61 protein-coding genes and 1 tRNA gene (2 of these 62 only partly in view) are annotated in these 54,113 nt (G+C 64.5%); 22 read left to right on the top strand and 40 right to left on the bottom strand.

Annotated features, from left to right (window positions below; all coding sequences use genetic code 11):
* Positions 1-373: the 5' portion of a winged helix-turn-helix transcriptional regulator gene (locus tag SMA01S_RS09140; RefSeq protein WP_066820714.1), read on the bottom strand. The gene continues 26 nt to the left of window position 1, outside the view; 373 of the gene's 399 nt are visible here — the first part of the coding sequence; the start codon lies at positions 371-373; its stop codon lies off the left edge, out of view.
* Between the two features lie 104 nt (positions 374-477).
* Between SMA01S_RS09140 and SMA01S_RS09145 the strand changes: the two genes are divergently transcribed.
* Together SMA01S_RS09145 and SMA01S_RS09150 are read left to right on the top strand one after the other, a co-directional pair.
* Positions 478-1,248: an SDR family oxidoreductase gene (locus tag SMA01S_RS09145; protein WP_066820570.1), complete on the top strand. Its 771-nt coding sequence runs from the start codon at positions 478-480 to the stop codon at positions 1,246-1,248.
* A gap of 23 nt (positions 1,249-1,271) precedes the next feature.
* Entirely contained in the window at positions 1,272-1,445 is a 174-nt protein-coding gene (locus tag SMA01S_RS09150) for a tautomerase family protein (protein WP_066820572.1), read from the top strand.
* Between the two features lie 196 nt (positions 1,446-1,641).
* Here the strand turns inward: SMA01S_RS09150 and SMA01S_RS09155 are convergent, their stop codons facing one another.
* A complete protein-coding gene (locus SMA01S_RS09155) occupies positions 1,642-2,724 on the bottom strand; it encodes a 1,9-bis(guanidino)-5-aza-nonane synthase (protein ID WP_066820574.1) in 1,083 nt (360 codons plus the stop codon).
* A gap of 185 nt (positions 2,725-2,909) precedes the next feature.
* The gene (locus SMA01S_RS09160) at positions 2,910-4,127 is read right to left on the bottom strand and encodes a type III PLP-dependent enzyme domain-containing protein (protein WP_084250208.1); all 1,218 of its coding nucleotides are present in this window, start codon (positions 4,125-4,127) and stop codon (positions 2,910-2,912) included.
* Positions 4,128-4,277: 150 nt separating this feature from the next.
* On the opposite strand from SMA01S_RS09160, the gene SMA01S_RS09165 reads away from it, so the two are divergent.
* Entirely contained in the window at positions 4,278-5,288 is a 1,011-nt protein-coding gene (locus SMA01S_RS09165; protein WP_066820577.1) for a threonine ammonia-lyase, read from the top strand.
* Positions 5,289-5,293: 5 nt separating this feature from the next.
* Positions 5,294-5,452 carry a hypothetical protein gene (locus tag SMA01S_RS24810; protein WP_218016861.1) on the top strand — a complete coding sequence of 53 codons (159 nt, stop codon included), beginning with the start codon at positions 5,294-5,296 and terminating at the stop codon, positions 5,450-5,452.
* A 61-nt stretch (positions 5,453-5,513) separates the two neighbouring features.
* Here the strand turns inward: SMA01S_RS24810 and SMA01S_RS09170 are convergent, their stop codons facing one another.
* Both SMA01S_RS09170 and SMA01S_RS09175 read right to left on the bottom strand, forming a co-directional pair.
* A complete protein-coding gene (locus SMA01S_RS09170) occupies positions 5,514-7,799 on the bottom strand; it encodes a patatin-like protein (RefSeq protein ID WP_066820716.1) in 2,286 nt (761 codons plus the stop codon).
* On the bottom strand, positions 7,796-8,491 hold the full coding sequence (locus tag SMA01S_RS09175) for an endonuclease/exonuclease/phosphatase family protein (protein WP_066820578.1): 696 nt from the start codon (positions 8,489-8,491) through the stop codon (positions 7,796-7,798). Before SMA01S_RS09175 ends, SMA01S_RS09170 begins: the two co-directional genes overlap by 4 nt.
* 83 nt (positions 8,492-8,574) lie before the next feature.
* On the opposite strand from SMA01S_RS09175, the gene SMA01S_RS09180 reads away from it, so the two are divergent.
* Both SMA01S_RS09180 and SMA01S_RS09185 read left to right on the top strand, forming a co-directional pair.
* A complete protein-coding gene (locus SMA01S_RS09180; RefSeq protein WP_066820580.1) occupies positions 8,575-8,952 on the top strand; it encodes a ribose-phosphate pyrophosphokinase in 378 nt (125 codons plus the stop codon).
* 65 nt (positions 8,953-9,017) lie between these two features.
* Positions 9,018-9,275: a hypothetical protein gene (locus SMA01S_RS09185; protein WP_066820582.1), complete on the top strand. Its 258-nt coding sequence runs from the start codon at positions 9,018-9,020 to the stop codon at positions 9,273-9,275.
* A gap of 15 nt (positions 9,276-9,290) precedes the next feature.
* Here SMA01S_RS09185 and dgcA read toward each other — a convergent pair whose 3' ends face one another.
* From dgcA to SMA01S_RS09205, 4 genes are all read right to left on the bottom strand, one after another.
* Entirely contained in the window at positions 9,291-10,283 is a 993-nt protein-coding gene (dgcA, locus tag SMA01S_RS09190; protein WP_066820584.1) for an N-acetyl-D-Glu racemase DgcA, read from the bottom strand.
* An 8-nt stretch (positions 10,284-10,291) separates the two neighbouring features.
* Positions 10,292-11,323 (bottom strand): N-acetyltransferase DgcN, encoded by a 1,032-nt coding sequence (dgcN, locus tag SMA01S_RS09195; protein WP_066820586.1) that lies wholly within the window; start codon positions 11,321-11,323, stop codon positions 10,292-10,294.
* Positions 11,324-11,417: 94 nt separating this feature from the next.
* Positions 11,418-12,302 carry a LysR family transcriptional regulator gene (locus SMA01S_RS09200; RefSeq protein WP_066820590.1) on the bottom strand — a complete coding sequence of 295 codons (885 nt, stop codon included), beginning with the start codon at positions 12,300-12,302 and terminating at the stop codon, positions 11,418-11,420.
* A 225-nt stretch (positions 12,303-12,527) separates the two neighbouring features.
* Complete coding sequence (locus tag SMA01S_RS09205) at positions 12,528-15,524, bottom strand: TonB-dependent receptor plug domain-containing protein (protein ID WP_066820591.1); 2,997 nt, start codon at positions 15,522-15,524, stop codon at positions 12,528-12,530.
* Between the two features lie 479 nt (positions 15,525-16,003).
* On the opposite strand from SMA01S_RS09205, the gene SMA01S_RS09210 reads away from it, so the two are divergent.
* Positions 16,004-18,397, top strand: coding sequence for a penicillin acylase family protein (locus SMA01S_RS09210; RefSeq protein WP_066820597.1), 2,394 nt, complete (start codon positions 16,004-16,006; stop codon positions 18,395-18,397).
* 176 nt (positions 18,398-18,573) lie between these two features.
* Here the strand turns inward: SMA01S_RS09210 and SMA01S_RS09215 are convergent, their stop codons facing one another.
* The 3 genes from SMA01S_RS09215 to pdxR all read right to left on the bottom strand — a co-directional run bounded on the left by SMA01S_RS09215 (position 18,574) and on the right by pdxR (position 23,264).
* On the bottom strand, positions 18,574-20,637 hold the full coding sequence (locus SMA01S_RS09215) for a S9 family peptidase (protein ID WP_084250209.1): 2,064 nt from the start codon (positions 20,635-20,637) through the stop codon (positions 18,574-18,576).
* 176 nt (positions 20,638-20,813) lie between these two features.
* Positions 20,814-21,599, bottom strand: coding sequence for a DUF3108 domain-containing protein (locus tag SMA01S_RS09220; protein WP_157093878.1), 786 nt, complete (start codon positions 21,597-21,599; stop codon positions 20,814-20,816).
* Between the two features lie 165 nt (positions 21,600-21,764).
* Positions 21,765-23,264, bottom strand: coding sequence for a MocR-like pyridoxine biosynthesis transcription factor PdxR (pdxR, locus tag SMA01S_RS09225; protein WP_066820601.1), 1,500 nt, complete (start codon positions 23,262-23,264; stop codon positions 21,765-21,767).
* 124 nt (positions 23,265-23,388) lie between these two features.
* Between pdxR and SMA01S_RS09230 the strand changes: the two genes are divergently transcribed.
* Complete coding sequence (locus SMA01S_RS09230; RefSeq protein ID WP_218016862.1) at positions 23,389-24,177, top strand: class I SAM-dependent methyltransferase; 789 nt, start codon at positions 23,389-23,391, stop codon at positions 24,175-24,177.
* 119 nt (positions 24,178-24,296) lie between these two features.
* Positions 24,297-24,890, top strand: a complete 594-nt coding sequence (locus SMA01S_RS09235; RefSeq protein WP_084250210.1) for a hypothetical protein — start codon at positions 24,297-24,299, stop codon at positions 24,888-24,890.
* A gap of 55 nt (positions 24,891-24,945) precedes the next feature.
* On the opposite strand, the gene SMA01S_RS09240 is transcribed toward SMA01S_RS09235, so the two are convergent.
* The 6 genes from SMA01S_RS09240 to SMA01S_RS09265 all read right to left on the bottom strand — a co-directional run bounded on the left by SMA01S_RS09240 (position 24,946) and on the right by SMA01S_RS09265 (position 28,668).
* On the bottom strand, positions 24,946-25,527 hold the full coding sequence (locus SMA01S_RS09240) for a hypothetical protein (RefSeq protein WP_066820603.1): 582 nt from the start codon (positions 25,525-25,527) through the stop codon (positions 24,946-24,948).
* Positions 25,528-25,674: 147 nt separating this feature from the next.
* Positions 25,675-25,750: transfer RNA gene (locus SMA01S_RS09245), tRNA-Thr, on the bottom strand.
* Positions 25,751-25,793: 43 nt separating this feature from the next.
* The gene (locus tag SMA01S_RS09250) at positions 25,794-26,666 is read right to left on the bottom strand and encodes a hypothetical protein (protein WP_066820731.1); all 873 of its coding nucleotides are present in this window, start codon (positions 26,664-26,666) and stop codon (positions 25,794-25,796) included.
* Entirely contained in the window at positions 26,656-27,000 is a 345-nt protein-coding gene (locus tag SMA01S_RS09255; protein ID WP_066820604.1) for a hypothetical protein, read from the bottom strand. Before SMA01S_RS09255 ends, SMA01S_RS09250 begins: the two co-directional genes overlap by 11 nt.
* Complete coding sequence (locus SMA01S_RS09260) at positions 27,000-27,353, bottom strand: MmcQ/YjbR family DNA-binding protein (RefSeq protein ID WP_066820605.1); 354 nt, start codon at positions 27,351-27,353, stop codon at positions 27,000-27,002. The genes SMA01S_RS09255 and SMA01S_RS09260 overlap by 1 nt, the downstream gene beginning before the upstream one ends.
* Positions 27,334-28,668 carry a replication-associated recombination protein A gene (locus tag SMA01S_RS09265; RefSeq protein ID WP_066820607.1) on the bottom strand — a complete coding sequence of 445 codons (1,335 nt, stop codon included), beginning with the start codon at positions 28,666-28,668 and terminating at the stop codon, positions 27,334-27,336. Before SMA01S_RS09265 ends, SMA01S_RS09260 begins: the two co-directional genes overlap by 20 nt.
* 161 nt (positions 28,669-28,829) lie before the next feature.
* Here SMA01S_RS09265 and SMA01S_RS09270 point away from each other — a divergent pair, with 161 nt between their 5' ends.
* Positions 28,830-29,423 (top strand): PadR family transcriptional regulator, encoded by a 594-nt coding sequence (locus tag SMA01S_RS09270; RefSeq protein ID WP_066820609.1) that lies wholly within the window; start codon positions 28,830-28,832, stop codon positions 29,421-29,423.
* Between the two features lie 85 nt (positions 29,424-29,508).
* A complete protein-coding gene (locus SMA01S_RS09275; RefSeq protein ID WP_066820611.1) occupies positions 29,509-29,829 on the top strand; it encodes a DUF2218 domain-containing protein in 321 nt (106 codons plus the stop codon).
* A gap of 164 nt (positions 29,830-29,993) precedes the next feature.
* Here SMA01S_RS09275 and SMA01S_RS24815 read toward each other — a convergent pair whose 3' ends face one another.
* From SMA01S_RS24815 to SMA01S_RS24520, 12 genes are all read right to left on the bottom strand, one after another.
* Positions 29,994-30,167, bottom strand: coding sequence for a hypothetical protein (locus SMA01S_RS24815; RefSeq protein ID WP_169804221.1), 174 nt, complete (start codon positions 30,165-30,167; stop codon positions 29,994-29,996).
* A 69-nt stretch (positions 30,168-30,236) separates the two neighbouring features.
* The gene (locus tag SMA01S_RS09280) at positions 30,237-30,647 is read right to left on the bottom strand and encodes a SufE family protein (RefSeq protein WP_066820614.1); all 411 of its coding nucleotides are present in this window, start codon (positions 30,645-30,647) and stop codon (positions 30,237-30,239) included.
* A 418-nt stretch (positions 30,648-31,065) separates the two neighbouring features.
* Positions 31,066-31,314 (bottom strand): hypothetical protein, encoded by a 249-nt coding sequence (locus tag SMA01S_RS09285; protein ID WP_066820735.1) that lies wholly within the window; start codon positions 31,312-31,314, stop codon positions 31,066-31,068.
* A gap of 35 nt (positions 31,315-31,349) precedes the next feature.
* Positions 31,350-31,640, bottom strand: a complete 291-nt coding sequence (locus SMA01S_RS09290) for a hypothetical protein (RefSeq protein ID WP_066820616.1) — start codon at positions 31,638-31,640, stop codon at positions 31,350-31,352.
* 27 nt (positions 31,641-31,667) lie between these two features.
* Positions 31,668-31,796 (bottom strand): hypothetical protein, encoded by a 129-nt coding sequence (locus SMA01S_RS25270; protein ID WP_281179176.1) that lies wholly within the window; start codon positions 31,794-31,796, stop codon positions 31,668-31,670.
* A gap of 21 nt (positions 31,797-31,817) precedes the next feature.
* Entirely contained in the window at positions 31,818-32,093 is a 276-nt protein-coding gene (locus SMA01S_RS09295; RefSeq protein WP_174543105.1) for a hypothetical protein, read from the bottom strand.
* A 12-nt stretch (positions 32,094-32,105) separates the two neighbouring features.
* Positions 32,106-32,405, bottom strand: coding sequence for a hypothetical protein (locus SMA01S_RS09300; protein ID WP_066820618.1), 300 nt, complete (start codon positions 32,403-32,405; stop codon positions 32,106-32,108).
* Between the two features lie 11 nt (positions 32,406-32,416).
* Entirely contained in the window at positions 32,417-32,734 is a 318-nt protein-coding gene (locus SMA01S_RS09305) for a hypothetical protein (protein WP_439646753.1), read from the bottom strand.
* A gap of 28 nt (positions 32,735-32,762) precedes the next feature.
* Positions 32,763-33,140 (bottom strand): envelope stress response membrane protein PspC, encoded by a 378-nt coding sequence (pspC, locus tag SMA01S_RS09310; protein WP_066820622.1) that lies wholly within the window; start codon positions 33,138-33,140, stop codon positions 32,763-32,765.
* A 1-nt stretch (position 33,141) separates the two neighbouring features.
* Positions 33,142-33,411, bottom strand: a complete 270-nt coding sequence (gene pspB, locus SMA01S_RS09315) for an envelope stress response membrane protein PspB (protein ID WP_066820624.1) — start codon at positions 33,409-33,411, stop codon at positions 33,142-33,144.
* Positions 33,412-33,422: 11 nt separating this feature from the next.
* Positions 33,423-34,088, bottom strand: coding sequence for a phage shock protein PspA (gene pspA / locus SMA01S_RS09320; protein ID WP_066820626.1), 666 nt, complete (start codon positions 34,086-34,088; stop codon positions 33,423-33,425).
* Between the two features lie 93 nt (positions 34,089-34,181).
* Positions 34,182-34,331: a hypothetical protein gene (locus SMA01S_RS24520; protein WP_157093879.1), complete on the bottom strand. Its 150-nt coding sequence runs from the start codon at positions 34,329-34,331 to the stop codon at positions 34,182-34,184.
* A 169-nt stretch (positions 34,332-34,500) separates the two neighbouring features.
* On the opposite strand from SMA01S_RS24520, the gene pspF reads away from it, so the two are divergent.
* Positions 34,501-35,508 (top strand): phage shock protein operon transcriptional activator, encoded by a 1,008-nt coding sequence (gene pspF, locus SMA01S_RS09325; RefSeq protein WP_066820627.1) that lies wholly within the window; start codon positions 34,501-34,503, stop codon positions 35,506-35,508.
* A 118-nt stretch (positions 35,509-35,626) separates the two neighbouring features.
* Positions 35,627-36,238: a superoxide dismutase gene (locus tag SMA01S_RS09330; protein ID WP_066820628.1), complete on the top strand. Its 612-nt coding sequence runs from the start codon at positions 35,627-35,629 to the stop codon at positions 36,236-36,238.
* A 64-nt stretch (positions 36,239-36,302) separates the two neighbouring features.
* Here SMA01S_RS09330 and SMA01S_RS09335 read toward each other — a convergent pair whose 3' ends face one another.
* The 6 genes from SMA01S_RS09335 to mtaB form a co-directional block, all read right to left on the bottom strand.
* Entirely contained in the window at positions 36,303-36,986 is a 684-nt protein-coding gene (locus tag SMA01S_RS09335; RefSeq protein ID WP_066820631.1) for a hypothetical protein, read from the bottom strand.
* 120 nt (positions 36,987-37,106) lie between these two features.
* The gene (locus SMA01S_RS09340; RefSeq protein ID WP_066820633.1) at positions 37,107-38,045 is read right to left on the bottom strand and encodes a cation diffusion facilitator family transporter; all 939 of its coding nucleotides are present in this window, start codon (positions 38,043-38,045) and stop codon (positions 37,107-37,109) included.
* Positions 38,046-38,098: 53 nt separating this feature from the next.
* Entirely contained in the window at positions 38,099-38,383 is a 285-nt protein-coding gene (locus tag SMA01S_RS09345; protein ID WP_066820637.1) for a hypothetical protein, read from the bottom strand.
* A 154-nt stretch (positions 38,384-38,537) separates the two neighbouring features.
* Positions 38,538-39,224 (bottom strand): inner membrane-spanning protein YciB, encoded by a 687-nt coding sequence (locus SMA01S_RS09350; protein WP_066820639.1) that lies wholly within the window; start codon positions 39,222-39,224, stop codon positions 38,538-38,540.
* Positions 39,221-40,156: a signal recognition particle-docking protein FtsY gene (gene ftsY, locus SMA01S_RS09355; protein WP_066820642.1), complete on the bottom strand. Its 936-nt coding sequence runs from the start codon at positions 40,154-40,156 to the stop codon at positions 39,221-39,223. The genes SMA01S_RS09350 and ftsY overlap by 4 nt, the downstream gene beginning before the upstream one ends.
* A complete protein-coding gene (gene mtaB / locus SMA01S_RS09360) occupies positions 40,153-41,421 on the bottom strand; it encodes a tRNA (N(6)-L-threonylcarbamoyladenosine(37)-C(2))-methylthiotransferase MtaB (protein ID WP_084250211.1) in 1,269 nt (422 codons plus the stop codon). The genes ftsY and mtaB overlap by 4 nt, the downstream gene beginning before the upstream one ends.
* Here mtaB and SMA01S_RS09365 point away from each other — a divergent pair.
* The gene (locus SMA01S_RS09365; protein WP_066820644.1) at positions 41,420-41,998 is read left to right on the top strand and encodes a DUF924 family protein; all 579 of its coding nucleotides are present in this window, start codon (positions 41,420-41,422) and stop codon (positions 41,996-41,998) included. The two genes, mtaB and SMA01S_RS09365, sit on opposite strands and share 2 nt — an antisense overlap.
* Here SMA01S_RS09365 and SMA01S_RS09370 read toward each other — a convergent pair.
* Complete coding sequence (locus SMA01S_RS09370; protein ID WP_066820648.1) at positions 41,973-43,583, bottom strand: putative bifunctional diguanylate cyclase/phosphodiesterase; 1,611 nt, start codon at positions 43,581-43,583, stop codon at positions 41,973-41,975. The two genes, SMA01S_RS09365 and SMA01S_RS09370, sit on opposite strands and share 26 nt — an antisense overlap.
* Before the next feature lie 246 nt (positions 43,584-43,829).
* Between SMA01S_RS09370 and ffh the strand changes: the two genes are divergently transcribed.
* The 3 genes from ffh (at position 43,830) to rimM (ending at position 46,684) form a co-directional block, all read left to right on the top strand.
* Positions 43,830-45,335: a signal recognition particle protein gene (gene ffh, locus SMA01S_RS09375; RefSeq protein ID WP_066820649.1), complete on the top strand. Its 1,506-nt coding sequence runs from the start codon at positions 43,830-43,832 to the stop codon at positions 45,333-45,335.
* 33 nt (positions 45,336-45,368) lie between these two features.
* Positions 45,369-46,004: a 30S ribosomal protein S16 gene (gene rpsP, locus SMA01S_RS09380; protein ID WP_066820651.1), complete on the top strand. Its 636-nt coding sequence runs from the start codon at positions 45,369-45,371 to the stop codon at positions 46,002-46,004.
* Between the two features lie 140 nt (positions 46,005-46,144).
* Positions 46,145-46,684 (top strand): ribosome maturation factor RimM, encoded by a 540-nt coding sequence (gene rimM, locus SMA01S_RS09385; RefSeq protein ID WP_066820738.1) that lies wholly within the window; start codon positions 46,145-46,147, stop codon positions 46,682-46,684.
* Positions 46,685-46,704: 20 nt separating this feature from the next.
* On the opposite strand, the gene SMA01S_RS09390 is transcribed toward rimM, so the two are convergent.
* Positions 46,705-48,000, bottom strand: coding sequence for an Hsp70 family protein (locus tag SMA01S_RS09390; RefSeq protein ID WP_066820653.1), 1,296 nt, complete (start codon positions 47,998-48,000; stop codon positions 46,705-46,707).
* Positions 48,001-48,194: 194 nt separating this feature from the next.
* On the opposite strand from SMA01S_RS09390, the gene SMA01S_RS09395 reads away from it, so the two are divergent.
* The 4 genes from SMA01S_RS09395 to SMA01S_RS09410 all read left to right on the top strand — a co-directional run bounded on the left by SMA01S_RS09395 (position 48,195) and on the right by SMA01S_RS09410 (position 51,772).
* Positions 48,195-48,923, top strand: a complete 729-nt coding sequence (locus tag SMA01S_RS09395; RefSeq protein ID WP_066820654.1) for a metallophosphoesterase family protein — start codon at positions 48,195-48,197, stop codon at positions 48,921-48,923.
* Positions 48,920-49,651, top strand: coding sequence for a tRNA (guanosine(37)-N1)-methyltransferase TrmD (trmD, locus tag SMA01S_RS09400; protein ID WP_066820655.1), 732 nt, complete (start codon positions 48,920-48,922; stop codon positions 49,649-49,651). Before SMA01S_RS09395 ends, trmD begins: the two co-directional genes overlap by 4 nt.
* 1 nt (position 49,652) lies before the next feature.
* Positions 49,653-50,033 carry a 50S ribosomal protein L19 gene (gene rplS / locus SMA01S_RS09405; RefSeq protein ID WP_066806226.1) on the top strand — a complete coding sequence of 127 codons (381 nt, stop codon included), beginning with the start codon at positions 49,653-49,655 and terminating at the stop codon, positions 50,031-50,033.
* Positions 50,034-50,224: 191 nt separating this feature from the next.
* Positions 50,225-51,772, top strand: coding sequence for an N-acyl-D-amino-acid deacylase family protein (locus SMA01S_RS09410; protein WP_066820656.1), 1,548 nt, complete (start codon positions 50,225-50,227; stop codon positions 51,770-51,772).
* Between the two features lie 30 nt (positions 51,773-51,802).
* Here SMA01S_RS09410 and SMA01S_RS09415 read toward each other — a convergent pair whose 3' ends face one another.
* Positions 51,803-53,005 carry a serine hydrolase domain-containing protein gene (locus SMA01S_RS09415; protein ID WP_066820659.1) on the bottom strand — a complete coding sequence of 401 codons (1,203 nt, stop codon included), beginning with the start codon at positions 53,003-53,005 and terminating at the stop codon, positions 51,803-51,805.
* Positions 53,006-53,146: 141 nt separating this feature from the next.
* Here SMA01S_RS09415 and SMA01S_RS09420 point away from each other — a divergent pair, with 141 nt between their 5' ends.
* Positions 53,147-53,695 carry a DNA-3-methyladenine glycosylase I gene (locus SMA01S_RS09420; protein WP_066820660.1) on the top strand — a complete coding sequence of 183 codons (549 nt, stop codon included), beginning with the start codon at positions 53,147-53,149 and terminating at the stop codon, positions 53,693-53,695.
* A 60-nt stretch (positions 53,696-53,755) separates the two neighbouring features.
* On the opposite strand, the gene SMA01S_RS09425 is transcribed toward SMA01S_RS09420, so the two are convergent.
* Positions 53,756-54,113: the 3' portion of a VOC family protein gene (locus tag SMA01S_RS09425; RefSeq protein ID WP_066820661.1), read on the bottom strand. 23 nt of this gene lie beyond the right edge of the window; only the last 358 of its 381 coding nucleotides appear in the window; its start codon lies off the right edge, out of view; its stop codon occupies positions 53,756-53,758.

Raw genomic sequence — 54,113 nt, forward strand, 5'->3', positions numbered from 1 at the left:
CGGCGCGCGCTGCGTCGATCCGCTCGAGATTGTCCTTCGCCCAGATCCACACGCTGCAAAACGCCTCTCCGAGCGAGAAGCCGAGATCGGTCAGGCGATACTCGACCCGCGGCGGGATCACCGGGTGCACGGTGCGCACGACCAATCCGTCGCGTTCCATCTGACGCAGAGTCTGGGTCAGCATCTTCTGGCTGATCCCGGGTACTTCACGACCGACCTGGGTGAAGCGCAACTCGCCCTGTTCGGCGAGGACATCGAGGATCAGCATCGTCCATTTGTCCGCCACCCGACCGATCACTTCGGTCACCAATGCTTCTACACGCGGATCGATGTCGGTCGGCCAAGGCAGATGAGGCGGGGCGGGAGCGTTCATCGCGTCACTCTCTTTTGGGTAAGTATAAATCTTTTTGGTGCCTTCTTTCATGTGGAGAGTATAGGCGTACATCGCTGCCATCAACCCCAGGCAGGAGCGATCCGATGAAAAGCAGCAACAACACCATCCTCATCACCGGCGGCGGGTCGGGCATCGGCGAAGCGCTGGCGCACCGGTTCCATGACGCGGGCAACGTCGTGATCATCGCCGGCCGGCGACAGGACGCGCTCGACGCGGCGGCGGCGGGGCGGCCCAATATCCATACGATGACGCTCGACGTCGAAAGCGCCGCAGGCGTGGCCGACTTCGCTTCACGCGTGCTCGCGAGCTTCCCGGCGCTCAACGTGCTGATCAACAATGCCGGGATCATGCGGTTCGAGGCGCTCGATCAAGGCCGCGATCTGGCTGATGCCGAGGCGACGATCACCACCAACCTGCTCGGCCCGATCCGGCTGACCAATGCGCTGATCGATCATTTGCTCGCGCAGCCCGATGCGACGATCGTCAACGTTACCTCGGGACTGGCGTTCGTGCCGTTGGTTGCCACACCGACCTACAACGCGACCAAGGCGGCGATCCATTCCTACACCATCGCGATGCGTGCCGCGCTGGCCGGCAAGGTCGAAGTGATCGAACTGGCGCCGCCCGCGGTGCAGACCGGTCTCACGCCGGGACAGGAAACGCTTGCGGGCTATCAGCCGCTCGACGAGTTTGCCGATGAAGTAATGGCGCTGTTCGGCCAACAGCCGACGCCGCCAGAGATCCTCGTCCAGCGCGTGGGCTTCCTGCGCAATGCCGAGCGGGAGGGGCGTTTCGATGCGACGCTCGCCCAGCTCAACGATTTCGTCAACCAGGCGCGCGAAGCGCAGAACTGAGACCTCGAAGAAGGGCAGACGACATGCCGTTCGCCAATTTCAAGCTGCCCGAGGCCGCGCTGTCGACCGCGCAAAAGGCCGATCTCGCCCACCGCACGACCGACATGCTGGTCGAGTTCTTCGGTGAGGGGGCTAGGGCGCATACGATGGTGTTGATCGAGGAAGTCCGCGACGGAGGTTATACCCGCGCCGACTAAGTGTTCGTGGTGCCGGAAGCGTATCGGGCGCGAGATTAACCAAAACTCCCTCTCCCCCTGTGGGAGAGGGAGGGAGCCGACATAGTCGGCGGAAGGGTGAGGGAGACTCTCGGAGGCACTTTCCCCCTCATCCTTCCCACTCGCTACGCGAGCGGGCCCCTTCCTTCTCCCACAAGGGGAGAAGGAGTTGGGAGCCTCAGGCCGCGAACAGCTTCGCCCAGCGGCGCTCCGGCCGGTCCTTCCACAGGCCGCGATGATAGGCATCGCTCGCTAGCAGCGGCATCACCGAGCCGGCTTCGGCGAACACCATCTGCTCGATGCCGGTGTTGACCTTGCCCCAGCTCGCCGCTTCCTGCAGCGTCGAGGACGAGCAGGCGCCGTCGCGGACGTCGGCGACGGTGATCTGCACGGCATATTTGTGCACTTCGACATCCTCGTGACCGAGGATTTCGGCGCACACCACGGTGTCCTGGACGAAGTTCTTCGGCACGCCGCCGCCGATCATCAGCAGGCCGGTGGTGCCCGCCTGGATCTTGATCTCGGTCAGCTCGCGGAAATCGGCGATCGCGTCGAGCACCATATACGGCAGGCCTGCCTTGGCGCGGTCGACCTGATGCTTGACCAGCCCGAAGCCGGCCGAGGAGTCGACGAACGCCGGGCAGAAGATCGGCACGTCATGCTCGTAAGCGAGCTTGACCAGGCTGTTGTCCTTCTTGCCGTGCTCGGCGAGATATTTGCCCATCTCGCGGATGAAGGCGCGGCTCGAATAGGGCTTTGCCTCCAGGCTGTCCGCGATCTTCAGGATCGTATGGTCGCAATCCTGGAGCTGCTCCTCGTCGATATAGGTGTCGTAGATGCGGTCGATATAGAGCGAGCGCAGCGTATCATCATCCGGGATTTCAAGCGCTTGATAGTGCTTGTGGCCAAGGCCTTCGAAGAAATCCATGTCGACGATCGAGGCGCCGGTCGCGACGACGACGTCGACCATCTTGTTGCGGATCAGTTCGGCATAGAGGTCCATGCAGCCGCCGGCTGAAGTCGATCCGGCGATGACCAGGACGACGGTGCAGTCCTTGTCGGCCAGCATCTGGTTGTAGATCTTGGTCGCGCGGCCGAGGTCGCGGCTGGTGAAGCTCATGTCACTCATCGCGTCGACGATCGGACGCGCGTCGAACGAGGTGATGTCGATATGCTTGACCGTCTTCGACAGCAATTCCGCCTTGCGGGTGTCGTTGATCGGCGCATTGGCGGCCGCGGTCTTGGTCAGGGTGTCGGTCATGGGTCTGTTCCCGTTTTCTCATGCCGCCGTCGTTATGGGGACGCGGAAACCCGTAAAATTCCCCTCCCGCCTGCGGGAGGGGTTAGGGGAGGGCGTGTCTGAGGGACGGCGCTCTCGAATAACGAGCCCTCCCCCGACCCCTCCCGCAAGCGGAAGGGGAGAGGAAGGCCGTTAGCTTTGAGCCGTTACAGCTTTACGACGTTCGACGCGACCTCGCGGTCCTCGCTCATGTAGAGCGAGGCCATCGGCTCGTCGTCGACGATCACCGTCTCGTCCGATCCGAAGCCGTTGAACGCGGTGCGCATCGCAGAGCCGTACGCGCCGAGCATCCCGATTTCGAGATAGTCGCCCGCGCGCACGTCCGCCGGCAGCATGAACGGCCCGCGCATATGGTCGAGATCGTCGCAGGTCGGGCCGTAGAAGCTGTACGCCATGTCCTTGGCGTGGCTGTCGGGCTCGCGCAGCAGCGTGACGGGGAACCGCCAGGCGATATGCGCGGCGTCGAACAACGCGCCATAGGCACCGTCGTTGATGTACAATTCGTCGCCCCGGCGCTTTTCGACGCGCACGATGATCGAGCTATACTCGGCGCACAGCGCGCGACCCGGCTCCGCCCAGAGTTCCGCCGAATAGGAAATCGGCAGGCTCTCGAACGCGCGATGGATCGTCTCGAAATAATGTTCGAGCGGCGGGGGCTCCATGCCGGGATAGGTCGACGGAAAGCCGCCACCGACATCGACGACGTCGACCGTGACGCCGGCCTCGACGATCGCTTGGCGCACGCGCTCCATTGCTTCGGCATAGGCCGCGGGAGTCATCGCCTGGCTGCCGACATGGAAGCAGATGCCCAAAGCGTCGGCGATCTGCCGCGCCTGGAACAGCAATTCCTTCGATTCGCCCGGCGCCACGCCGAACTTCGACGCGAGGCTGAGCTTCGAATGCTCGGACGAGACGCGCAGGCGCACGCACAGCGTCAGGTCGCTCGCGCCGTGAGTGGCGCGGACGATCTTGTCCAGTTCCTCGATCGAATCGAGGCTGAACGTCTTCACGCCATGGTTGAAATACGCCTCATGGATCGCTTCCTCGGCCTTGACCGGGTGCATGAAGCACAAGGTCGCGTCGGGCAGCGTGCGCCGCACCAGCCGCACCTCGGCGATCGAGGCGACGTCGTAATGCGTGATCCCGTTGTCCCAGAGGATCTGGATCAATTCGGGCGATGGATTCGCCTTGACGGCATACATCGAGCGGCCCGGAAACTTCTCAACGAAGAATCGGGCGGCGCGGGCAGCCGCATGCGGACGAATGAGCGTGACCGGAGCAACCGGCCGCTGATCAAGAGCAATCCCGCGGGCGGAATTACCAGGGGCTTTCGCTAGCCCCAGCGCGCTATGATGCTTGTGCAACTCAAGGGACCTCCAAGTGGCTTGCGCCGTACGGTGAAATGCTGCCTTGCGGTTGGAAGTCCCATGGGGCAGCGGGAAGCGGGCAGATAAGGTCCAAAGATTACCAAGTAAAGACTTTTTGGAACCGATTTTGACGAGCGGAGATGAAAAGTGACGATCGTAAGACAGCCGACGCGGGCAGGGGTTCGGGACGCAGCAGCGAAGATCGCCGCGATCCTGGCGCCGACGCCACTTTTCACGCATGAAATCAATGGCGTGACGATCGCCTTCAAAGCGGAGTCGCTGCAGCCGATCGGTGCGTTCAAGCTGCGCGGGGCGTGGCACCGCCTCACCGCGTTGGATGATCATCAGCGGGCGAAAGGCGTGGTGGCTTTCTCATCGGGCAATCACGCCCAGGGAGTCGCCTGGGCGGCGAAGCGATTGGGCATCCCCGCCACGATCGTAATGCCGTCGGACGCGCCCAAGGCGAAGCGCGACGGTACGCTGGCGCTAGGGGCGGAAATCGTTCCCTATGATCGCATGAGCGAGGATCGCGTGCGGATCGCCGCGGAACTGGCCGAAGCGCGCGGCGCGGTGCTGGTGCCGAGCTTCGACGATCCCTGGATCATCGAGGGCCAGGGTAGCGCGGGGATCGAGGCGCGACGGCAGATGGAGGCGATCGGGCTGGGCGAACCCAGCCATGTCGTGATTCCCTGCGGCGGCGGCGGGCTCGCCGCGGGAATCGCGCTTGGCCTGACTGAAGCCAGGATTACCGTGGTCGAACCCGAAGGCTGGGACGATATGCGCCGCAGCCTCGAGGCGAGCTGGATCGAACCGGTCGGCCCCAATCCGCCGCCGACCGCGTGCGACGCCCTACAAACGCCGGTCGTCTCGCCGCTGACCTTCGAAGTACTGGCACGGCGCGACGCCAAGGGCGTGGCCGTCAGTGAGGCGGAGGTTCGCGCGGCGCAGCGCTGGGCAGCGAGCAAGCTGCATCTCGTGGTCGAGCCGGGTGGAGCGGTCGGATTGGCGGCGCTGCTCGCCGGCAAGGTGGCCGCCGAGCCTGGCATGCTGGTCATCCTGTCGGGCGGCAATGTCGACATCGACGCCTATGCCAAGGCACTGGCCCCCGAACCCGCCGAGGCACCGGCTTTCCCGGCGCTGAGCGAAAGCGAATCGTGAGCGGCATGCAGGACATGGCCTATGCCGTCGCGATGATCGCGGCGGCGATCCTGGTCTATTTCGGCGTGCGATTGAGCCTCCGGCCCGACACGCGGACCAAGGGCATGCTAATGGTGGTAATGGCGGTGGTGCTGGTGGGGAACGTGCTGGTCTGGACGCTGTAGATCCAGTCCGGAAGAGACAGGCAGCGCTCGATTCCCCCACAAGCGAATTCGCGAGGGAATCTCAGCCCACTTCCCGCCTGAGCGCGTCGATCATGCCCGGAACCGCGGTCAGGCGCGCTTCCTCTTCGTCCAGGATCGCGTGGAACGCATTGCGCTTGATCGCGGCGACGCGCCCCGGTTTCATCCGTACGCGCGGCGGCAGCGCGGACACGATGATGTCGATCATCCGTTCGGCACCGTGCAGCCGGCCCCACAGATAGTCGTTTTCCCGATAGGCGCGGCTGAAGAACGCGCCGAAGCTGTTGAACTGGATGCCTTTCAGCGTTGCCTCGGCGCCGCCGGTGCGGATCGCCGCGGCGTCCTCCGGTGCGATGCGGTCGACCTTGATCGGATCGAATTCGTCGAGCCCTTCGCCCTGGAGCAGCGGCAAGGTCGCAACGTCGAAAAAGGGGAAGCCGAGATAGCTGAGCAGCAACGGCCGCTTCACGTCCTTGGCCATGCCGGCAAAGGCGTCGGCGAGCTTGGCGTCGGTGTCGTCATCAAGTTCTTTGAGGTTGAGCGATGCCGCCAGCTTTTCGAGCAATGGCGCGGCGTCGTTGTGCAGGCTGCGCACGTCGCGGCGCAAGGCGAGGTGCGTGTCCGTCCGCTTGGCCTCGAGATAAGCGGCGAGCGCGTCGTAGATCGCGTCGCGTGCGGCGGTCAGTTGCTCCTCCGATAGATCGTCTTCCAGTTCGGCGAGCCGGCGCGCGACCAGCCGCAGCCGGCGGATGCGGAAGCCGAGGTCGAACGAGCGCAGGAACAGGATCGCCGATTCGCTGGCTTTGCCGGCAAAAGTCAGCCCGCCATCCCTGGCCTGCACTGCCGCTTCGACCGTCTGGCGGATGCGGATCAGGCGGTCGGCCCCGGTCTCGCCACCCACGGCGTGGAGCAGGTTGCTGATCAGGTCGATGACGCCCGCGACCTTGAGATGGCCGTAAGCAGCATAAGCATAACCCGATTTCGCGGCGGCGGCATTCTGCGCCTTGATGCGCCAGTTCTTGAGCCGCGTCGCCGTCGGCGAGTCCATGAACAGCGTATAGTCGAACAGGCTTTCGATCTGCGACTCGACCTCGGGCCGGATCGACCGCGTGATCGCGCGCATATTCTCGATCCGCTGGCTGCGTTCCTGGATTTCCTCGAGATTGTCGCGGATCGGCTGTTGCCGGGGAATTTCGGAGATCGCGCCGATAATCGTCTGGAAAAAGCCCGGTGAGGGCGCGGCGGTCGTACCGAAATGGAAACCGGCGCCAGGCGAGGGGTCGATATAGATGAACCGCCGATCGATCTCGCGCCGCGCCGGGCGTTCGCGCAGCGCGTCGATCGCCGGGCGGAACGGCGCGTTGACCAATACCGACCCATCGATCAGCACCGCACTGTCGATCGCGTTGACGGCATATTGCCGTGGCAGCGCGCGTTCCAGGAACGTCTCGCGCGTCGGCCATGTCATTTCCCGGTCGACCAACACCTTGTCGAGCTCGGCGACGGTGAAGGGTGGGAAGGCGCCGGGGAAGCTCGACGTGGCGCGGGCGGCAAAGACGAGTTCGGCGGGATCGGCGAACCCGCCCGTGCCGTGATCGGTGAACGGTATGACCAGGCGGTGTTCGGTTTCCAGCACTTCGGGCGGCGAATTGAGTTCGAGTCGTTCGGGATGGCCGCGGAAATCGGTGACGGTGACGAACAGGTCGAGCGGTTGCCCGGCCGGCAGCAATCGACCGTCGCCGCCGCCTTCGGCCATCGCCGCCAGTGCGTCGAGCACCAGATTGGTGAAGCGCTCGCCGCCGAACGGCGGTTCGAACCAGCGCGAGCGGACGAAATGGGATAACTTGCGCTCGACTTCGGCGCGGGCTTCGGAATCGACCAGCTCGTCGACCCGCGCCGCACCGCGCCGCTGCGCCATCCAGGCGATCGGCAGCGCCCAGACCTTGGCGAACCGATGCGACGGCGCCGCCTTGGGATCAAGCAAGGCCTCGATATCGGCGACGTCGAGCCACAATTGGGTCAAGGGCTCCAGGCTTTGCCCGGTCGCCAAGGCCTGGGCCAGGAACACGCCGTTGATCCCGCCGGCGCTCGCGCCCGCGATGATGTCGGGAAGCACGCGGAGCCGCATGCCGGCTTCGTTTTCGATCTCGCTCAACAATGCGCAATAGATGGGCTCGGTCGATTTGACGTGCGGCGCCCGGCCCGAATGATAGGCGCGGCTGGCCCGCGCCAGGCGCCAGATCTCCTTGGTGATGCCGTGCATATAGACCGCCAGGCTGATCCCGCCGTAGCAGACCAGCGCCATGCGCAGTTCCTTTTCGCGCGTCATGCCGGCTCCACCTTCGCCCAGATCGGCAGATGGTCGGATGCCCATCGCGATGCGTGGCTGACATGCACCCCGCAATCGACGATCGCCAGATCGGGCGATGCCATGATGCGATCAAGCCGTCCGACCGGCCGCCGCGCGTGGAAGCTGGGCCCGGTTGCGGCGAAGTGGAAGCGCGTGCCGAAATCCTTGAGGCAGCCCGATGCGCGAGTCCATTCGTTGAGGTCGCCCATCATCACCGTCGGCAATTGATGCGTGCTGGCGTCGAGATGCGCCAGGATCGCGTCGGCCTGGCGCCGCCGCATCAGCCCCGACAGATCGAGGTGCATGCCGACCACGCGGATCGCCTGGCCACCGATGCGCAGATCGGCCATCACCGCGCCGCGCGGCTCCAGCGTGGGCAGATGGATCGCCTCGCAATCGATCACCTGGACATCGCGGCGGACCAACAGGACATTGCCGTGCCACCCGCTCGACAAGGGGCGCGATCCGAACGGCAACGCCTTCCATGCGCCATGGTCGGACAAATGATCGGAATTCAGGATCGCCGCGCGCCGGCCGAACCGGCGGTCCGCCTCTTGCAGCGCGATCACGTCGGCATCGATTTCGTGCAGCACCGCCAGAATCCGCTCCGGGCTGCGGATGCGATCGGTGCCGACCCCTTTGCGGATATTGTAGCTCGCGACCTTGATCATTGGAGTTTGTGTGAACGCCTCCGATTAGTGCGAGTTGCAGAGGACTAGCCCAATTGACCGGTGCATGTCATCCCGCAGGCGTCATGATCGACCAGAACTCCGCCAATTCGATCGCCGATGTCGCCCGCGTCCGGGCGTTGCTGATCCAGGCGGCCAAAGCGGGCGAGGCGATCAGCTATTCGCACCTGCTCGCGCAATTGGGGCACCGCTTCACCCGGCCCAAGATGCGCGCGGTGTGCAAGACGCTCGACGTGATCGACGAAGCCGCGATCGCCGCGGGTGAGCCGGAACTCGCGGTTTTGGTCGTGCGCGAGTCGGACGGTCTGCCCGGGCAAGGCTGGTGGGGTGGGGCGCGGGCGTTCGTGCTGGGGTATGACGGGCCGTGGACGGGGCCTCAGGCGACGAAGTTGGTCAGGGAGCAGCAGCAGATCGCGTTCGATTATTGGCGAGGTCGGGACTGATTTAGCGATGCGGACGAGCCGATGGCGGCGACTTGGAAATTTCTATTTGATGAGAGCAATTTCGAATGAGCAATCAAAACGATAAAGACTTCTCCGTGTTGGTGATCGCTTCCGCCATTAGGGCGATCCGCGAGTTACAGAGTATCATCGATATCGCTGGCACCAACGATGAGACGAAGGAAAAGCATAAGAATACGACCGGAGCGGCTGCGGCAATTATCTTCGACATAATGGACACGCTGGTCGTGCCAACCGAAGCGGCTTATCCGGAGCTAAAAGAGGAGATGCATCGAAGAATTTCGCTCTTCGGAAGGTGTTTCTAGACCTCGGTTCAGGCTTTAGTTTCCGCCCCAGAACCCCCGTTGTGGCGCACTCAGGACGCCACCCACGCAACCGAAGCCGCCTTCGCGATCCTGCGCCAGCCACAGCGGGCCGTCGAGATCGGCGAATACGCTATCCACCGCGATCATCATTGCCGGCGCGATCGATAGCGAGGAGCAGATCATGCAGCCGGTCATCACGTCCAGTCCGAGCCGGCGCGCTTCTTGGGCCAGCTCGAGCGCCCCGGTCAGGCCGCCGGCCTTGTCGAGCTTGATGTTCACCACGCCATAGCCATCCGGCAACGCCGCGAGGTCGGCCGCGGCGTGGACCGATTCATCGGCGGCGATGGGGATAGCGGAGACGAGCCCCGTCAGCGCGGCATCGTCCGCCGCCGGCAGCGGCTGTTCGAGCAGGTCGACTTTCAGCTCGAGAAGCAGTTCCTGGAGCGACCGCACCTCGTCGATCGTCCAACTCTCATTGGGATCGACGATCAAGCGGGGCAGGGGGGCGGTGTCGCGGACCGCGCGCAATTGCGCGGCGGGGTCGCTGCGGTCGACCTTGACCTTGATCAGCGGCACGTCGGCGAGCGCGGCCGCCGCGACGCGCATCCGGTCGGGCGTGTCGAGACCCACGGTCATCGCCGTCGCGATCGGGCCAATCGGCTGTTTCAGGCCGATCATCGTCGCTACGTCGCTGTTCGCCAGGCGCGCTTCGAGGTCCCACAACGCGCAATCGACCGCGTTGCGCGCGGCGCCCGCAGGCATCAGCCGCAGCAGTTCGTCACGTCCGACACCGCTTTCGAGCGCGTCTCGTACCGCGTCGATCGCGGCGATCGTGCTGTCGACCGTTTCGCCATAGCGCGGATAGGGAACGCATTCGCCGCGCCCGGCCACGCCGTCCTGCTCGATCCGCACGGTCACCACCTCGGCGGCGGTCTTGGTCCCGCGCGAGATACGAAACGGGGTGCAGAGCGGGAAGATCTCGGGCTGGATCGATATCGTGCGGCGCATGGCGGCGATCAGGCGACTTGCCGGGTGCCGGCGCGGGCTGGCGCACCGAGCAATGTGTCGAGGATGGCATCGACGCCGAACCGGAACGGATCGGAACAGGGCAGGCTCATCTCGTCCGAGGTCCGGGCGCAGAGCGCGCGCGCCTCATCCTCGGGCATGGCGGAGGTGTTGAGCGCGATGCCCACCGCCCGCACCTTTGGGCTGGTCAGCCGGGCGACCTGCAGATTGGCGTCCAGACACTCGGCGAGGCCGGGCAAGCCGAAATGCGGCAGCCCGCGCATATGCTCGCGCACCGGGTCGTGGCACATCACGATCGCCTCGGGTTGCGCGCCATGCAGCAGACCGGTGGAAACCCCCGCGAAGGACGGGTGGAACAAGGATCCTTGGCCTTCGATCAGATCCCAGCCGTCGTCGCTCCGCGCGGGCGAAAGCTGCTCGATCGCGCCCGAGATGAAATCGGCGATCACCGCGTCGAGCGGCACGCCGCTTCCCGCCACCAGGATGCCGGTCTGGCCGGTGGCGCGGAAATCGGCCTTGATGCCGCGCTCGACCAGGGCGCGCGTCAGGCACAAAGTGGTGTACATCTTGCCAACCGAGCAATCGGTGCCGACGGTCAACAAACGATTGCCCGCGCGCCGCTTGCCGTTGCCGACCGGGATGCCGGGTTGCGGGTCGCGCACGTCGTGGAGCGCGCGCCCGAGCAGCCTCGCCGCCTCGACCAGCCGCGGCTCATCCTTCAGGCGCTGATGGAGACCCGATGCGATGTCGAGCCCCGCTTCCATCGCGGCGATCGCATCGGCGACCATGTCCTCGCCCAGCGTGCCGCCGGCATTGGCGACGCCCAGGATCAGCGTCCTGGCGCCGGCCGCCACCGCGGTTGTGAAATCCATCCGGGGCAAGTCGAGCGTGAGCTTGCAATCGTCGTGGCGGAATTCGCCGACGCACACTTCCGGCCGGAACACGGCCAGTCCGCGCGACGTCTTGATGCCGGCATGGTCGTTCGAGTGACCCAGATACAGAAGGTAAGGCGTGGCGATCATGTCGGTTCGGCTGCAAATTTTCAGGGAGGACAAGCTGTATCGCCGCGCCAGGACGAGCCCCAATATTTAACGCCACGACCCCTATAGCGTAGGGCTATAGCTTATCGATCACGTCCGCCAGAAGGTCGAGGAATTCGGAGGCGGTGTGGGTCGGCGGGCGGTCCTGCATATAGACGGCGTTGATATCGAAGGTGATCGCCGGCTGGAGCGGGCGTGACGCGAGTCCCGTTGCAACCGATGCCTGGGCAGTGAAATTATCGACGATCGCCATGCCGACGCCGGCGCGGACCAACGCGGCGGCGACATAGTAAGTGCGCGCCGACACGACTTCGTCGAGCACGACGCCCAATTGATTGAGTTCGCTTGACAACATGCGCCCGATCGGCCCCGACTGCACCGGGCTGATGAACTTTTGCTCGCGCAGATCGGTCAGATGAATACGCGACGGCGCGTCGGGGAAATCCTGTTCGCGATAAAGCACGACCAGTTCGCCCTCGCCGATCACCTGGTGCCCGACCGGGGCGGCTGGCGGGACTTCGTAGCTGATCGCGATATCGGTCTCGCGCTCGTACAATTTGCGCACCATTTCGTCGTGATGCAGCGTCTGCAGGTCGAACAAGATGTCCTCATGCCCGCGCAGGAATTCGGCAACCGCGTCGGGGATGGCGCCCAATCCGAGTGAGGGAAGCGCCGAGATGCGCAACAGGCTGCCCCGACCAAGCCGCATATTGTGGCACGCCTGGCGCAGCGACCGCACGCGGTCCTGGATCTCCGACACTTCGCCGAACAGCGCACGCGCATCCTGTGTCGGAATCAGCCGCCCTCGGGCGCGCTCGAACAGCGGCAAGCCGATCGAATCCTCAGCGTGGCGGAGCACCTTGGTGACCGAGGGCTGAGAGACGTTGAGCGAGCGCGCCGCAGCGCTGACGGTGCCGTGCAGATAAACAGCGTGAAAGACTTCGAGCTGGCGCAGATTCATGTCTTGGCCCTCTTGATACCCGCGCCCAAACGCCCGGTCATCGAGCGCCGGTCAGAGGTCATCGCATCGTCGGTCGCGGACGCTAAAGACCTGGGAAGGGCGCGGTTTTCCCTGCCTATTCCCTAAAGCTATGGATTGCAAAACTCGCGCGGAGCAGCACCCCGAAAAGAGGAGGGGCGCCGCGCGGCTTTCGGCCATGCGGCGCCCCAGGGGAGGGACTCTTGATCAGCGCAGCTTGATGCGAACGCCGACGCGGAAGGTACGTCCGAGCATGTCGGAATAGGTGGTGTTGGCGGCCAGGCCGGTTTCGGGAACCAGTAGCGGCCAGCGGTTGAAGAGGTTGGTCACGTTGACGAAGAACTCGGCGTCGGACGTGTTGTTGATCTTCACCCGCTGCGTCAGATTGAGATCGACGTAGAACAGCCCCGACACATGGTTGTTGTCGTAAGTCGGGAAATTCGTGGTCGAGACCGGGCAGCTGGTCGAGCATTCGATGCCGTTGGAGGCGTATTTGCCCGAACTCACGCCACGCGCCACTGCAGTGATCGACGTGGTCGGGAAGTCGAGCGTGCCGCTGAAGTGGAAGATCCAGCTCGGCGTGCTGCCCTGGCCGCCGTTCACGCCCGCGGTGTTGACCGCCACCGATCCCTGAACGCCCGCGTAGAGCAAATTGTCGAGATAGTTGGTCGCAGTCCCCCGCAGGGTAAAGCTGGTCGCGCTGCCGAGGGGCACGCGATACGCCGCTTCGAAGTCGATGCCTCGCACGAGCTGCCGCGAGAAATTGAACGGCTGGGTACGGAACAACAATTTCGACGGATTGGTCGGATCGACCGTATAGCCCGCACAGAAGTCCTGGTTGCCCAGCGAGCACAGGTTGATGATGTCCTGCGCGCCGAACGATCCGATCGCATCTTTGATCTCGATCCGGAAATAGTCGATCGATGCGTTGAAGCCGGGCAGGAACCTCGGCGTGATCACCGCGCCGATGTTCCAGGAGTCCGACTTTTCGGGTTTCAGATTGGGATTGCCGATCACCGTTGCCGAATAGGCATAGGTTGCCGGTCCCTTCGACGGATCATTCGCATCGTAGAAGGGGTTGCGAACGGAATCGCTGTTGGAACCGCCGGATTGATAGAGGTCGCTGAGGTTGGGCGCCCGAATGTCACGCGAACGGGTGATGCGGAAACGAATGTCCCTGATCGGCTGCCAGGTCGCCCCCGCCTTCCACGTCGTGACATAGCCCGCGGTCGAGTAATCCGTCGCGCGCACCGCGCCGTTGAACTCGAGACCCAGGCCGAGCGGCACGACGGTTTCGAGATAGGCTTCCTTCACGTTGTAGCGGCCATTAGTCGGCAGATAGTTGCCAACCGACCAGCGGTTCGTGGTGGAGATTGCCACCCCGTTCGCGTCGCGGTTGATGATCGGTTGATACTGATCTGGGACGGACCCCTTGATACTCTCTTCCCGCCATTCGGCGCCGACCGACACGCTGACGTCACCCGCCCAAGTGGCGAACGGGGTCACCGCCAGGTTGAGTCCAGCGACCTTCTGCTCGGCGATTTCGTTACGCTCCGGATTGCCCAGGACGTACGAGAAAGCAGCCGGGTTAGCGACGCCGATGCCAAGCCGGTTGAGTGGGATGCAGCCATTGGTCGGATTGGTCAGCGACGACCGGCACACGATCGTGCCCGCTGCCACGCCGAGGGCGTTGCCGGCCGGTGCGAACACCGCGTCGGTCGCGTTCAGCATGTTCTGCGTGTTCATGATGTTGGTCAGCTGCTCGCGCATATCGGTGCGGCCATATTGGGCGTAGATGTCCCAATGAGCGTCTTTGCCGAACGCCTGGAACTTGCCGTCGGCACCGATGACGTAGCGCTGGACCTTCCGCTCGTTGTTGACGCCGCGATAGGGCAAGTCGGCAGCGGTCGTAGCGACCGTCACGCCGGTGATGCCGGCAAGCTGCGCCGCACCGAGTTCCTGGATCAGATAGGCGTTATCCGGCTTGTAGGCGATGCCCGTGGACAGGTTCGGGCCGGCGTTGAACACCGACTTGCCGCGATTGTACGATCCCTCGAAATAGATTTCGGCATTGTCGGTGATATCGTAGCTCAACCGGCCGAAGACGCCGTACCGGTTCTCTTCGGGCATCAGGCCGATGCGGCGACCCGAATCGTTCACCTGCCAGTCGCCGCCCTGGGTGAGGGAGGGACCGGACGCCCCGGTTATCGCCGGATACGTCAGCGCGCCGAACTGATAGTGATTCACCGAGCCGCCCTGGCCGAAATAGATGCCCCGCAGGCTGTTGGCGGTAGTCCCGGTCGACCCGGTGATGAGACCGCCCGGCGTCGAGTTGGCAGCGCCGACCTGGCGAAGCGTTGTCAGATATTGCGGTGCGGTGGTGCTGTTGGTCGACCAGGCGGGGTTTGTGATGCGCACATAGCCGGTGGCATTCCAGGCGCGATCGACACTGAAGATGCCGTCCTGGTGGGCGAGTTCGCCGTTTACCACGACATGCCCGCGGCCGCCCGCGAACGACGTCCCGGCGGTGATGGTGAACCGGTAATTGCTGCCATCGCCATAGGTCGTGACGCCGCTGTCGGCCGAGACCTTCAGGCCTTCATACTTCTTGTCGAGGATGAAGTTGACCACACCGGCGACCGCGTCCGAACCGTATGCCGCCGAGGCGCCGCCGGTAACGATCTCGACGCTCTTCACCAGGCCTTGCGGGATCGTGTTGATGTCTACGATGTCGTTGACCGTCGAGCCGACCGAGCGGCGGCCGTCGATCAATACTAGGGTCCGTGTGCCGGTCGACTGGTTGTCGAGGTTGCGCAGATTGAGCGCGTTGATACCGGCTTGGCCACTCGACAGGTTGAGGCGCGAGTTGGCAGGCCTGGTCGAGCCGGCGAGCGCGGGAAGGCTGTTGACGAAATCGGCCAGGTTGTTGGTCGGCGACTGCGTTTCGATCTCTTTCTGCGACAGCACCGTCAGCGGCTGCGGCGACTGAAATCCGCTGCGCACAATGCGCGAGCCGGTGACGACGATGTCCGAATCGTCGATCGGCGCCGCGGCCGGTGCATTTTGCGGTGTTGCCTGGGCGTCCTGCGCCGGGGCTGCCTGCGCAAAGGCCGGCGCACTGTGGACGACGGCCAATGCCGTCATGGCCAGACCCGCCGCGTAACGGCGGTCGATCCGCGGATGAATACGCCCGAAAATAGACATTCAAACAACCCCTTTGGCTTGCGATCAGGCCGGTATGGAGGAACTCCTCCGACGTGCGTGGCGCGTCGAGACCCGATTTCGTAGCTTGGACCATGTGGCTGTCGACCAGCCCATGTGTCCCACCTGCATTTGTCGGCGGGACGTACCGGAGAGCCGATCGGCTTGCTCCTGCCATCCCTGCCTTTTTGGAAGGGCGACTGCCCGCTGTGTTGCGGAAACATGTCACTTCCGAGACGGGAGGTTACAGGGCGCCTAAAGGGGGTCAATAGAAGCGGGGTTACTATGATTTTGCTTGGGTATAGCCCGAGGGAATAGGTTGGTCTGGGTCGGCCGGCAGGACATAGAGTCGCAATTGGGTGGAGGGCGATAACTCGTGGCTATAGGCGATGCCCGGCTTGCTATGCAGCCTTGCCCAACCCGCTGCGATAGGGTCTCGATTCATGGTGATGACGATTGGGTGATGACGATTGGGCCCCTTGATGATTCAGCGTCGCGCGTTCCTGTTGAGCTCGGTAGCGATGCTCGCTCTGCCGGGCGCGAGCACGGCACGCGAGGTGAGTAGGTCCGGGCGCGGGCGCGACCGCACCCTTCGCCTGGCCGGTGCGCGCGCGCCGATCGAGATACTCGAGGACGCGATGGGCGTCCCGCACATCCGCGCAAAATCCAAGCACGATGCGTTTTTCGGCCAGGGTTACGTCGTCGCGCGCGACCGGATGTTCCAGATCGACTGGGACTATCGTCGCGAACTGGGGCGCATGGCGGAAGTGTTCGGCGCGCGGTTCGTGCCTGCCGATCGCGCGGCGCGGCTGTTCCTCTATCGCGGCGATTTGGACGCCGAACTCAAGTCGCTGCCCCCCGAAGTGCTCGACTGCGCGCGCGGCTATGTCGCGGGGATCAACGCGCGGGTCGCCGAGCTCGAAGCCGATCCCGGCCAGCTGCCGCCCGAATACGGGATATTGGGCATCACGCCCCTGCGCTGGGACGTGCGCGATCTCGTGCGTATGCGCGGCGGCGGGATAGGCGACGCCGATGACGAGGTGCGCCACGCCCAGCTTCAGGCGCGCGGCTTGCTCGAATACGACCGGTTCATGGATCCGCTCCGGCCGGCTTGGCAATTCACGGTGCCGGAAGGGCTCGATTGCGCGGCGGTCAGCGAGGCCGATCTCGGCATCCTGCTCGAAGGGTCGGGACCATTGCCATTCGGCCAGAAGATCGCGGCCTATGATCGCGATCTCGATCGTATCGACCGCATCGCGCAAGGCAGCAATGCCTGGACCGTCGCCGGCAGCCGCACCGCGAGCGGCCGCCCGATCCTGGCCAACGATCCGCATCTCGGGATCGGCGGTCTCAGTCCGCGGCACATCTCACACCTGACCGCGCCTGGCCTCGACGTGATCGGCGGTGGCGATCCTGGTTTGCCGGGCATCATGCAGGGTCATACCGACCGCTTCGCCTTCGGCCGGACCAACTTCCATATCGACCAGACGGACCTGTTCATCCTCAAGACGCGCGAGGACGATCCCGAGCAATATTGGCACAAGGGCGAGTGGAAGCGCTTCGAGACGGTCGAGGAGGAGATCGCGGTCAAGGACGCACCGGCCGAGCGCGTGACGTTGCGCTATTCGCAGGGCCGGCCGGTCATTTCGCAGGATCCGGCGCGCCACCGCGCGGTCGTCCAGGCCAGCGTCGCGCTGTTGCCCGGCGCGAACATGCGGTTCGCGATCATCGCGATCAACCTGGCGCACGACTGGGCGTCGCTGCGTCAGGCGCTCAAGATCCACGTCTCGCCGACCAACCATCATTACGCCGACGTGCATGGCAACACCGGGTGGCATGCCAGCGGGTTCACGCCCAAGCGGCCCAAGCATGACGGCCTGTTCCCAGCACCGGGCGACGGCAGCTACGACTGGACGGGTATCCTCGCGGTCGAGGAAATGCCCAACATCTACAATCCCAAAGCGGGCTGGTTCGCTTCGGCCAACCAGATGAATTTGCCGTCCGATTATCCGTATCGCGAGCGCAAGATCAGCTTCAGCTGGAGCGATTCCTACCGCTACGATCGCATCGCCGAAGTGCTGAGCAGCCAGTCCAAGCACCGCGTCGAGGATAGCGTCGCGCTCCAGCACGACGTGCAATCGCTGCCGGCGCGGGCGTTGGTGAAGCTGCTGCCCGCGACCCTGTCACCGGACGCGGCGCCGGCCGCGGCGTTGTTACGGCAATGGAATTGCGGGATCGCGGCGGATAGCGCGGCGGCATTGCTGTACGAACAGGTCATGCCCGAACTGTCCGCGGCGTTCCGCGACCTGGTCATTCCGAAGGCCGCGCGCGACCTCCTCAAGACGATGAACCTGTCGGAGATGCTGCGGCTGCTCGCCAAGCCCGACCATTATCTCGGCGACGACCCCGTCGCAGCACGCGACGCGCTGCTCGACAAGGCGCTGGCGGCGGGATGGGCCAAAGCGGTCGAGCTCGCCGGCCCCGATCCTGCGCAATGGCGCTGGGGCGACCTGCATCGGGTATCGATCGCGCACCCGCTATCCGCGTCGCCCGCGATCGCGGCCGCCTTCCCCAAGATCGACGGCGGAAGGTCGGGAGGCGACAGTTATACGGTCATGGCTCGGGGCGTGAACCTGGGACGAAAGACCTTCAATGTGATGCACGGTGCGAGCTATCTGCTCGTCGCCGACGTCGGCGCCTGGGACAACAGCCGCGTGCTGCTGCTGCCGGGCCAATCCGGCGACCCGCGTTCACCGCATTACCGCGACTGGTACCAGGACTGGTTGGCGGGCAACGCGCAACACTTGTGGTTCAGCAAGGCGGCGGTCGATACGCATGCCGTGACACGGACGACGATCTCGCCGGCAAAGGGGTGACGCGCTAAAATCCTCCCCGGAACGGGGAGGGGGACCGCTCGCGCAGCGAGTGGTGGAGGGGGCCCTCCATTCGGCGGACTCCTCCCCTATTGCTCGTTGGTCGTGGGCCCCCTCCACCAAGCCGCTTCGCGCCTTGGTCCCCCTCCCCGTGCCGGGGAGGAATTAAGCCAATCGATCTACTTCCCCGCCTTCAGCGTCCGCGCGAAAAAAGCCTCCGTCGCGAGATAGCTGGCCAGCCAGTCGCCATAGCGGAAGAATTCGTGCCGCTCGTTGGGCAGGCTCAATTCCTCGAACGGGACGCCGCGCGCGGTCAGTTCGCGCGCCAGCAGCAGCGACTGGTCATGGTCGACATTCTTGTCGTCGTCGCCATGAACGATGAGCACCGGCGATTTCCAACGGTCGATCGATCCCATCGGCGAGGACTGCCATTGCAATTCGCGCGCCTTGACCTCGGCATCGGGCGACAGCGATGCATCGCCAGGCCGAACCAAAGTGTGAACCCCGTGAAAATCGGCGCCTGCCGCGAACAGGTCGCTATCACGCGCCAGCGCGAGCGCGGTGAGATAGCCGCCCCAGCTTCCGCCCCATATGCCGATCCTTTTGGCGTCGACGTCCGGCTGCTTCGCCAGCCACTGGCCGCCGGCGAGCACGTCGCGATACTCCGATGCGCCGCCACGGCCAGTTTCAGGCGCTTCGCGAAATGCGCGGCCATAATTGGTGCCGCCGCGATAATTGACCGACAGCACCGTATATCCGAGCGCCGCGAACTGCTGATTACGGACATAGGCGTTCGAATAATAATGCATCGGGTTGAACGCCGGCAGCATCTGGCGGCGCGGTCCGCCATGGACGAAGATCAGGGCAGGGTGGGGACCTGGGCCCTTGCCGCGAAACAATTGGCCATGGACCTGCATGCCGTCCGTGGCGGTGAAGACGATCGTCTCGGGCTTGGAATAGGAGGGCGCGATCGCCACCGCCCCCAGCGGCTTCATGCCGTCGACCAGCACCATGTGCGCCGGACGTTGGGCATCGGTCGCGGTCGCCGCCAGCCGATCACCGCCGAACACCGGTCGAAAGACGAAGGCGTCATCCTGGGTTAGCTGCGCCGGCTTGCCGCCCTCAATCGCGGTGCGCCAGAGCTGGCGCGTATCGAGATTGCCGGCGTTGGCGGCATAGACGATCCCCTTGCCATCCGGCGTCGGGGTGAAAGTCTCGACCTCGTTGGCGTCCGGCGTCAGGTCGCGCGGTGTGCCGCCGGTCGCGGCCGGCATCGCATAGATGTGCATCCAGCCGGTGCGCTCCCACGGGAACAGCAGATGACCGGATGCGGTCCAGAACAGATTGCGGCCGCGCGTTCCCGCGAACTGCCCACCTTCGCCGCCGGGCGCCGACCAGATCGTGCGGACGGCGCCGCTTGCCAGGTCGGCTATGCGCACGGACCAAAAGGAGGCGCTGCTGTCCGGCAGGTCCGCGGGGGGACCGCGAAACTGCAAGAACGCGACTTGCCGGGCATCGGGAGAGAAGGTCGGATCGCTCGATTGGCCCAGGGTCGGCCCGATATAGCGGAGCGAGCGCTGCTCGACATCGAGCAGGCTGACAAAGCTATGGCCCTTGCGCTGTTCGGTGAACAGCAATTGCCTGCCGTCCGGCGACCATTGCAAATCCTCCACCGAGCCGGCGACGGTGGCGAGCCGACGTGCCGCGGCGGCGTCGCCCCACAGCCAGATCTCGCCTTTGCGCGTATACGCGACGCGCGCGCCGTCCGGGCTGAACGCCGCGCCATGGCCTGGGCCGATCTTCACCGGCGCCTGCGATCCCGCCACATCGGCGACGAACAGCGCCTGCTCGGGTGTCTCGAGCGCGATGCCGGTGTTCGGGGCACCGCCTTCAGGAAACTCGGCGTCGCCGCCGCGCACGAAGAGGAGGCGGCGGCCGTTCTGGCTCAATTGCGGCTCGGAGAGCTCGATGCCTTCGTCGCCGCTATAGGCGGTGCGCGGATGTGCCGGGATGTCGGGACCGCCGACCCAGACGTTGCGCGCACCCGCCACATCCTCGATCCAGGCGAAAACAGGCGCCCGGCGCGCGCCCGTGAGATCGCTGGCGAAGGGCAGCGCGAGATTGGATGCCAGTGCGTCGGCGGGCTGACCATCGCGTGTCGCGGATTGCCCGCCAAGTGCCGGCACGGCAGCGACGGAAAGAACGAGCAAGGCGGATGCCAGCCAGGCGGGATGCAGCTTCATCGGCACAGGCTAGGATCAGAAAAACGCGCCGGGCAAGCATTCGATTCGCCGCTTATGCCTGGCGGTTATGACTCTCTTTCCCCGAGATATGGCAGGTAAATGCGACGCGACTATCCTACTGCGATTGGGAGGCCGGCACCTGAAACCCGCGAACATCGATCGCCGAACAAGGGCAGTTAAGCGGCCTTCGCGTCTCCCGCTTCCGGGGGAAGCAGGGTCTTGACCAGCGTGGCGCCTCCATCCATCGGCGCCTCCTCGTGGATCAGCACCTGGTTCGACTTGGCGAACCAGAATCGCGCCCCGATTTTGCCCGTATTATAATCGGCAGTGACCAGCCAGCAGTGGATCGGGCGTCCGTCGGGCCCGGGAATCGTCTCTGACCCCGCCACGACGAAATTATAGCGTGCGGGCTTGTCGATGCCGGCATCGTAGAAGGGGATGTTGAAGATCCGCCCACTCGCCATCGGCAGCGTCTGAAACAACTCCATGTCGGTTTCGAAATTGTATGACGGCTCGGGCAGCGCCATGACGAAGTCCTTGCGGCTGTTATTGGCGAGGTCCGCCATGCCGACTACCTGAGCGGTGTCGAACCGGTACCCGGCATAATCGTCCTTGCCGTCCTTCACGGTGTGACGGACGTGCGTGCGCGGCGTGAAGGTGCGTGCGTCAAACCAGCTGTCCTGGATCAATATCCTGCTGCCATCGGCCCGGTCCCAACGCTGCGTGATGTGCAACGCGTCGGGCCGGCCTTCCGTATCGGGGCCGAAGCTGACCGTGCGTTGCCAGATGTCGATCGCCTTACGGCTGCCATCCACGCCGACCGTATAGCGTATATAGCGATGCACGCCGGGACGCAGCTTGGCGAAACGGGCCAGCGGTTTGCCAACCTCGAGGCGCATCGTGTCGGCCTGCGTCGGTGCGGCAAAGGCCAGGCTCAGGGCAAATACGGTGAGGACTTTCATCGCGTGCATACCGGCCTTTCTGCAGCAAGTGGAGGTGTTGTATTGATGTGATACACCAGCAAAGCATTGCATGCGTGTCAAGATATTAGGGATGAAATCGGATAAGTTGAGTGAAGGCTCGAAGCCCGCAGGAATGGTATCCAGTCGCGCCGCCGGGTGGGGCGCCTAGGCCGCACGGAGCAACGTTTTGTGCAGTTGCGATAGGCCGTGCTCGATCTCGGGGAGGTCGACGACGCCATAGCCTAGCACGATCCCGCGTCGCTTGGGCGGCCCGAGATGATAGCGGTCGAGCGTGTGGATTTTGACGTTGCTCGCGAACAGGCCGGCGGTCACCGCCTCGACATCGACGCCATCTCGCGTCAGCGCCGCGATATGCATGCCATAAAGTGGCGGGACCGGATCGAACCACTCACCCAGATGCTCGGTCATGAATGACATGATCAGCCGCCGCCGCTGGTCGTATACGCCGCGCATCTTGCGCACATGGCGTGTCAGATGCCCTTCGCCAATGAACCCGGCGACCCCCATCTGGGTCGGGATCGGGCAATGCCAGTCCAGGCAGTTTTTCGCCGCGACCAAAGTCCGCATCGCCCAGGGCGGCGCGACGATGAAGCCAAGCCGCAGCGAGGGCAGCATGCATTTGGAGAAGGTGCCGACATAGAAGACGAGGTCGGCGGCATCGGCCGTTCTCAACGCCTCTACCGGGCTGCCTTCGTAGCGGAATTCGCCGTCATAATCGTCCTCGACGATCACCGCGCCATTGGCGCGGGCGAATGCCACCAATGCCGCGCGGCGCTGCGGCGACATGGTGACGCCGATCGGGAATTGATGCGACGGACAGACGCAGATGATGTTCGTGTTTGCCGGCAGCTGATCGACGATCAGCCCCTCGTCATCCACTTCGATCGGCACGATCGTCGCGCCAGCCGCGGCGAAGGCGACGCGCATCGGTGGATAGCCGGGATCCTCGATCGCGACGACGGTCTTGCCCGGCGTGACCAGCGTCCGCGCGAGGATGTCGAACGCCTGTTGCGCGCCCGACGTGACGAGCGCGTCCTGCGAGCGACACGGCACTGCCCGGGTCAGGGCGATGTGGCGGACGATCGCCTCGCGCAGCCGGAAATTGCCCTGATTGCCCTGTGCGCTCTTAAAGCTGGGCGGCTGGTTCTCGAGCTGCCGCAGTTGCTTGACGCTGATCTGCCTGAACAGGTCCATCGGGAAGAGCCGCGTATCGATCATGGCTGGGCGAAAGTCCGCGGCGATCCCCTTGCCGGTGGCATTGCCGGACCTAGGTTCATCGCGCCAGAAGCCGATCGCCGCGCGCGTTTCCTCACTCAACCAGAAACCGTTCAGCCTCGGATCGTCGGTCGGGGCATCCTGGTCGGCATCGAACGACGGCGCCATCGGCAGGGCGTCGACGACATAGGTGCCCGAGCCGCGCCGGCTGACCGCATAGCCGTCGTTGATCAGCCGCTCGTAGATGTCGGTCGCGGTGTTGCGCGACACGCCGAAAAACGCACTCGATTGGCGGGTGCCGGGCAGCCGCGCGCCGAGCGCGAGCCGGCCCTCCACGATCGCGGCCTTCAACTGCTCATAGATGCTGCGCGCGGAATTGCGCGTGCCGTCGCCGCCACGCTCCAGCCGCAACTCGAACAATGGATTCATCGCAGCCTTTTGCCGGACCTGGCCAAGTGGACCAACCGATTTTGTCCCGACTGGCCCTCAATTCCCGCTCGTCGCCAGCATAGGTGCGAGGCGGGACACATCAAGGCAATCGGAGGCTATCGGCATGTTGGCGCAAACCGTTCGGCGAATTGGACTGGCTGCCGGGTTTTCGATGCTGCTCGCGACCGCTCCGGCAGTCGATGCGCGCGGAAACGGGCCGATACCGAGCGATATTGCCGCCGCGATCGCCGATTCGGCGCGCCCGGCGGCCGATGTCGAGCGCGATGCCAACCGAAAGCCCGGCGAGGTGCTCGCCTTTGCTGGCGTCAAGCCGGGCGATCGGGTCGCGGATTACGCCGCGGGCAACGGCTATTTCACGCGGCTATTTTCCGCGATCGTCGGCGCCCAAGGCCACGTCTATGCGAGCGTGCCGGCGAGCCTGTTTCAATATGAGAACATCGTCAAAGGGATCGCCGACATCCAGGCCTATATCGTCAAGCACCCCAATGTCTCCGTGACGGCGGGATCGGCGATCGACGTCGCGCGCTATCCAGAAAAGCTCGACCTGTTCTGGATTTCGCAAAACTATCACGATCTCCACGACCCGTTCATGGGGCCGGTCGACATGAAGGCCTTTAACCGCGCGGTCTATGCCGCGCTCAAGCCGGGCGGTGTCTATATCGTGCTCGATCATGTCGCCGCGAAAGGATCGCCGGCGGACGTCACCGATACGCTGCATCGCATCGAACCGTCGACGGTTCGCCGCGAGGTCGAAGCCGCGGGCTTCGAGTTCGTTGGGAGCAGCGACCTTCTCGCCAATCCCGCCGATCCGCATACCGCGGGTCCGTTCAACGCCGCTATTCGCGGGCACACCGATCAGTTCATTTTCAAGTTCAGACGGCCACTGCGCTGACGGGAGCGGATTGGCAGCCAAGGACATCTGGGCATCCGGCGCAATTTCTCCCATGATGTCAGGAATAAAACGCCGAGCCAGAGAGTGGATTCGGCGGTGTGATCAGGGAGGAGAGGTCGATGTCGAAGCTGGGAATAGGTGTCGCCGCGATGATCTGCGTCGCGACGCAGGGTTATGCGTCACCTGCTGATGCCGCCGGCGAATCCGACGCGCGGCCGCCGGCGGTGACCGCGGCGGTGCTGACCGCGGGCGAACACGATTTCGACTTCGAGATCGGTGTGTGGAAGACGCATCTGACGCGCCGCCTTCGCCCGCTGACGGGGTCACAGACCTGGGTCGAGTATAACGGCACGACGACCGTCCGGCCGGTCTGGGGCGGCGCGGCCAATCTGGTCGAGCTGGTGGCCGATGGGCCGGCCGGCCATTTCGAGGGGCTGTCGCTTCGCCTGTACAACCCGCAAACCCGGCAATGGGGGTTGAACTTTTCCAACCGAGCCGACGGTCAGATGGTCGCACCCACGATTGGTGGTTTCCGCGACGGTCGCGGCGAATTCTACCAGCAGGATACGTTGGGCGGCCGAGCGATTTTCGTGCGCTTCGTCATCACAATAAGATCGAAGGACGCGATCCATTTCGAACAGGCCTTTTCCGCCGACGGCGGCAAGACCTGGGAAGTGAATTGGATCGCGGACGATACTCGGGCGCCATCCTGACCAGAACCGGTGCCAACGTGGCGGGCCAGCGTGTTCCGGCCCGCCATTCGCCGTGTCACTTGTCCGTCGCCGTCGCGCGATCGAAGGTCATGATCCAGTTGGTTTCCCAGGTCTTGCCACCATCGGCGGAAAAGGCCTGCTCGAAGCGGGACGAGTTCGGCTTGATGTCGTAGAAACCGTTGCGCACGAGGATCGTCCGGCCGTTGAACGTGTCCGGACCGTAAAACTCGCCGCGACCGTCACGGAATTCGCCGATCATGGGCGCGTCGAGCCTTCCGATACTGCTGTTGGTCCAGTTGAGGTTCCACTGACGCGCGGTCGGATCGTAGAGTCGCAAGCCGACCCCTTCGAGATGGCCGGCCGGACCGCTGGCTTCGAGCTCGAACAGGCTGGCCCTGCCGTTCCACACCGACCGGACTGTCGATACGCCGTCATAGGCCGTCCACTCCGACGACCCGCTCAGCGGGTGGATCAGCCGCGAGATATGCGTCTTCCACACGCCCATGTGGAAATCGAAGTCGTGCGTCCCGTCGTGCGGTGCGGGCGGCGTGACGACCACATCGGCAGCGCGACCGGCATAGACCGGCAAGCCGCCCAGCGTCAGGACCATGCCGAGGGCCAGAGCGCGAATGTTCATGAAATCATCTCCCAAGTGCCAGCGCGATTACGCCGCGCCGGTCGGGATTTCGAAGAGCCGCTTGCGGGAAATCTGCCTGGGCCACCCGTCGCAAGGTTCGTGCCCGGCGAGCGCGTCGCGCTAGTTTGGTCGCGACGAATGTTGGGATGGTGCCGGTTGCAGGAATCGAACCCGCGACCTTCGGTTTACAAAACCGCTGCTCTACCAGCTGAGCTAAACCGGCCCTCGGGGTGCGATCCCGACAATCAGCTGCGCGCTCCCATGCGTCAGGTGATGCCGAAGGTCCAGCCCTCTGTTCGCGCGATGTCGGGGGTCAGGCCCGCGGGCGACCATAATTCCGGGCGAGGCGCATAGGCGCGCAGCCATGCCGCGGTCAGCAGCGCGTCGGCGCTATGATCGTCGATCGCGCCGCTCCCCGTCACCGGCGCGCTGCCGATCGTCTCCAACGCGATGTTGAGCGCCTCGATCGACGTCATCTTGGTGCGCCCCTTTGCCCGCCCGGCGGCGATCGCGGCCAGGCTGGTATAGATTTCGACGATCAGCGATCCTTGCGCCGGTGCCGGGTCGAACGGCCAGATCGGAAGCTTGCCCGCCAGCTGGTGCATCACGCGCATCCCGGTCAGGCTCGATTTCCCGACTTGCGCCGCGCCGACCAAATTGAGGTTGCTGTACGGGTTCAGCCCCTGAAGCCGCTGCTCGATCTCGCTGAGGCGCAGCCGGCCGCGGCCGCCGCCATATTGGTCGCCTTCGCGTCCGCCATGCCGGCGGAAATGGCGCGAGGCCTCGGGGTGATCGACGAAGGTCGATGCGGCAAAATGTGGATCATCGGCGCTGATCAAGTCGACTAATGCCCATAACGCCCGCGCATCGGCCGGGCTGTCGGCCCACCCCGGAAAGAACGCGCCGCGATCGACGAATGGCAGCGACAGGCCGAGATCGAGCCCGACCAACGTGCTGTCGGGCATGCCGTCGCGCAGCCAGTCGAGTGCCGCCGACCGCGACCACCCGCCGGGTCGCTTGATCAGTTCGGGCGCACCCCGGCCGCGCGCACAGATCGCCACCGCGATGCCACGTTGCACCGGGCCAACCGCGCCCGACCAGTCGATCGCCGCATAGTGCTGGAAATGATCAGGGGCGATCGCTGCCACGTTCCGCCCGTTGCTTGAGCGATGCGCGATCCCACCATGCACGCTCGATCAGCGCCTTCAGTCGTTCCGGGTCGGCGCGCTCGACATCGACCAACACGATCGGCCAGCCTTCATATTGCGGCGTCTGCCAGAAGGTGTCCGGATCGCTTTCCTTGAGATAGTCGATCTCCTCGCGCGTGGCGCGCAACGCGATGCTGCCCGGTGCGCGACCCCTGGCGACGATCTGCTTGCCGCGGACGGTTGGCGCCAGTGCGCCCTTCGCTACCGGTTTCATTACGACGCCAGGCAAGGTCAGCGCGAACGCGGCGATCTCGTCCCAGGTCATTAGGGGCGGTCGCCAAAACCCGCCCGCTGCGCCTTGCTCGCGCGATCCCACCACGCGCGGGTGATCACGGTGCGGACACGCTCGGGATCGTTCGACCCGTAGCGCACAAGCAAGCCCGGCCAGCCTTCATAATGCGGCGTTTGCCAGAAGGTGTCGGGGTCGGTGTCGAGCAGCGCCGCCTTTTCGTCGTGCGGGCTCATCACGTGGAAGCTGTCCGCCTCGCGCCCCGGCGAAACAAACGCCTTCTTGTTCACCTTGGGGCAGGGAGTACCGTAGAAGCTTTCCATATAGGTCTCGGGCAGGGCCATCGCGAAGGCGACCACGTCGTCCCAGCTATCGAGCGTCGCGGTCATTGGCCCTCCGCCTCAGGCTGTCCCAATAGTCCAGCCGCTCCTGGATCCGCTTTTCGAACCCACGATCGGTCGGCGTATAGAAGGCCTGCGGGTTCATTTCCTCGGGCCAATAGTTCGATCCAGAGAACCCTTCTTCGGTGTCGTGGTCATAGGCATAGCCCTTGCCGTACCCGATATCCTTCATCAGCTTGGTCGGCGCGTTGAGGATATTCTGTGGCGGCATCAGCGAGCCGGTTTCCTTCGCCGACCGCCACGCCGCGCCCATCGCCTTGTAAGACGCGTTCGATTTCGGCGCGGTCGCCAAATAGAGGCACGCCTGCACCAGCGCGAGCTCACCCTCGGGCGAGCCGAGGAAGTCATAGGTGTCCTTGGCGGCGATACATTGCACCAGCGCCTGCGGGTCGGCGAGGCCGATATCCTCGATCGCCATGCGGACCAGCCGGCGCAGCAGGTAAAGCGGTTCCTCGCCCGCGGTCAGCATCCGCGCGAGATAATAAAGCGACGCCTGGGGATCGCTGCCGCGTACCGCTTTGTGCAGCGCGGAGATCAGATTGTAATGCCCTTCGCGATCCTTGTCGTAGACCGCGACGCGGCGCTGGAGGAACGCCGAGAGGCCGGCGGGATCCAGCGGCTCGCGCAAGTCGACCGAGTAGAGCGTCTCGGCCTGGTTGAGCAGGAAGCGTCCATCGCCATCCGCGCTGGCGATCATCGCCGCGCGCGCTTCGGCCGTGAGGGGCAGGGGGCGGCCCATCAATTCGTCGGCACGATCGAGCAATTTGCCCAGCGCGGTAGCGTCGAGCCGGTGCAGGATCAGCACCTGCGCGCGGCTGAGCACGGCGGCGTTGAGTTCGAAGCTGGGATTTTCGGTAGTGGCGCCGACCAGCGTGACGGTGCCGTCCTCGACATAAGGCAGGAACCCGTCCTGCTGCGCGCGATTGAAGCGATGGATTTCGTCCACGAACAGCAAGGTGCGCTTGCCGATCCGGGCATGCTCGCGCGCCTCGGCGAAAGCTTTTTTGAGATCGGCGACGCCCGAGAACACCGCAGAGATCGCGACGAAGCGCAGACCGACCGCATCGGCGAGCAACCGCGCGATCGTCGTCTTGCCGGTGCCGGGCGGGCCCCACAGGATCATCGACGAGAGCCGGCCTGCGGCGACCATGCGCCCGATCGCGCCTTCGGGGCCGGTCAGATGTTCCTGGCCGACGACATCCTCCAGCCGGCGCGGGCGCAGCCGATCGGCGAGCGGCGCGTTCTCGCTCGGGACATCCTGGGAAGAGGCTTCGGGTTCGAAGCCCGCGAAGAGATCGGCCATAACGGGAACATAGGGTGGGAAGGGCGGGAATCCCAGCGGTTCGATCGTTCTGGCAGAGGCGCGGAGTCGGCGACCAAAAATTATTCTAAGATATATCTTGACGCGATCGGCCTAAGATATATCTTGGTGCCATCATGAAACATCCAAGGAATCAGAAATCCATGTTTTCTCATCATCATCATGGCGGCCGCGGTTGCCATCCCGGACACCATGCGATGCGCGGCGGCTGGGGCCATCGCGGCTGGCATGGCCGCGGTTTCGGCGGCGGCCGTGAAGGGCGCGGCGAGGGCCGTTCGCGGCGCATGTTCGACGGAGGCGAGCTTCGCCTCGTCCTCTTGAAGCTGATCGCCGACGAGCCGCGCCACGGCTACGACCTGATCCGCCAGATCGAAGAACTGACCGGTGGCGCCTATGCGCCGAGCCCCGGCGTAGTCTATCCGACCATCACTCTGCTCGACGATATGGGCCTGATCCAGGAACAGCAGAGCGAGGGCGCCAAGAAGCTGTTCGCGGTCACCGAGGCCGGCACTGCCGAGCTCGAAGCCAATGCCGAACAGGTCGCGGCGCTGATCGCCCGACTGAGCGCGATCGGCGAGGAGCGGCAGAAGGTCGATGCCACATCGATCCGCCGCGCGATGGGCAATCTGCGCGAAGTGCTGGTCAACCGGCTCAACTCGGGCGAAGTCGACGACGAGGTCTTGCACCAGGTCGTCGCGTTGCTCGACGAGGCCGCGCAGAAGATCGAGCGGCTGTAAGGCGTGAGCGGCATCACCCGCTTGCAGATCCTCCGCCGGCGGCTGGGCATCGACCCGGCCGCCGGCCCCTTATCGAAAGACCCCCATGACCGTTTCCGCGACCGCCAAGGTGCCGACCGCGAGCGCCAGCAAATATCTCCAGCAATTGTGCAAGCATTGGCAGCACAATCTGACGGTTGAGTTCACCGCCGATCACGGCACCGTCACTTTTCCCAAGGACGCACGCGGTGCCGATTGGCCCGGCGACGCGCTGGTCACGTTCGATGCGTCGGGCGAGGCTCTCGACGTCCGGATCGACGCCAGCGTTGATGAGCAGCTTGAAGGATTGAAAGGCGCCGTTGCGCGCCACCTCGACCGTTTCGCCTTTCGCGAGGCGCCGTTGGCATTCGACTGGCAGGCGGTGTGAGGGACTAAAACTCCTCCCCGGCACGGGGAGGGGGACCATCGCGCAGCGATGGTGGAGGGGGCCCGCGATGCGGTTGCCACATGCGTGCGGCTAGTTTGTCGTGGGCCCCCTCCACCACGCGGCTCACGCCGCGCGGTCCCCCTCCCCGTGCCGGGGAGGAATTATCACCCAGCCAACACCTTCTCCGCGACTTCCTCCATGCTGCCGACGACGAGCAGGGAGTCGCCGCCGACCATGCCGACCTTGGTCTGGCCGTTCTCGTCGGCACGCAAATAGGCGATGTTCGCCGCGACCACGAGATAATCGCCGCCGCGCGACTTGAGCAGAATGAATTTCACGAAGAATCTCCCGGGATTTCCGGGCGCCCTAGAAGGTTTTCGAGGCGGCTGGAACAAGCATCGCTTGGTCTAGTTCCCGGCGTACCGCTCTGCCGTCGCCTTGATCAGCGCGATCATGTTCGGAATGCCTTGCGTGCGGTTCGAGCTGAGCTGGTTGCGCAGGTCGAACGGCGCCAGCGCGGAGTCGATATCGGTCGCCAGGATGTCGGCGGGTTGATGATCCTGCACCGTCAGCAGCACGAGCGCGATGATCCCCTTAGTGATCGCGGCGTTCGAATCCGCCAGGAAATGGAGCGCGCCGTCGTCGCGAACCGTGGGATAGACCCAGACCGACGCCGAACATCCGCGCACCAATGTCGCGTCGGTCTTGAGCGCCTCGGGCATCGCTTCGAGCGCACGGCCGAGATCGATCAACAGGCGATAGCGATCGTCGGCGTCGAGAAATTCATATTCGTCTTGCAGGTCGGAAAGACTGGGCATGGTCCGCGCTATAGCGTCCCCGCCATCCAATCCAACCGTCGCCTAAGGGCCCGTACTCAATTACCACGAGGATCGTGATTGCCCGCAGGAGCCCGCCGACAAGGAGCGCAGCGCAGACGCGTAGCTTAAAGCTACGCGCAAGCAAGCGACGACGCTCGGCGGGCTCCTGCGGGCAACCGCGAAGCGGCGGGCCGATTTTGGAGCCCGGACGTCGTCGCGCGTCGGTCACGATGCTATCAGCATCGCTCCCTCCTTGCTCCTCGCCGGACACCAAAATCGGCTCCGTCACGACCTCGTGGTAATTGAGTACGGGCCCTAAACTTGTTTCAAGGTCCGGGTCCTTCGCCGTGACCGCGTCGCGGCGACCTCCATCGGACCCGGGCCCTGAGGCAAGCTCAGGGCGCCGGTTGCGCGGACCTCAGAGGTCCACTCCGGAAGCGATCGCCTCGAGCTTGCGGATCCGCTCTTTCAGGTCCGCGATCTCGATCCGGGCGCTGGCGTTGGGCAGCGTGGGGCCTTCATGTCCGGCATGATCGGCATAAGCGTTGATCTCGCGCTCCTTGAGCGCCAGCCATCCGCGCCACCCGGCGAGCGAGGCCATGCAGATCATGCCCAAGCCGGCCAGGCCGGCACCCGCCATGGTGAAATACAGATTGGGGTCGGTCATCATTGACGTCTCCATTCGATTATCGCCGACCGCCCTCAGCGGTCGCGGTTGCGCAGCGCCTCGATCTCGCGGTCGAGGTTGGCACTGCTGCTGTTGGTGTCGGTGATCACGCGCTCCAGGACTGCAATGCGGTCCTTGAGGTTGCCGATCTCCTGGCGAAGCTGACGATTCTCCTCGCCCAGGGCGGGATCTCGCAGGTTTATGTCATTGCCCATCATGTCACGGCCGACCCCGAGCTGCGCACGGGTGACGCCCATCCGGGCCCGGATAATGCTGCCGATCGTGACGATCAGGACGATACCAATGACCATTTCAAAGGGGTTCATCTGGGGAGGCTCCCGGCAGGCGTTGGATTATTCGGCGGGCTGCAAGCCGGCCTCGCGCATGGCGCGGCGGCGCGGCCGGTCGACCCGCTCGGCGAGCCACACACCGATGCCGGTGGGGATCGCCAGGATCACGACGAATATTGCTAAGCCGATCATTGTTCTTGTCCTTCAGTCTATTCAGTTGAGCGGCTGGGGCTCGTCGCCCCGCAGCTTTTCGATTTCATCGGCGACCGCGATGCCGCGGTCGGTCACGATCCGCTCCAGCACTCGCACCCGTTGTTCGAGGCGTTCGGTCTGGGCGGCATATTGGGCTGCCTTTTCGGCGACCTTGTCGGCTTCGAGTTCGAGCTGGCGTTCACGCAGCTTGAGCCAGGGCTTGACGAAGACACCGCCGAAGATCGCGAGCAGGCCGCAGCTGATGCCCAGGATCGGAATGAGCAGGGGACTGATCATCGCGTTGGTTCCTTAGTTCAGCGGCTGCGACGGCGTGTCGCGAAGCTTTTCGATCTCTTCGGCGACATCCAGGCCGCGATCGGTGACGATCCGCTCCATGACGCGCATCCGCTGCTCGAGCCGTTCGGTCTGGGCGGCATATTGCGCGGCCTTCTCGGCGGCCTGGGCGTTGAGCGCCTCGGCCATTTTCTCGCGGTGCTGCGTCCAGGTCTTGAGCATCTCGCTGCCGATGCCGAGCGCGGCGGGAATACCCACGACCACCAGGGCAAGCATGAAGATGGTGAAGCCGTTGGTGGCGAAAAAGTCGGTCATCTCGTGCTTCCTCAGTCGCGGTTGCGAAGTTCGTCGATCTCGCGAGCGACACGCTCGCCGGGATCGGTTGCGATGCGTTCGAGGACGCGCAGGCGCTCCTCCAGGCGGCCGATCTGGCTGACGAGCTTGTCATTCTCGTTCGACAGCAGCTCGATCTTGCGCTGCGCCTCCAGGTCGCCGCTGGTATCCACGAAACCCCGGCGCATCGCGCGGCGGTTATTGCGGTCTTCCAGCGGATAGCCGTGCTTTGCCTTGATCGACATCTTGATGATGCCGCCGATCGTCGCGATTGCGATGATCATCAGGACGAAGATCTGACCTTTATCCACGGTAATTCTCCCCTATCTTTCGGCCGGCTCAACGCAGCGCGTCGATCTCGTCGGCCAGGCGGGTGTTGCGGCTGGTGTAGAGCGTCTCGATGTCGGCGAGCCGGCGGTCGAGGTCGCGGAACTTGGAGCGGACCTCGGCGGTCGAGCGGCTCGGGTTCGAGCGCACGCCCTGCCAGAATTTCGCATCCTCGGCGTCGTCGTACAGGCCGAACGGCTTGCACGGGGCCAGCCAGGCGGTGATGAAATAGGCGGGAATGACCCAGCCCGAGGTCACCAGCGAGAGGATGACGGTCCCGACCCGGACGACGGTGACGTCGATCCCCGTATAGTCGGCAATACCGGCACAGACACCCAGGAACTTCTTGTTCTGCTTGTCCAGGTAGAATTTGGTGCGGCTAGCGGACATCTCAGTTGCTCCGTGAAGCGATTTGGTCGGCCGGCTCGGCGAGCGGCATGCTCACTTTCCAGTCGGGATGGTCGGCAGCGACGATGCGCTCGACCGTCGAAACGCGGTCCTCGAGGCGGCGGGCGAGCGAGTAGAGCTCATCCAGCAGCTTCTCATCCTCATTCGTGATCTTGGGGGCCTGCCGCCACTTGGTAAGGTAGTGCAGGATGATCCACGGGAGCCCGATGAAGAGCATCCCAACGATCGCGATTGGTACAAATAGTTCGTCCATCGCTCAGGTCCTTATTTTTTGTTGAGCCGAGCCTTGAGCGCTTCGAGTTCGGCATCGACCTTTTCGGATGCCTTCAACTCGGCGATCTCTTCCTCGAGCGTCTTGGGCTGACCGCCCAGGTTGAGCGCCTCGGCGCGGCCTTCGGCCAGATCGACCCGGCGCTCGAGCACATCGAAGCGCGAGAAGGCGTCCTGGGTGCGGCCGGCCGAATAGACCTCGCGGATCTTGAACTTGTTGTTCGCGCTCTCCAGCCGGGTGGCGATCGAGGACTGGCGGTTGCGCGCCTCGCTCAGCTTCTTCTGAAGCTTGGCGATATCCTCTTCCGAACCCCGAAGTGCTTCGTCGAGCACGGTGATCTGCTGGCTGAGCTCGACGACCATGTCGGTCGCCTTCTGGCGCTCGACCAGGGCCGCCTTGGCCAGGTCTTCGCGATCCTTCGACAGCGCCAGCTCCGCCTTCTCGGTCCAGCTTTCCTCGAGCTGGCTGAGCTTGGCGATGTGGCGACGCATTTCCTTCTGGTCGGCGATGGTCCGCGCGGCGGAGGCGCGAACCTCGACCAGCGTCTCTTCCATCTCCAGGATGATCATGCGGATCATCTTCGCCGGATCTTCCGCCTTGTCCAAAAGGTCGGTGAAGTTGGCGGCGATGATGTCGCGGGTGCGCGAAAAAATGCCCATGTTGGTGTTACTCCTCGGAATTTACGCTTTACTCGGATTGGTGGGACCGCCGGGGCGGGAAGCAAGGGGGAAACCCGCCCCGGCGGCTGTCCGTCACGCCTTGAGCGCGACGGGAACCTGCGGAGCCGGATTGGCCTGCGCCAGGCCCGGGCCAACGGCCGCGAGCATCAGCGCCGAACCGCAAACGAAGGTGCTGGCGACCACCACCAAAGTGCGACCCAGACCATTTGAAACCGACTGCATTGTTCTTACTCCCTAGTGTTTCGTGCCGATCAACCGGCGATGCTGGAGGTATTGCAGGGGGCGTGCCAATTCCGAAAAACCGCAGAATTCTGCGGTTTTCGCTCGGAGCTGGAGCGCGATTGGCGATTTGCACTTGCCAAACATTGGGAAAATACACCAAGTCGTGGGCATGGAACGGACGACGCAGGTTATCGGGCAATCGGGACCCTTTCTCGACGCGCTGGAACGCGCCAGCCGGGCGGCCGCGCTCGACCGTCCGGTACTGGTGATCGGCGAACGCGGAACCGGCAAGGAACTGGTCGCCGAGCGCCTCCATCGGCTCAGCCCGCGCTGGGACCAGGCGTTGATCATCATGAATTGCGCGGCATTGCCCGAGACATTGATCGAGGCGGAATTGTTCGGCCATGAGGCGGGCGCGTTCACCGGCGCGACCAAGGCGCGGGCAGGGCGGTTCGAGGAAGCCGATGGCGGCACGTTGTTCCTCGACGAACTCGGCACGCTCAGCATGGCCGCGCAGGAGCGATTGCTGCGTGCGGTCGAATATGGCGAGGTTACCCGGATCGGTGCGTCGCATCCGATCCGTGTCGACGTCCGCATCGTTGCGGCCACCAACGAACATCTGCCCGAAAAGGTCGAGCGGCACCAGTTCCGCGCCGACCTGCTCGACCGGTTGAGCTTCGAGGTCGTGACCTTGCCGCCCTTGCGCGCGCGGCCGGGCGACGTGCCGGTACTCGCGGAACATTTCGGACGCCGGATGGCGGCGGAAATGAACCGCGATTGGCACGGCTTCTCGCCCGAAGCGCTCGATTCGCTGATCGACTATCGCTGGCCAGGCAACGTCCGCGAACTCCGCAATGTCATCGAGCGCGCGGTTTATCGCTGGGAACAGGACGGACCGATCGCGCATATCGAATTCGATCCGTTCCAGTCGCCGCATCGCCCGGGCGCCAGCACGCAGCCCGCGCCGATGGTCGACCATATCGCGGCCCCGCCACCGCCGCCCGGCGAGAGCGAGCCGGGCGATTTCAAGAGCCGCGTCGCGCGGTTCGAGCGTGACGTGCTGACCAAGGCACTGGCCGCCAACCGCTTCAACCAGCGCCAGACCGCGGACGCCTTGGGGCTGAGTTACGACCAGTTGCGCCACGCGCTCAGACGCCACGACCTGTTGCCGGGATAGAACGCCTCGCACGGGCGATGGAATCGCTTGCGCAACGACAGCCGCGGACCCATTTGGCGGACACGGGCGTTCGCGTCGCGACGTCTCTTAAAGCCGCTCAATAAGACGGAGGAACCTCATGGCTTTCGAACTCCCCCCGCTGCCCTATGCCTATAACGCGCTGGAACCGACGATCAGCGAAGAAACGATGAAATATCATCATGATAAGCATCACGCGGCCTATACCGCGAAGCTCAACGAAGGCGTTGCCGCCGATCCGAAGCTCGAAGGCAAGACGATCGAGGAAATCTTCGGCATGATCTCGTCGCTGCCGGCCTTGGTCCGCAACAATGGCGGCGGCTATTGGAATCACGATTTCTTCTGGAAGATCATGGCCCCGGCCGGCACCACCCAGCCGTCAGGCAAGCTCGCCGCGGCGATCGACGCCTATGGCGGGCTCGACAAGCTCAAGGAAGATTTCAACGGCAAGGGCGCGGGCCAGTTCGGTTCGGGCTGGGCCTGGGTGATCGCCGATTCGTCGGGCGCGCTGAAGGTGGTTTCGACGCCCAACCAGGACAATCCGCTGATGGACGATGCCAAGGACAAGGGCACGCCGATCCTGGCCAATGACGTGTGGGAGCACGCTTATTATCTGACCTATCGGAACGACCGGCCGGGCTATCTGAAGGCGTGGTGGGACGTCGTGAACTGGGACGAAGCCGGGCGGATCTACGACAGCGTCGTCGGCTGATCGCCGTCACGATAGAATGACGAAGGGCTCCGCGTCGGCGGGGCCCTTTTTCGTTGGGCGAAGCTCAGCGTAACGCCGCGGCCGGCGCTCGACAGACGTCGCCGCACAGATCGTGGGCGATTCGGCGATAGAAAAGACAGACATCGTCCAGGTCGCCGCGCGTCACCGTCACGTTCTGGCCGACCATTACGCGATCGAGCGGCGCGTCGCATCCGGCCCGTGCCGACCAACCCACGGTCATCGCCGCCGCGCCGCGCCGATCGCCGCGCCGGACGCGCCCGCCGCAGTGGAACAGACAGTCGCGCGATCGTCCCAGGGCGCGCAACCGGGCGTCGTCGTGGTTCGGCAGCGATTTCGCCGCGCGATAGGCGGATAGCTTGTTGGCCGTGTTGCGTTGGCCGGGACGGACGGGGAGCCCTTCCGCTGTCGAAGCGGCGTCGATTAACAGGTTGAGAAAGCGATCGAGCTCGCGCAGCCCGTTGCCGATCACCTTGGCGCGATAGCGGCCGGCGATCGCGGGCGATCCGCTTTCGACGTCATGTGCGACCGGCGTCCGCAGGCAGGCGCCTAGGAACGCCGCACCACGGAACAAGGTCGAGGAGGCATGCTGCATGTCCTCGGTCATCGCTCGGGCAGTCCCGGCATCACTGTCGCGCGATCGCTCGTCGTCGCGCAGCATTCGGATGACGAAGCTATCGATCGGCGCCGGCGAAACCTGATGTTGGGGAAGCAGGCGATTCAATTCCATCGGACACCTCCTGCGACTAAAGCGAGCCACGCCGGTCGCTCTCCCGCTGGAAAGCCGTCGAAACCGCACTCTTAGTCGCCGCTTGCCCAAACGCCTAATCGCCGCGCGACTCCGTCGTCGTCACGTCCTGATCAACCCGCGCGCGTCCAATTTCATTCCGGCATCCTCGTGTGGGCGGACATAGACCCGATAGATGCTGGGAAATTCGGCCTGAAGATCGCGCTCGATGGCGTCGACGATCCGCTCGACATCGCCTGCGCTCAGGCGATTGTCGAAGTCCACATTGACCGCCGCGACGATCTGGGTCGGCGCGTTGTGGATCGTCATGATCTCGCCCACGCCCATGATGCCCTGGCGCGTCGCCGCGCGGCGAATGCCGGCAATCAGTTCGGGATCGGCCGCCTCGCCGATCAGCAGGCCCTTGGCTTCGCGCGCCAGGAAGATCGCGACCACGCCGAGCAACAAGCCGATCAGCACCGACGCGACGCCGTCGAATCGCGGATCGGCGGTCACTTGCGACAGCGCCAGCCCGACCGCTGCGATCAGGATACCCGCCATCGCCGCGCCATTCTCCAGCAGCACGATCACAGTGGTCGCATCCTTGGTCGAGGTCAGTGCCTGTAACCAGGACTGGCCGCGGCGCGCGGCATTGAATTCGCGGAACGCGGCGAGGGTCGACCCGCCCTCCAGCGCGAACGCGATCGCCAGCACGCCATAGGCAATCAACGGCGACACCGCCGGCTCGGGCTCGATGACGTGTATCACGCCTTCATAGACCGACACGCCCGCGCCCAGCGCGAACACCAGCAACGCGACGACGAAGCTCCAGAAATAGAGTTCTCGCCCATATCCCGCGGGATGAAGCGCGTCGGCCGGTTTGGCGGCACGCTTCTGCCCGTACATCAGCAGCAACTGATTGGTGGAATCGACCAGGCTGTGCACGCCTTCGGTCAGCATCGCCGACGACCCGGTGATCGCCGCCGCGACGAACTTGGCCACCGCTATGCCGACATTGGCGGCCAGTGCGATGATCAAGACCCGGTTGTTATCGGCTTTCATGAGCTGCGCCTAAGCATGAAGCGGCCGGTCGGGCTAGTCCCGGAGCGCGCCGCTTATTTCCGTGCGGCGGCGCTCAATCGGCGCCGATTGGCCCGGACCTTTCGGCGATACAGTCGAACGGCACGTTCGGCGCCCTGCAACGGCGTCAGTGTCAGCCCGCCGGCGACCAACGAAGCCTGCAATTCGATCGCCGCGGATATCTTTTCGGATGTCATCAGCGAAGTTTCGGCCAACGTGCCGTCGCCGCGTGCGATTTCGGCGAGGCGCAGGCCGACTACTGTCGACGCTTCCCAGGCCAACGCCCAGCTGTCGAACGCCAGGCCACTCCACGCCGCCATTGGGGAGCGGGCGGTCAAGAGCGGGTGGCCGGCAGGTCGCGGCGTGACACGTCGCGTCGGGCTTCAAAGTGCATGAAAATCGCTCCTCCAGATCTGCCTAGAACGGCGCGGAGCATGGCAACGTTCCTGCCTGGAAAACTAAATCGCCGTTTCTTCACTCGGGCGGGAGTTCCATGGCCGCCGCGTCGCCGACGTCACTCATAAGGCCGTGCTTCATCATCATCGGCACGTTGGCGAGCGCGAAGATGAAAGTCATCGGGATCGCGCCCCACAATTTGAAGGCGGTCCAGAAATCGAAGCTGGTGTTGCGCCAGACCAGCTCGTTGAGGATCGCCATGCCGAGGAAGAACAGCGCCCAGTTCCGCGTCACCTTCTGCCAGCCGAGCGGCGACAGGCCCGGATATGCCGTGCCGAGCAATTGTTCGAGCAGGGGTCTGCCGGTGATCAGCCCGAATCCCAGGATCGCCGCGAACACGGTGTAGACGAAGGTCGGCTTCATCTGAATGAACTTGGGGTCGTGGAAATAGATGGTCAGCCCGCCGAACACGATCACCAACGCCCCCGAAATCCACAGCATGGGCGAGATGCTGCCGAGCTTCAGCCGCGACACGATCAGCGCGACCACGGTCGCCAGCATGAAGGCGGCAGTCGCGACGATCGCCCGCGACACCACCAATGCCGACATCTGATCGAGATCGGACAGCGAATGGCTGAAGCTCGACACGAGCTTCATGGTCAGCGCCTGGGGCGCGAGGAAATTGACCAGGAAGAAGATCACCAGCGGCGCATAATCGATCGCCAGGCGCAGGCCGGCGGTGCCATTCTTGCTCGTCGTGCTCATCGCACCAGCTCCTCGACGCCCGCGATGATTCGGGCAACTTCCTTGGGGTCGAACGGGCGCAAGTCGCTCAGCGTCTCGCCCACCCCGATGGCGTGGATCGGCAGGCCGAATTGTTCGGCCGCCGCGACCAGCACGCCGCCGCGCGCGGTGCCGTCCAGCTTGGTCATGACCAGGCCGGTCACGCCCGCGACTTCCCTGAACACTTCGATCTGGCTGAGCGCGTTCTGCCCAGTGGTGGCGTCGAGCACCAGGATGACGTCATGCGGCGATGCCGGGTTGATCCGACCGAGCACGCGGCGGATCTTGGCGAGCTCGTCCATCAGCTCGCGTTTGTTCTGGAGTCGTCCGGCAGTGTCGACGATCAGCGCGTCGATACCCTTGTCGGTTGCCTGCTTGACGCCTTCGAACACGATGCCTGCGGCGTCGCCGCCCTCGGCGCCCTTGACGATCGGAACGCCGACGCGGTCGGCCCAGGTCGCGAGCTGGCCGATCGCCGCCGCGCGGAATGTATCGCCCGCGGCCAGCATCACGCCGTAATCCTGCTCGACCAGCCAATGCGCGAGCTTGGCGATGGTCGTGGTCTTGCCCGATCCGTTGACGCCGATCACCAGGATGACCTGGGGGCGAGGAAAGGCTTCGATCTCAAGCGGCTTGGCGACCTTTTCGAGGACCTTCTCGATTTCCTCGGCGACGACCAGACGGATGCCGAGCTCTTCCATGCCGCGTTCGAAACTGCCCTCGGCCAGCCGGTCGCGGATGCGTTTTGCCGTTGCGGGACCGAGATCGGAGGCGATCAGCGCTTCTTCGATATCGTCGAGCGTCGCATCGTCGAGCCGCGCGGTGCCGAGGCCGGCGAGGTTACCGACCAGACGATCGGACGTGCGCTTGAATCCGCCGAGCAGGCGCTGGTGCCAGGATGGGGTGGTGCTCATGCGGTCACGGCCATTTCTCTTTCTTCGTCTCCCGCGCTTTGGCGGGGATGCCGGATATGGGCAGGGTCGATGACAATCGGCAAGATGGAGCCCACCGCATGGCTGCCACCCAGGGCGAAATCGGCGAAATTTGCGCCATGCCCGCGGTTGCCGGGCGCTTCGACCAGCACCTCTTGCGTCGTGCCGATCAGGCTGTCGAGCCAGGCCGCCTTGCGCTTCGCCGCAGCCTCCCGCAACCGCGCAGCGCGTTCGCGACGCACCTCCAACTCGACCTGGGGCATCCGGGCGGCGGGCGTTCCGGCGCGCGGGCTGTAGGGAAAGATATGGGCATGGACGATGTCGCAATCGTCGATCAGCGCCAGGCTGTTCGCCGCCATCGCGGCGTCTTCGGTCGGAAAGCCCGCGATCAGGTCGGCGCCGATCGCGATATCGGGGCGTGCGGTCTTGAGCCGTTCGACCAGCCGCACCGCATCGGCGCGTGAGTGGCGGCGCTTCATGCGCTTGAGGATCATGTCGTCACCCGCCTGGAGCGACAGATGGAGATGCGGCATCACCCGCATCTCCTGCGTCAGCAACTCGAACAGCCGGTCGTCGATCTCCGGTGCGTCGATCGAGGACAGGCGTAGCCGCTGAAGGACAGGGACCCGCGACAGGATACGCTCGACCAGGCTGCCGAGCGTCGGACTTCCCGGCAGATCGTGGCCGTAGCTGGTCAGGTCGACCCCGGTCAGCACGACCTCGTTCTTGCCTTCTGCGACCACGCGCTCGATCGCCTCGATCACCGCGCCGGCCGGCGCCGACCGGCTGGGGCCGCGTCCGAACGGGATCGCGCAGAAAGTGCAGCGATGGTCGCAGCCATTCTGCACCTCGACGAACGCTCGCGCCTGGTCGATGGCAATGGCAAGATGCGGCGCGATTTCCGTCACCCGCGCCATGTCGCCGACGATAAGCGTGTCGCTCGACGCCCAGGCTTCGGGCAGCAATTTCTCGCCATTGCCGATCACGCGATCGACTTCGGGCATGGCGGCGAAGCTTGCCGGGTCGATCTGCGCCGCGCAGCCGGTCACCGCGAGCATCGCTCCCGGCCGCGCCCGGCGAGCGCGGCGGATCGCGGTGCGCGTCTGCTTGACCGCGCTGTTGGTTACGGCGCAGCTATTGATCACCACGACATCACGGCCGTCCAGCATGCGCTGGATCGTCTCGCTCTCTGCGATGTTGAGGCGGCACCCGAGACTGATTACCTCGGGCTGCGGAAGGGATGACATGGGCGACGATCTAGGAGCGAAGCGCGGGGAAGTCCACGACGAGGCGGCGCGCGTGCTGCACTTCTGGTTCGAGGAGCTGAGCGAGGAACAGCATTGGGTCAAGTCGATCACGCTCGACGAGGCGATCGCCGAACGGTTCGGACCGCTCAGGCTGAAAGTAGCGGAAAGCGCGGCTTGGGGGTGGCGGGGTACGCCCGATACCTTGCTCGCCGCGATCATCCTGATCGACCAATTCTCGCGCAACATGTTCCGCGATGAGGGCGAGGCGTTCGAACATGACGGATTGGCGCGCGAACTGACCCTGTACGGGCTGTTGCGCGGGTTCGATCGCAAGTTGCCGACCGAGCGGTGCGCGTTTCTCTATATGCCGTTGATGCATGCCGAGGATCCGGAGCTGCAGCGGCTGAGCATCGAGCGCTTCACCGTGCTTGGCGACGAGCAGAATCTGGGGTTCGCACACGATCATGCCGCGGTGATCGAGCGGTTCGGGCGCTTTCCCTCGCGCAATCGGGCACTGGGCCGGCGCTCGACCGTGATCGAGCGCGAATATCTCAGACAGCCAGGCGCCGGCTGGTAGCAGGATCGGACTCCGCGATGACCTCGGCGGCGTCGGGTGCGATCAGCAAGCGGCGCTCGGCGAGCAGGCGGCGGGCATTGCCCGCCGTCAATGGGCGGCCATAGACATAGCCCTGGCCGCGCGCGCAGCCCAGGCTACGCAGGCGTTCCTCGATCGCCTTGTCTTCGATCCCTTCCGCGGTGATCGGCAAATTGAGGCTTTCACCGAGGCCGACGATCGCGTTGACGATCGCGGCGCTCTCGGCATTCTGGTTGACCGACATGACGAAGCTGCGGTCGATCTTGATGCGATCGAACGGCAGCGCGCGGAGATGCGCCAGGCTTGAATAGCCAGTGCCGAAATCGTCGAGGGCGAGCTTGATGCCCTGGTTCTTCAGGCTGGCGACGATCGATTGCGCCATCGCCAGATTGTCGAACAGTGCGCTCTCGGTGATCTCGATCTCCAGCCGGCTCGGGGTGAACCCCGTTTCGGTGAGCAGCTTGATGATCTTTTGCGCCAGCCAGGGGTCCTTGAGCTGCCAAGGCGAGATGTTGACCGACAATTGCAGCTGCGGATGCCAGTCGCGCGCCGACAGGAATGCCTGACGCATCAACGATATCGACAAATCCGCGATCATCCCGGTTTCCTCGGCGATCGGGATGAACTGGTCGGGGATCATCACGCCGCGTTGCGGATGCTCCCAGCGCGCCAGCACCTCGAAGCCGGTCAGCCGGCCGGTGACCAGGTCGATCTGCTGCTCGAAATAGGGGACGATCTCGCCGCGCGGAATGGCGACCCGGAGCGAACTCTCGAGTTCGTTGCGCGACTGGAGCTCACGCTCCATCGATACGTCGAACCAGGCGTGGCGATTTCGCCCGGCATTCTTGGCCGCATACATCGCGATATCGCCGGAGCGGAGCAAAGCGTCGATCGTCGCCGCGTCGCGATCGCTGCGGGCGATGCCGATCGAGCAGGTGACGTGGAGGTTGAGCCCCTCGACATGAAAGGGCTGGCTCATCCGCGACACCAGGCGTTCGGCGACGCGCTCTACGCTGTCGGGATTCTGCGGATCGAACAGCATCGCGCAGGCGAACTCGTCGCCGCCGAACCGCGCGAGCAACGCGCTTTCGGGCAATGCGGTCGCCATCTCGTCGGCCACGGCGCGCAGCAGCGCGTCGCCGACGGTATGACCATGCATGTCGTTGACCGTCTTGAAATGGTCGAGGTCGAGCATCATCAGCGCCATCGCCTTGTGACGACGGTCGGCGCGGACCAGCATCGCGGCGCCTTCCTCGGCCAGGCTGCGGCGATTGAGGAATCCGGTGAGCGGGTCCTTGGAGGCGAGGACGTTGGCGCGTTCCTCGGCGGCGGTACGCACGGTGACTTCGTTGGCCAGGTCGCGATGACGGCGCCACCCGAACAGGATCAGGGCGACATTGAGGAGCAGGGCGATGATCAGCGTCTGGTCGACGCCGCCGTCATGGTGCATCCAGTTGCTCAGGATCATCGACAGCACTTGGCTGCCGGTGCCGATGAACATCAGGATCGCGGCGACCGTGATCGCGCCGCTCAACAGATCGCGCCGGGCTGCGGCCGGTTCGCTCATGCCCCAAATCCCCTTCTTCGACACCGCGCGTCCGCGGCTCTATCCAGCCCTGCTGATGGCACTGTGAGGTCAAGAAGATGTTAAGGGGCTAAGGCCGGGTTGCGTTTTTCCGGCCGAGCCGTTATCGGGCCGGCACCGTTCCCTTTGCGAACGCGACAAGGAGCACCCATGTGGTGACGCCGGCCGACGAGGTTTCGTCCGCCGGCGCTTTGTGCGTTTTGGGGCTCGGATGGGAGTTATTTGTTTATGTTCGACAGCCTGAGCGATCGTCTTGGCGGCGTATTCGACCGGTTGCGTGGCCGTGGCGCGCTGACCGAGGCGGATGTGCGCGCGGCGATGCGTGAAGTGCGCGTCGCGTTGCTCGAGGCGGACGTCGCTCTGCCGGTCGCGCGCGATTTCGTCGACAAGATCACCGAACAGGCGGTCGGCCAGCAAGTGCTGCGTTCGATCACGCCGGGGCAGCAAGTCGTCAAGATCGTCCATGACGGCCTGGTCGAGATGCTCGGTGCCGACGAGAGCGAGCTCAACCTCGGCGTGACGCCGCCTGCGGTGGTGATGATGGTCGGCCTGCAGGGCTCGGGCAAGACCACGACGACCGCCAAGATCGCCAAGCGCCTGACCAGCGGTCAAGGCGGCCGCGATCGCAAGAAGGTGCTGATGGCGTCGCTCGACGTCAATCGCCCGGCCGCACAGGAACAGCTGGCGATCCTGGGTGAGCAGACCGAGGTCGCGACCCTGCCGATCGTCCAGGGGCAGCAGCCGGTCGATATCGCGCGCCGCGCTGTCCAGGCGGCGAAGCTGCAGGGCTTCGACGTGCTGATGCTCGACACTGCGGGCCGTCTGCACGTCGATCAAGGCCTGATGGACGAGATGAAGGCCGTCGCCGACATCGCGAAGCCGCAGGAAATCCTGCTCGTCGTCGACAGCCTGACCGGTCAGGACGCGGTCAACGTCGCGCGGGCCTTCTCCGACCAGGTGCCGCTGACCGGCGTCGTGCTGACCCGCATGGATGGCGATGCTCGTGGCGGCGCCGCCCTGTCGATGCGCGCGGTCACCGGCAAGCCGATCAAGTTCGCGGGCACCGGTGAAAAGCTCGATGCGATCGAGGGTTTTCACCCCAGCCGCGTGGCGGGCCGCATCCTCGGCATGGGCGACGTCGTCAGCCTGGTCGAGCGAGCCGCCGAATCGATCCAGCAGGAAGATGCCGAGCGCATGGCGCAGCGGCTGTCCAAGGGTCAGTTCGACATGAACGATCTGCGCAGCCAGTTGCAGCAGATGAAGAAGATGGGCGGTATCGGCGCGCTGGCGGGGATGATCCCCGGCATGAAGAAGGCGCAGGCCGCGATGTCGCAATCGGGGATGGACGACCGCATCCTGCTCCGGATGGACGCGATCATCACCTCGATGACGCCCAAGGAACGCAGCAAGCCCGAACTGCTCAACGCCAAGCGCAAGATCCGCGTCGCCAACGGATCGGGGACGACCGTTCAGGACGTCAACAAGCTGATCAAGATGCACCAGGAAATGGCCACGGCCATGAAGCGCATCAAGAAGATGGGCGGGCTGAAAGGCATGATGGCGATGCTCGGCAAGGGCGGCCCCGGCGGCGGCCTCGGCGGTCTCGGCAACGCGATGGGCGGGCCCGAACTGGGTGACGCGATGAACCAGATGGGCGGGCTTCCCGGCCTGCCCGGCACAGGGGCCAAGCTGCCGCCGGGGTTCCAGAATTTCATGAACGTGAAAAAGAAGTAATTTCAGAAATCTAACTAAGGAAGTTGAAGTAAAATGGCACTGAGCATTCGTCTTTCGCGCGGCGGTTCGAAGAAGCGTCCGTACTATCGCATCGTCGTTGCCGACGCGCGCAGCCCGCGTGACGGCAAGTTCATCGAGAAGATCGGCAACTACAACCCGCTGCTCGGCAAGGATGACGAGAAGCGCGTCGTGCTCGACGCCGATCGCGCCAAGCATTGGCTGGGCGTCGGTGCGCAGCCGACCGACCGCGTTGCCCGGTTCCTCGACGTCGCCGGCGTGAAGGAGCGTGCGGCCCGCAACAACCCGAAGAAGGGTGAGCCGGGCGAGAAGGCCAAGGAGCGCCTTGAAGAGCGTGCGTCGAAGGCCGCCGAGGCTGCCGAAGCCGCCACCGCCGCGAAGCAGGCCGAGGCCGAAGCAGTGATCGCCATCGAGGTCGAAGCCGCGACCGAAGAGCCGACCCCCGAGGCCGAAGCCGTTGCCGAGGCGGTTGCTGAAGAAACCCCGCCCGTTGAAGTGGCTGCCGCCGAGGAAGCTCCGGCCGCTGAAGAGGCTCCTGCTGTCGAAGCCGCTGCCGAGGAAGCGCCCGCCAACGAAGCGACCCCGGACGCCGACGCCGGCGATACCGGTGCCGAAGAGGCCAAAAGCGCCGAAGCTCCGGCTGAGGGCTGATGCCTATCATTCCCCTCCCGCTTGCGGGAGGGGAATGAGATGACGCAACGGGTCAATCATGCCCCGGCATGATTGAGAAATGCGCGGGGCGCATTTCGACCCGATTGCGCCATCGTCACTGGGAGGGCATGTCGCAAGCGATGCCGCTAAAAACAGACCCTCTCCCGACCCCTCCCACAATTGGGCGGGGAGACTTGCCCGTCACGCTTGCCGTTGTCACCGGCGCACACGGCGTGACGGGGGAAGTCCGCCTGAAGGTCTTCGCCGAGGACCTGAAGCCGCATAAAAGCTTCAACGCCGGCGCGCTGACGCTGAAGGCGCTGCGCATCACGCCGCAGGGTGCGATAGCGCGCTTCGCCGAAATCCCCGACCGCACCGCGGCGGAGAAACTGCGCGGCACCGAACTCACCGTACCGCGATCGTCGCTGCCGCCGCTGGGCGAGGGCGAATATTATCACGCCGATCTGCTTGGCCTGCCGGTTGTGTCCGACGCCGGCGAGCCGCTCGGTCATATCGTATTGATCGAGAATTTCGGCGCGGGCGACGTGATCGAGATCGAGCGCCCGGCCGAGGGCGGCAAGCCCGGCAAGCGCTTCATGGTGCCGATGCGCCCCGAAGCGGTTCCTGAGTGGGACAGCGAACGGCTGGTGGTCGCCGCGGCATTTGCCGATCAGGCCTGACGCCGGCCTGGCATTTCACCTCACGCCGCCCAGGCGGCGAGATCGTCCTGCTGCCCGATCAACGCCAATCCATGCGCGATCGAGGTTAGCTCGCCGCCTGACGCGATACGCTCCTCGCCAAAGCGGTCTGCAAACAAGCGCCGGATGCGCGGGGTCAACGAGGTGCCGCCGGTCAGGAAGACGCGATCGACATCTGCTGGCACGATATCGGCGGCTGTGAGCGCGCGATCGGCGGCGGCTTCGATCCGCGTGATATCGGGTGCGATCCAGGTTTCGAACGCGTCGCGCGTGACATCCGCCTCGATCGCGAGGCCAGCGCCGGCAAAATGAAAATGGGCATGGTCGGATGCCGACAGCGCGCGTTTGAGCTGGCCGACGGCGTCGTACAATTGATAGCCGAGTTCCTGGTCGATCACCGCGATCATCCGGCCGATCGCGGCCGGATCCAGCGCGGCGCGGCGGAGCTTCTCGAGCTCGGCCAAGGTGCGCCGATTGCGCATCAGCGCCAGTTTCGACCAATCCGCGAAGTCGCTGAAATAACCACCGGGAATATCGAGTATTTTGTCGAAAGAGCGATAGGACCCGCCCTTACCGAGCAACGGCATTACCAGATTGTCGATGATCCGCGCGTCGAACCGGTCGCCGGCGATGCCGACGCCGGCATGGCCCAGCGGCGTGCAGCGGCGTGGCGCGCCCGGCGCCTCTATCCGCACCACCGAGAAGTCGCTGGTGCCGCCGCCGAAATCGGCGACCAGGATCGTCGCCGGGTCGGTGACACGCGAGGCGTAACTGAACGCGGCGCCGAGCGGTTCGTAGACATAGTGGATCTCGGTGCCGAGCGCGGCGAACATCAAGTCGTAACGCTGCCTGGCGAGTGCCTCGTCGGGGCGGCTGCCGGCGAACTCGACCGGACGCCCGACGATAATGCGCGATGCGGTCTGTCCCAATCGCCCACCCGATCGGGCAATCAGCTTGCGCAGGAACAACTGCCCCAGATCCTCGAACCGCATGCGACGTTCGAAGATGGTGGCGTGTTCGAAGCTCGCACTCGCCGCGACCGACTTGAACGACTGGATGAAGCGGCTGCCCTGCGGGAAGTCGAGATAGTCGCGGATCGCCCAGGGGCCGGCATCGGCGCCGAGCGCGACCCTGGAATCGCCTTCCTCCCAAAAGCACAAGGCCGAGCGGAAGACGGCATCTTTGCCTTCCGGCCCGTCGAGCATGACGAGATCGGCGGTATCGCCATTCGCCGCGGCGACCACGGTATTGGTGGTGCCGAAATCGAATCCCAGGGCGGAAGAGGTAGCGTCACTCATGGCCGGCGCGCCTCTAGCGGGGATGACGGCCGGCGGCAAAAGGGAAGACGTGATCGCGCATTCCCGTCTGCCGCCATTTTCGGGTCGGCGGATGAGGCGCCACTTGCCGTCTCGGGCAGCGCAGGCAATGGTCGAACGATGAAACTCGATCCTTGCGTCTTTACGTCCGCTACCTCCCTGCGCGGGAGTAGGACATGAGCCGGATCGCGATCCTGACCGATATCCACGGCAACTTGCCCGCACTCGAGGCGGTGATTGCCGACGCCGAGACGCAAGGCTGCACAGGGTTCGCCAATCTCGGGGATTCGCTGTCGGGGCCGCTCTGGCCGGCGGAAACCGCCAATCTGTTGATGGATCTCGACTGGCCGACGATCGCGGGGAACCATGAGCGCCAATTGCTGACCATCGATCGCGCACGGATGGGCGCGAGCGACGCCTTTGCCCGCGATGCCTTGAGCGACCGTCACCTCCAATGGCTGGCGAGCCTACCGCTGACGCTGCACTTGTTGTCGGACGTGCTGCTGTGTCACGGCACGCCGACCGACGATCTCGAGCATTTTCTCTATACCGTCGATAGCGGCGCGGCCCGCGAAGCGACCGTTGCCGAGATGGTCGAACGGGCAGGGGATCGCGGCGAGCCGTTGATCCTGTGCGGACATACGCATCTGCCGCTCATCGTGACGTTGAAAGACGGCCGGACCATCGCCAATCCCGGCTCGGTGGGCTTGCAGGCCTATGATGACGATCATCCCGTCCCTTATCGCGTGGAGGTCGGCGATCCTTGCGCGCGCTACGCGATTGTCGATGGTTTGGCGGTAACGCTCCGCGCGATCGACTATGACCACGCCGCCGCTGCCCGGCGCGCCGATGCGAATGGCAGCGCCGGTTGGGCGGTCGCGCTCAAGACGGGGCGGATGGCATGACTTTCGCCGCCACCATCCTCACCCTCTATCCCGACATGTTCCCCGGTCCGCTCGGCACCTCGCTGGCGGGGCGTGCACTGGGCGAGGGCAAATGGAGCCTCGATACGGTCAACATCCGCGACTTCGCGATCGACAAACATCGCACGGTGGACGACACGCCGGCCGGTGGCGGAGCGGGCATGGTGCTCCGCGTCGACGTGGTGGCGAGCGCGCTCGACAGCGTCGCGGACGGCCGCCCGATCCTGGCGATGACACCTCGCGGGAAGCCATTGACCCAAGAGCGTGTGCGCGAGCTTGCGGCGGGTCCCGGTGCCATCGTTTTGTGCGGCCGGTTCGAGGGATTCGACGAGCGATTGTTCGACGCACGACCGGTCGAACAGGTGTCGATCGGCGACTATGTCCTGTCGGGCGGAGAGATAGGGGCGCTGGTGCTGCTGGACGCTTGCATTCGGCTGCTTCCCGGCGTAATGGGCGCGCCTTCCAGCGGAGATGAAGAGAGCTTCGAAAGCGGCCTTCTCGAATATCCGCATTATACCCGACCTGTCGAATGGGAAGGGCGCACGATCCCCGAAGTGCTGCGATCGGGGGATCATGCGAAGATCGCGGCCTGGCGAAAGTCGATGGCCGAGACAGATACACGGTTACGGAGACCGGATCTTTGGGAGCGCCACGAGGGCGCTCGGGTCCAGCCTCCCTCTGGCGCGCGGCGACGAAAGAAGGACGACTGAGATGAACATCATCCAGCAACTCGAGGCCGAGAACATTGCGAAGTTCGTAGAGGCCAAGAAGATTCCCGAATTCCGCCCGGGCGATACGCTGCGCGTCGGCGTGAAGGTGGTCGAAGGCGAACGCACCCGCGTCCAGAATTACGAAGGCGTGTGCATCGCGCGTTCGAACAAGGGCATGGGTTCGAACTTCACCGTGCGCAAGATTTCGTTCGGTGAGGGCGTCGAGCGCGTCTTCCCGCTCTATTCGCCCAACATCGACAGCATCGAAGTGGTCCGCAAGGGCGCGGTGCGTCGTGCCAAGCTCTATTATCTGCGTGGCCGCACCGGCAAGTCGGCGCGTATCGCCGAGCGCCGCGACACGCGTGGCGATAACGCCGCCTAAACAGCGTCGTCTCGCGAGAATAGAAAGGGCGCGGAGGGTGATCTCCGCGCCCTTTTTCGTGCTGGCGCGGCCGGCCGCGATCTTGCGCCTATGCCGGCGGTCTATGGCTGCTCCCTTTCAATCTATGGCGGGAACGATCGGATCGCGATTAGTCTGCCAGTTCGGGATCTAGAACGAGAGAGGGAGGACTCATGTCCCAGCGCCTGACGCGGCGACAGCTGATCGGTGGAGCGGTGGCGGCCGGAGGACTGGCGAGCTGGGCGGTTCGTGCCGGGGCGCTGAACGAGCCCGCGACGCTGTTTCGGGAAGTCCTGCTGGTCGACGGGACCGGGGCACCCGGGCGGCTTGCCAATGTACTCGTCGCGGGCGACCGGATCGCCCGGATCATGCCGGCGAGCGGCAAGGTGTCGGAAACGAGCGCGCGGGTCGTCGCGGGTGAGGGCAGGGTGCTCGCGCCGGGCTTCATCGACATGCACAGCCATGGCGATCCGCTCCACGATTCCTACGAGACGTTCCTCGCGATGGGCGTCACCACCGTCACGCTCGGCCAGGATGGCGAGGGACCGAGAATCGGCAACGACCTCGATCCCAGGAGCTGGATGCAGGCGGTCGATCGCGCGCGGATCGATATCAACGTCGCCTTGCTCGCCGGCCATGGCACCTTGCGGCGCGCGGCCGGCGTCGCGGATTCGGTGCGTCGCCCCGACGCAGTGGGGCTCGAACGGATGGCGGGGCAGCTTGATTCCGAACTGCGGATGGGCGCGTTCGGTATTTCCTACGGCCTGGAATATGTGCCCGGCATCTATTCGGAGACGCCGGAGCTGAGCAATCTCGGCAAGGTCGTGGCGCGCTATGGCGGCGTCTGCATGAGCCACATGCGCTCGGAAAATGACGACGAGATCGAGGCGTCGATCAACGAATTGGTCGCGTCGTCGCTGCCCGCGCGGCCGCATATTTCTCACTTCAAGTCGGTGTTCGGCAAAGGCGAGAAGCGTGGAAGGGAATTGCTCGCCTTCGTCGCCGATTTCCGTCGCCGCGGGATCGATCTTACCGCCGACGAATATCCCTATGAGGCCGGCTATACCGGGATCGCAATCCTCTTCCCGAAATGGGCGTTGCCGCCGACCGATTATGCCGGAGTGCTGGCGAGCCGGCGGCAGGAACTGCGCGACTATCTGATCGCCCGGATGACGCGCCGCGGCGGGCCGGAGGCGCTGCTGATCGGCACCGCGCCTTATGCCGGCAAGACCTTAGCCCAGGCGGCGCAGCAGGAGGGCACGCATTATGCCGACCTGCTCATCAAGCTGGGGCCAGACGGCGGGTCGGGCGCGCATTTCACGATGGACAAGGTGTTGCAGGATACGTTGCTGGTCGATCCCAACGTCTCGTTTTCGACCGATGGCGGCCCCGGCATGCGACATCCGCGCGCGACCGGTACTTATGCCAAATTGGTCGAAGACTATGTCGTCCGCGACAAGAAGCTGACGATCGAGGAAATGGTCCGCAAGGCGACCGGCTTTCCCGCGCAGACGCTGCGCCTGCCCGATCGCGGTGTGGTGCGGGCGGGGGCGAAGGCCGATCTCGTCCTGTTCGATCCGAAGAAGGTCAGGGCGCGCTCGACCTATGTCGATCCCTTCGCGATGGCCGAGGGGTTCGATCTGGTGATGGTGAATGGCCAGCCTGCCTTTGAAGGCGGAAAAAGGGTTGGGTTTTCGGGGAAGCTGCTGAGGGCACGGTAATCGAAAATTCCTCCCCGTTCCGGGGAGGAATTACTTTCTCGCCACCGCCTTGCACAAACTGTCCGTGGCCAACGCAATCCGCGACTCCGGCATGTCGCGGTTACCGGGATCGTTCTCGACCTCCCGCGTCTCGGTGTTGAACGTGAGCAGGCTGCCAATGTGCTGGTCGGGACACAGGCTGAGATAGGCGCGGAAGCCATTCTGGTCGCCATTATGCCCGACGATGCGGATGCCGTCGGTCTGGTCGAGGAAGAAGGACAGCCCGCTCCACGTCGTTTTCGCCATCCGGCCCTGCGTATAATCCTCGCCCGCCGAGATTTGCGGCTTCCACATTTCCTCGAGCGACGCACGTTTGAGAACCACGTCATACTCGGCCTGCCGCGTTGGATCGCCGAGCAGGAAGGCAACGTATTTCGCCATGTCGGGCAGCGGCGAGTTGAGCCCGCCATTGGAGACTGTCACACCGGTATCGACATCGAATGGCGCTTCGACGCGCTTGCCGTTTCGAATGTAATAACTGTGCGTCCGGTGCGGCAGCAGATAAAGCGGCGTGCGATCGAAATAGCTCGAAACCATGCCGAGCGGCCGGAGGATGTTCTTGTCGATATAGACTTCGAAATCCTCGCCCGACAGGCGCTCGATCACCTGGCCGAGATAGACGATGCCCGGGTTGGAATAGCTGAACCGGCTGCCGGGTTTGAACTTCACCTCGGTGTAAGGAATCATCGCCTTGAGCTGTTCCCAGCTCGGCGGCTCGAACGGCTGCCAGTCGCGGTCGCGCCAGCGCCAGGTCGCACCGCCGAAGCCGGCGCTGTGGCTCATCAGCTGACGGATGGTGATCTCGCCGGTATCGCCGAACGGATTATGCACCCCGGCGAGCTCGGGGACGTAGCGGACGATCGGGTCGTCGAGCTTGAGCAACCCGCGATCGCGCAATTGCATGATCGCGATCCCGGTCATGGTCTTGGTGATCGACGCCCAATGATAGATGGTCTGCGCGTCGACCGGCGTCTTGGTGTCGACGTCCTGATCGCCGAGATGGTCGGCGACGGCGATCCGGCCGTCGCGCACGACGTAAAAGCTGCTGCCGACGATACCAGCCCGTTTTACCTCGGCGCGGTGCAGCGCGCGGAAGTCGGTCAGCGCCTTGTCGAACGCGCGCTCGCTGGCCGCTGCTGGGCTGGCGATCACGGAGATGGCGAGCAGGAGACAGGGGGGGATCCAGCGGGACATGGCGATCTTCCTTGCTCTTGCGCGCGAATGGAATGCCGATCCTGCTGGGCGTTTGCCTGTCGCGCAATGCAATTGGGTTGCGATCGGTATAGCTTGCGGGATCGCTCGCTAAGCGTGGCGCGGGGCGCTATCTGACCGCGAATGACCAATCGCTGTCCCTGGGCGGGTTCGGACCCGCAGATGCAGACCTATCACGATACTGAATGGGGCGTGCCCGAGCGCGATTCCCGTGCATTATGGGAAAAGCTCCAGCTCGACGGCTTCCAGGCCGGGCTGTCCTGGTCGACGATCCTGAAGAAGCGCGACGCTTTTCGCGAGGTGTTTCGGGGATTCGACCCGGAGACGGTCGCCAGGTTCGATTCATCCGATGTCGAACGGCTGCTCGGCGATGCGCGGATCATCCGCTCGCGCGCCAAGATCGAGGCGACGATCGGCAATGCGCGCGCCTATCTGACGATGCGCGATGCCGGCGAGGATTTCGCCGAATTCTGCTGGGCGTTCGTCGATGGCGAGCCGCTCAAGGGCGATGGCGTGCATGTGCCGGCCAAGACGCCGTTGTCCGAAGACGTCTCGAAACAACTCCGCAAGCGCGGCTTCAAGTTCGTCGGGCCGGTCATCGTCTATGCCTGGATGCAGGCATGCGGGCTGGTCGATGATCACCTGAATGGCTGTTTCCGCCGCAGGACCTGACTCCGTACCGTCCGCCTTGGCGCCGAGCCAGGCCGCCGGGCTTTATCGTGCAGGGAATGCTCAGCCGTAACTAACCAGCTCGAACTCGGTACCGTCGAAGTCGAAGAAGTAGAACCGCCGGCCGGGGTCGTAATCGCCGTGATTGAACGGATCGAGCCCCGCAGCGACGACGCGGCGTTCTGCCTCATCGAGATCGTCGACGACGATTCCGACATGGTTGAGCGGATGGCCCTTGCGAAAGGCGTCGTCGGGCGTATCCGCGCCCTGGCTGGTGTAGAGCGCCAGGTAGAATTGGTCGTCGCCGACATGGATCGTGCGGCCGCCATTGAGTGCCGGGCCTTGCCAGCGGATATGCCAGCCGAACAGATCGTGCATCAGCTTCGCGCTGCGCTCCGGATCCCGAACGGTGATGTTGACG

The organism is Sphingomonas mali NBRC 15500, assembly GCF_001598415.1.
Taxonomy (GTDB): Bacteria; Pseudomonadota; Alphaproteobacteria; order Sphingomonadales; family Sphingomonadaceae; genus Sphingomonas; species Sphingomonas mali.

What these genes read in the sequence shown, in the direction of transcription:
- SMA01S_RS09220 (WP_157093878.1), bottom strand. Translation starts at nt 21,599, where the DNA reads ATGAAAGTCCTCACCGTATTTGCCCTGAGCCTGGCCTTTGCCGCACCG.
- SMA01S_RS09395 (WP_066820654.1), top strand. Translation starts at nt 48,195, where the DNA reads ATGAGCCGGATCGCGATCCTGACCGATATCCACGGCAACTTGCCCGCA.
- SMA01S_RS09410 (WP_066820656.1), top strand. Translation starts at nt 50,225, where the DNA reads ATGTCCCAGCGCCTGACGCGGCGACAGCTGATCGGTGGAGCGGTGGCG.
- SMA01S_RS09200 (WP_066820590.1), bottom strand. Translation starts at nt 12,302, where the DNA reads ATGAATCTGCGCCAGCTCGAAGTCTTTCACGCTGTTTATCTGCACGGC.
- rimM (WP_066820738.1), top strand. Translation starts at nt 46,145, where the DNA reads ATGCCGCTAAAAACAGACCCTCTCCCGACCCCTCCCACAATTGGGCGG.
- SMA01S_RS09275 (WP_066820611.1), top strand. Translation starts at nt 29,509, where the DNA reads ATGACCGTTTCCGCGACCGCCAAGGTGCCGACCGCGAGCGCCAGCAAA.
- SMA01S_RS09170 (WP_066820716.1), bottom strand. Translation starts at nt 7,799, where the DNA reads ATGACGCGCGAAAAGGAACTGCGCATGGCGCTGGTCTGCTACGGCGGG.
- SMA01S_RS09420 (WP_066820660.1), top strand. Translation starts at nt 53,147, where the DNA reads ATGACCAATCGCTGTCCCTGGGCGGGTTCGGACCCGCAGATGCAGACC.
- SMA01S_RS09300 (WP_066820618.1), bottom strand. Translation starts at nt 32,405, where the DNA reads ATGACCGACTTTTTCGCCACCAACGGCTTCACCATCTTCATGCTTGCC.
- ffh (WP_066820649.1), top strand. Translation starts at nt 43,830, where the DNA reads ATGTTCGACAGCCTGAGCGATCGTCTTGGCGGCGTATTCGACCGGTTG.
- SMA01S_RS09290 (WP_066820616.1), bottom strand. Translation starts at nt 31,640, where the DNA reads ATGAACCCCTTTGAAATGGTCATTGGTATCGTCCTGATCGTCACGATC.
- SMA01S_RS09185 (WP_066820582.1), top strand. Translation starts at nt 9,018, where the DNA reads ATGAGCAATCAAAACGATAAAGACTTCTCCGTGTTGGTGATCGCTTCC.
- SMA01S_RS09390 (WP_066820653.1), bottom strand. Translation starts at nt 48,000, where the DNA reads ATGAGTGACGCTACCTCTTCCGCCCTGGGATTCGATTTCGGCACCACC.
- SMA01S_RS09270 (WP_066820609.1), top strand. Translation starts at nt 28,830, where the DNA reads ATGTTTTCTCATCATCATCATGGCGGCCGCGGTTGCCATCCCGGACAC.
- SMA01S_RS09205 (WP_066820591.1), bottom strand. Translation starts at nt 15,524, where the DNA reads ATGTCTATTTTCGGGCGTATTCATCCGCGGATCGACCGCCGTTACGCG.
- SMA01S_RS09295 (WP_174543105.1), bottom strand. Translation starts at nt 32,093, where the DNA reads ATGATCAGTCCCCTGCTCATTCCGATCCTGGGCATCAGCTGCGGCCTG.
- SMA01S_RS09345 (WP_066820637.1), bottom strand. Translation starts at nt 38,383, where the DNA reads ATGGCGGCGTGGAGTGGCCTGGCGTTCGACAGCTGGGCGTTGGCCTGG.
- trmD (WP_066820655.1), top strand. Translation starts at nt 48,920, where the DNA reads ATGACTTTCGCCGCCACCATCCTCACCCTCTATCCCGACATGTTCCCC.
- SMA01S_RS09365 (WP_066820644.1), top strand. Translation starts at nt 41,420, where the DNA reads ATGGGCGACGATCTAGGAGCGAAGCGCGGGGAAGTCCACGACGAGGCG.
- SMA01S_RS09150 (WP_066820572.1), top strand. Translation starts at nt 1,272, where the DNA reads ATGCCGTTCGCCAATTTCAAGCTGCCCGAGGCCGCGCTGTCGACCGCG.
- pspC (WP_066820622.1), bottom strand. Translation starts at nt 33,140, where the DNA reads ATGTCCGCTAGCCGCACCAAATTCTACCTGGACAAGCAGAACAAGAAG.
- dgcA (WP_066820584.1), bottom strand. Translation starts at nt 10,283, where the DNA reads ATGCGCCGCACGATATCGATCCAGCCCGAGATCTTCCCGCTCTGCACC.
- SMA01S_RS09285 (WP_066820735.1), bottom strand. Translation starts at nt 31,314, where the DNA reads ATGACCGACCCCAATCTGTATTTCACCATGGCGGGTGCCGGCCTGGCC.
- pspB (WP_066820624.1), bottom strand. Translation starts at nt 33,411, where the DNA reads ATGGACGAACTATTTGTACCAATCGCGATCGTTGGGATGCTCTTCATC.
- SMA01S_RS09260 (WP_066820605.1), bottom strand. Translation starts at nt 27,353, where the DNA reads ATGACCGCGACGCTCGATAGCTGGGACGACGTGGTCGCCTTCGCGATG.
- SMA01S_RS09230 (WP_218016862.1), top strand. Translation starts at nt 23,389, where the DNA reads ATGTTGGCGCAAACCGTTCGGCGAATTGGACTGGCTGCCGGGTTTTCG.
- SMA01S_RS09330 (WP_066820628.1), top strand. Translation starts at nt 35,627, where the DNA reads ATGGCTTTCGAACTCCCCCCGCTGCCCTATGCCTATAACGCGCTGGAA.
- SMA01S_RS09335 (WP_066820631.1), bottom strand. Translation starts at nt 36,986, where the DNA reads ATGGAATTGAATCGCCTGCTTCCCCAACATCAGGTTTCGCCGGCGCCG.
- SMA01S_RS09215 (WP_084250209.1), bottom strand. Translation starts at nt 20,637, where the DNA reads ATGAAGCTGCATCCCGCCTGGCTGGCATCCGCCTTGCTCGTTCTTTCC.
- pdxR (WP_066820601.1), bottom strand. Translation starts at nt 23,264, where the DNA reads ATGAATCCATTGTTCGAGTTGCGGCTGGAGCGTGGCGGCGACGGCACG.
- SMA01S_RS09235 (WP_084250210.1), top strand. Translation starts at nt 24,297, where the DNA reads ATGTCGAAGCTGGGAATAGGTGTCGCCGCGATGATCTGCGTCGCGACG.
- pspF (WP_066820627.1), top strand. Translation starts at nt 34,501, where the DNA reads ATGGAACGGACGACGCAGGTTATCGGGCAATCGGGACCCTTTCTCGAC.
- SMA01S_RS09265 (WP_066820607.1), bottom strand. Translation starts at nt 28,668, where the DNA reads ATGGCCGATCTCTTCGCGGGCTTCGAACCCGAAGCCTCTTCCCAGGAT.
- SMA01S_RS09370 (WP_066820648.1), bottom strand. Translation starts at nt 43,583, where the DNA reads ATGAGCGAACCGGCCGCAGCCCGGCGCGATCTGTTGAGCGGCGCGATC.
- SMA01S_RS09280 (WP_066820614.1), bottom strand. Translation starts at nt 30,647, where the DNA reads ATGCCCAGTCTTTCCGACCTGCAAGACGAATATGAATTTCTCGACGCC.
- mtaB (WP_084250211.1), bottom strand. Translation starts at nt 41,421, where the DNA reads ATGTCATCCCTTCCGCAGCCCGAGGTAATCAGTCTCGGGTGCCGCCTC.
- SMA01S_RS09210 (WP_066820597.1), top strand. Translation starts at nt 16,004, where the DNA reads ATGATTCAGCGTCGCGCGTTCCTGTTGAGCTCGGTAGCGATGCTCGCT.
- SMA01S_RS25270 (WP_281179176.1), bottom strand. Translation starts at nt 31,796, where the DNA reads ATGATCGGCTTAGCAATATTCGTCGTGATCCTGGCGATCCCCACCGGC.
- SMA01S_RS09180 (WP_066820580.1), top strand. Translation starts at nt 8,575, where the DNA reads ATGATCGACCAGAACTCCGCCAATTCGATCGCCGATGTCGCCCGCGTC.
- SMA01S_RS09175 (WP_066820578.1), bottom strand. Translation starts at nt 8,491, where the DNA reads ATGATCAAGGTCGCGAGCTACAATATCCGCAAAGGGGTCGGCACCGAT.
- SMA01S_RS09155 (WP_066820574.1), bottom strand. Translation starts at nt 2,724, where the DNA reads ATGACCGACACCCTGACCAAGACCGCGGCCGCCAATGCGCCGATCAAC.
- SMA01S_RS09255 (WP_066820604.1), bottom strand. Translation starts at nt 27,000, where the DNA reads ATGACCTGGGACGAGATCGCCGCGTTCGCGCTGACCTTGCCTGGCGTC.
- rplS (WP_066806226.1), top strand. Translation starts at nt 49,653, where the DNA reads ATGAACATCATCCAGCAACTCGAGGCCGAGAACATTGCGAAGTTCGTA.
- SMA01S_RS09415 (WP_066820659.1), bottom strand. Translation starts at nt 53,005, where the DNA reads ATGTCCCGCTGGATCCCCCCCTGTCTCCTGCTCGCCATCTCCGTGATC.
- dgcN (WP_066820586.1), bottom strand. Translation starts at nt 11,323, where the DNA reads ATGATCGCCACGCCTTACCTTCTGTATCTGGGTCACTCGAACGACCAT.
- SMA01S_RS09240 (WP_066820603.1), bottom strand. Translation starts at nt 25,527, where the DNA reads ATGAACATTCGCGCTCTGGCCCTCGGCATGGTCCTGACGCTGGGCGGC.
- rpsP (WP_066820651.1), top strand. Translation starts at nt 45,369, where the DNA reads ATGGCACTGAGCATTCGTCTTTCGCGCGGCGGTTCGAAGAAGCGTCCG.
- pspA (WP_066820626.1), bottom strand. Translation starts at nt 34,088, where the DNA reads ATGGGCATTTTTTCGCGCACCCGCGACATCATCGCCGCCAACTTCACC.
- SMA01S_RS09145 (WP_066820570.1), top strand. Translation starts at nt 478, where the DNA reads ATGAAAAGCAGCAACAACACCATCCTCATCACCGGCGGCGGGTCGGGC.
- SMA01S_RS09340 (WP_066820633.1), bottom strand. Translation starts at nt 38,045, where the DNA reads ATGAAAGCCGATAACAACCGGGTCTTGATCATCGCACTGGCCGCCAAT.
- SMA01S_RS24520 (WP_157093879.1), bottom strand. Translation starts at nt 34,331, where the DNA reads ATGCAGTCGGTTTCAAATGGTCTGGGTCGCACTTTGGTGGTGGTCGCC.
- SMA01S_RS24810 (WP_218016861.1), top strand. Translation starts at nt 5,294, where the DNA reads ATGCAGGACATGGCCTATGCCGTCGCGATGATCGCGGCGGCGATCCTG.
- ftsY (WP_066820642.1), bottom strand. Translation starts at nt 40,156, where the DNA reads ATGAGCACCACCCCATCCTGGCACCAGCGCCTGCTCGGCGGATTCAAG.
- SMA01S_RS09350 (WP_066820639.1), bottom strand. Translation starts at nt 39,224, where the DNA reads ATGAGCACGACGAGCAAGAATGGCACCGCCGGCCTGCGCCTGGCGATC.